The sequence below is a fragment of the Rhodovulum strictum genome (assembly GCF_009649175.1).
Classification (GTDB): Bacteria; Pseudomonadota; Alphaproteobacteria; order Rhodobacterales; family Rhodobacteraceae; genus Rhodovulum; species Rhodovulum strictum.
In genome coordinates, this window is sequence record NZ_WJPO01000031.1 from 1 (window position 1) to 47,328 (window position 47,328).

48 protein-coding genes, 1 tRNA gene, 2 pseudogenes and 2 riboswitches are annotated in these 47,328 nt (G+C 66.4%); of the genes and pseudogenes, 29 read left to right on the forward strand and 22 right to left on the reverse strand.

All coding sequences use genetic code 11. The features are described from left to right. The first annotated feature begins 404 nt into the window (after nt 1-404). From GH815_RS15790 to GH815_RS15815, 6 genes are all read left to right on the forward strand, one after another. Nucleotides 405-845 carry a DUF1523 family protein gene (locus GH815_RS15790; RefSeq protein WP_132696666.1) on the forward strand — a complete coding sequence of 147 codons (441 nt, stop codon included), beginning with the start codon at nt 405-407 and terminating at the stop codon, nt 843-845. 220 nt (nt 846-1,065) lie between these two features. Next, nucleotides 1,066-1,263 carry a CsbD family protein gene (locus tag GH815_RS15795; protein ID WP_153749726.1) on the forward strand — a complete coding sequence of 66 codons (198 nt, stop codon included), beginning with the start codon at nt 1,066-1,068 and terminating at the stop codon, nt 1,261-1,263. A 383-nt stretch (nt 1,264-1,646) separates the two neighbouring features. After that, complete coding sequence (gene tnpA / locus GH815_RS15800; RefSeq protein ID WP_246176488.1) at nt 1,647-2,042, forward strand: IS66-like element accessory protein TnpA; 396 nt, start codon at nt 1,647-1,649, stop codon at nt 2,040-2,042. After that, on the forward strand, nt 2,039-2,392 hold the full coding sequence (tnpB, locus tag GH815_RS15805; RefSeq protein ID WP_153749728.1) for an IS66 family insertion sequence element accessory protein TnpB: 354 nt from the start codon (nt 2,039-2,041) through the stop codon (nt 2,390-2,392). Before tnpA ends, tnpB begins: the two co-directional genes overlap by 4 nt. Nucleotides 2,393-2,446: 54 nt before the next feature. Then, the gene (gene tnpC / locus GH815_RS15810) at nt 2,447-4,018 is read left to right on the forward strand and encodes an IS66 family transposase (RefSeq protein ID WP_153749729.1); all 1,572 of its coding nucleotides are present in this window, start codon (nt 2,447-2,449) and stop codon (nt 4,016-4,018) included. A 198-nt stretch (nt 4,019-4,216) separates the two neighbouring features. Next, complete coding sequence (locus GH815_RS15815) at nt 4,217-4,387, forward strand: DUF1328 domain-containing protein (RefSeq protein ID WP_132696712.1); 171 nt, start codon at nt 4,217-4,219, stop codon at nt 4,385-4,387. Nucleotides 4,388-4,737: 350 nt separating this feature from the next. Here the strand turns inward: GH815_RS15815 and GH815_RS15820 are convergent. The 5 genes and pseudogenes from GH815_RS15820 to GH815_RS19435 form a co-directional block, all read right to left on the reverse strand. Beyond that, a pseudogene (locus GH815_RS15820) lies at nt 4,738-5,738 on the reverse strand (DUF808 domain-containing protein). Nucleotides 5,739-5,805: 67 nt separating this feature from the next. Further along, on the reverse strand, nt 5,806-8,139 hold the full coding sequence (locus GH815_RS15825) for a heavy metal translocating P-type ATPase (RefSeq protein ID WP_153749730.1): 2,334 nt from the start codon (nt 8,137-8,139) through the stop codon (nt 5,806-5,808). Next, nucleotides 8,129-8,890 (reverse strand): TVP38/TMEM64 family protein, encoded by a 762-nt coding sequence (locus GH815_RS15830; RefSeq protein WP_153749731.1) that lies wholly within the window; start codon nt 8,888-8,890, stop codon nt 8,129-8,131. The genes GH815_RS15825 and GH815_RS15830 overlap by 11 nt, the downstream gene beginning before the upstream one ends. 1 nt (nt 8,891) lies before the next feature. After that, on the reverse strand, nt 8,892-9,278 hold the full coding sequence (locus tag GH815_RS15835; RefSeq protein ID WP_153749732.1) for a DUF302 domain-containing protein: 387 nt from the start codon (nt 9,276-9,278) through the stop codon (nt 8,892-8,894). Between the two features lie 16 nt (nt 9,279-9,294). Next, on the reverse strand, nt 9,295-9,420 hold the full coding sequence (locus tag GH815_RS19435; protein ID WP_281354804.1) for a hypothetical protein: 126 nt from the start codon (nt 9,418-9,420) through the stop codon (nt 9,295-9,297). Between the two features lie 30 nt (nt 9,421-9,450). Between GH815_RS19435 and GH815_RS15840 the strand changes: the two genes are divergently transcribed. Next, the gene (locus tag GH815_RS15840; RefSeq protein ID WP_153749733.1) at nt 9,451-9,810 is read left to right on the forward strand and encodes a hypothetical protein; all 360 of its coding nucleotides are present in this window, start codon (nt 9,451-9,453) and stop codon (nt 9,808-9,810) included. Nucleotides 9,811-9,844: 34 nt separating this feature from the next. On the opposite strand, the gene GH815_RS15845 is transcribed toward GH815_RS15840, so the two are convergent. Both GH815_RS15845 and GH815_RS15850 read right to left on the reverse strand, forming a co-directional pair. Next, entirely contained in the window at nt 9,845-11,221 is a 1,377-nt protein-coding gene (locus GH815_RS15845) for an ATP-binding protein (RefSeq protein WP_153749734.1), read from the reverse strand. Beyond that, nucleotides 11,218-11,877 (reverse strand): response regulator transcription factor, encoded by a 660-nt coding sequence (locus GH815_RS15850; RefSeq protein ID WP_153749735.1) that lies wholly within the window; start codon nt 11,875-11,877, stop codon nt 11,218-11,220. The genes GH815_RS15845 and GH815_RS15850 overlap by 4 nt, the downstream gene beginning before the upstream one ends. A gap of 144 nt (nt 11,878-12,021) precedes the next feature. Between GH815_RS15850 and GH815_RS15855 the strand changes: the two genes are divergently transcribed. The 8 genes from GH815_RS15855 (at nt 12,022) to GH815_RS15890 (ending at nt 20,573) form a co-directional block, all read left to right on the forward strand. Beyond that, a complete protein-coding gene (locus GH815_RS15855; RefSeq protein WP_132696377.1) occupies nt 12,022-12,345 on the forward strand; it encodes a PepSY domain-containing protein in 324 nt (107 codons plus the stop codon). Continuing rightward, nucleotides 12,338-13,693 carry a ferredoxin reductase family protein gene (locus GH815_RS15860; protein WP_153749736.1) on the forward strand — a complete coding sequence of 452 codons (1,356 nt, stop codon included), beginning with the start codon at nt 12,338-12,340 and terminating at the stop codon, nt 13,691-13,693. Before GH815_RS15855 ends, GH815_RS15860 begins: the two co-directional genes overlap by 8 nt. Nucleotides 13,694-13,875: 182 nt before the next feature. Then, on the forward strand, nt 13,876-14,238 hold the full coding sequence (locus GH815_RS15865; RefSeq protein ID WP_153749737.1) for a hypothetical protein: 363 nt from the start codon (nt 13,876-13,878) through the stop codon (nt 14,236-14,238). A 50-nt stretch (nt 14,239-14,288) separates the two neighbouring features. Beyond that, on the forward strand, nt 14,289-14,759 hold the full coding sequence (locus GH815_RS15870) for a DUF2271 domain-containing protein (protein ID WP_153749738.1): 471 nt from the start codon (nt 14,289-14,291) through the stop codon (nt 14,757-14,759). 12 nt (nt 14,760-14,771) lie between these two features. Beyond that, on the forward strand, nt 14,772-16,976 hold the full coding sequence (locus tag GH815_RS15875; RefSeq protein ID WP_153749739.1) for a PepSY domain-containing protein: 2,205 nt from the start codon (nt 14,772-14,774) through the stop codon (nt 16,974-16,976). Beyond that, entirely contained in the window at nt 16,957-17,952 is a 996-nt protein-coding gene (locus GH815_RS15880) for an FAD:protein FMN transferase (protein ID WP_153749740.1), read from the forward strand. Before GH815_RS15875 ends, GH815_RS15880 begins: the two co-directional genes overlap by 20 nt. After that, nucleotides 17,949-19,853 carry a heavy metal translocating P-type ATPase gene (locus tag GH815_RS15885; protein ID WP_153749741.1) on the forward strand — a complete coding sequence of 635 codons (1,905 nt, stop codon included), beginning with the start codon at nt 17,949-17,951 and terminating at the stop codon, nt 19,851-19,853. Before GH815_RS15880 ends, GH815_RS15885 begins: the two co-directional genes overlap by 4 nt. An 18-nt stretch (nt 19,854-19,871) precedes the next feature. Continuing rightward, on the forward strand, nt 19,872-20,573 hold the full coding sequence (locus tag GH815_RS15890; RefSeq protein WP_153749742.1) for a VIT1/CCC1 transporter family protein: 702 nt from the start codon (nt 19,872-19,874) through the stop codon (nt 20,571-20,573). A gap of 297 nt (nt 20,574-20,870) precedes the next feature. On the opposite strand, the gene GH815_RS15895 is transcribed toward GH815_RS15890, so the two are convergent. Both GH815_RS15895 and GH815_RS15900 read right to left on the reverse strand, forming a co-directional pair. Next, complete coding sequence (locus GH815_RS15895; protein WP_153749743.1) at nt 20,871-21,440, reverse strand: DUF3489 domain-containing protein; 570 nt, start codon at nt 21,438-21,440, stop codon at nt 20,871-20,873. A 90-nt stretch (nt 21,441-21,530) separates the two neighbouring features. Beyond that, entirely contained in the window at nt 21,531-21,755 is a 225-nt protein-coding gene (locus GH815_RS15900; RefSeq protein WP_153749744.1) for a hypothetical protein, read from the reverse strand. A gap of 59 nt (nt 21,756-21,814) precedes the next feature. On the opposite strand from GH815_RS15900, the gene GH815_RS15905 reads away from it, so the two are divergent. The 3 genes from GH815_RS15905 to GH815_RS15915 are packed head-to-tail and all read left to right on the forward strand — an operon-like array spanning nt 21,815 to nt 23,042. Next, nucleotides 21,815-22,312, forward strand: a complete 498-nt coding sequence (locus tag GH815_RS15905; RefSeq protein WP_211365104.1) for a hypothetical protein — start codon at nt 21,815-21,817, stop codon at nt 22,310-22,312. Next, entirely contained in the window at nt 22,309-22,836 is a 528-nt protein-coding gene (locus tag GH815_RS15910; RefSeq protein WP_153749745.1) for a hypothetical protein, read from the forward strand. Before GH815_RS15905 ends, GH815_RS15910 begins: the two co-directional genes overlap by 4 nt. After that, nucleotides 22,833-23,042 (forward strand): hypothetical protein, encoded by a 210-nt coding sequence (locus tag GH815_RS15915; RefSeq protein WP_425541972.1) that lies wholly within the window; start codon nt 22,833-22,835, stop codon nt 23,040-23,042. The genes GH815_RS15910 and GH815_RS15915 overlap by 4 nt, the downstream gene beginning before the upstream one ends. A 370-nt stretch (nt 23,043-23,412) precedes the next feature. Here GH815_RS15915 and GH815_RS15920 read toward each other — a convergent pair. Together GH815_RS15920 and GH815_RS15925 are read right to left on the reverse strand one after the other, a co-directional pair. Beyond that, nucleotides 23,413-23,997, reverse strand: a pseudogene (locus tag GH815_RS15920) (transposase); the annotation flags it as partial. Nucleotides 23,998-24,080: 83 nt separating this feature from the next. After that, nucleotides 24,081-24,707 carry a GcrA family cell cycle regulator gene (locus GH815_RS15925; protein WP_153749746.1) on the reverse strand — a complete coding sequence of 209 codons (627 nt, stop codon included), beginning with the start codon at nt 24,705-24,707 and terminating at the stop codon, nt 24,081-24,083. Nucleotides 24,708-24,854: 147 nt separating this feature from the next. Here GH815_RS15925 and GH815_RS15930 point away from each other — a divergent pair, with 147 nt between their 5' ends. Next, nucleotides 24,855-25,682, forward strand: a complete 828-nt coding sequence (locus GH815_RS15930) for an ABC transporter permease (RefSeq protein ID WP_246176489.1) — start codon at nt 24,855-24,857, stop codon at nt 25,680-25,682. Between the two features lie 4 nt (nt 25,683-25,686). Here the strand turns inward: GH815_RS15930 and trpA are convergent, their stop codons facing one another. Further along, the gene (trpA, locus tag GH815_RS15935; RefSeq protein WP_153749747.1) at nt 25,687-26,478 is read right to left on the reverse strand and encodes a tryptophan synthase subunit alpha; all 792 of its coding nucleotides are present in this window, start codon (nt 26,476-26,478) and stop codon (nt 25,687-25,689) included. A gap of 141 nt (nt 26,479-26,619) precedes the next feature. Between trpA and ychF the strand changes: the two genes are divergently transcribed. Then, entirely contained in the window at nt 26,620-27,717 is a 1,098-nt protein-coding gene (ychF, locus tag GH815_RS15940; RefSeq protein ID WP_153749748.1) for a redox-regulated ATPase YchF, read from the forward strand. A gap of 159 nt (nt 27,718-27,876) precedes the next feature. Further along, nucleotides 27,877-29,256 (forward strand): methyl-accepting chemotaxis protein, encoded by a 1,380-nt coding sequence (locus tag GH815_RS15945; RefSeq protein WP_153749749.1) that lies wholly within the window; start codon nt 27,877-27,879, stop codon nt 29,254-29,256. A 65-nt stretch (nt 29,257-29,321) separates the two neighbouring features. Here the strand turns inward: GH815_RS15945 and GH815_RS15950 are convergent, their stop codons facing one another. From GH815_RS15950 to GH815_RS15995, 10 genes are all read right to left on the reverse strand, one after another. Beyond that, the gene (locus tag GH815_RS15950; RefSeq protein ID WP_153749750.1) at nt 29,322-30,470 is read right to left on the reverse strand and encodes an AI-2E family transporter; all 1,149 of its coding nucleotides are present in this window, start codon (nt 30,468-30,470) and stop codon (nt 29,322-29,324) included. Between the two features lie 144 nt (nt 30,471-30,614). Further along, nucleotides 30,615-32,063: a hypothetical protein gene (locus GH815_RS15955; protein WP_153749751.1), complete on the reverse strand. Its 1,449-nt coding sequence runs from the start codon at nt 32,061-32,063 to the stop codon at nt 30,615-30,617. Nucleotides 32,064-32,157: 94 nt separating this feature from the next. Further along, complete coding sequence (locus tag GH815_RS15960; RefSeq protein WP_153749752.1) at nt 32,158-33,240, reverse strand: Zn-dependent alcohol dehydrogenase; 1,083 nt, start codon at nt 33,238-33,240, stop codon at nt 32,158-32,160. Nucleotides 33,241-33,258: 18 nt separating this feature from the next. Next, a complete protein-coding gene (locus tag GH815_RS15965) occupies nt 33,259-34,479 on the reverse strand; it encodes a TCR/Tet family MFS transporter (protein ID WP_153749753.1) in 1,221 nt (406 codons plus the stop codon). Nucleotides 34,480-34,552: 73 nt separating this feature from the next. Next, complete coding sequence (locus tag GH815_RS15970; RefSeq protein ID WP_153749754.1) at nt 34,553-35,383, reverse strand: BKACE family enzyme; 831 nt, start codon at nt 35,381-35,383, stop codon at nt 34,553-34,555. Continuing rightward, nucleotides 35,380-36,087, reverse strand: a complete 708-nt coding sequence (locus GH815_RS15975) for an alpha/beta fold hydrolase (RefSeq protein WP_153749755.1) — start codon at nt 36,085-36,087, stop codon at nt 35,380-35,382. Before GH815_RS15975 ends, GH815_RS15970 begins: the two co-directional genes overlap by 4 nt. Nucleotides 36,088-36,371: 284 nt before the next feature. Then, nucleotides 36,372-37,490 carry an endonuclease/exonuclease/phosphatase family protein gene (locus GH815_RS15980; RefSeq protein WP_153749756.1) on the reverse strand — a complete coding sequence of 373 codons (1,119 nt, stop codon included), beginning with the start codon at nt 37,488-37,490 and terminating at the stop codon, nt 36,372-36,374. Next, on the reverse strand, nt 37,487-38,449 hold the full coding sequence (locus tag GH815_RS15985; protein ID WP_153749757.1) for a threonine ammonia-lyase: 963 nt from the start codon (nt 38,447-38,449) through the stop codon (nt 37,487-37,489). Before GH815_RS15985 ends, GH815_RS15980 begins: the two co-directional genes overlap by 4 nt. Nucleotides 38,450-38,457: 8 nt before the next feature. Then, a complete protein-coding gene (locus GH815_RS15990; RefSeq protein WP_153749758.1) occupies nt 38,458-39,282 on the reverse strand; it encodes an alpha/beta fold hydrolase in 825 nt (274 codons plus the stop codon). Continuing rightward, a complete protein-coding gene (locus GH815_RS15995) occupies nt 39,279-39,968 on the reverse strand; it encodes a haloacid dehalogenase type II (protein WP_153749759.1) in 690 nt (229 codons plus the stop codon). Before GH815_RS15995 ends, GH815_RS15990 begins: the two co-directional genes overlap by 4 nt. A gap of 117 nt (nt 39,969-40,085) precedes the next feature. Between GH815_RS15995 and GH815_RS16000 the strand changes: the two genes are divergently transcribed. The 8 genes from GH815_RS16000 to GH815_RS16035 all read left to right on the forward strand — a co-directional run bounded on the left by GH815_RS16000 (nt 40,086) and on the right by GH815_RS16035 (nt 47,079). Continuing rightward, on the forward strand, nt 40,086-40,472 hold the full coding sequence (locus GH815_RS16000; RefSeq protein WP_153749760.1) for a VOC family protein: 387 nt from the start codon (nt 40,086-40,088) through the stop codon (nt 40,470-40,472). An 89-nt stretch (nt 40,473-40,561) separates the two neighbouring features. Continuing rightward, on the forward strand, nt 40,562-40,990 hold the full coding sequence (locus GH815_RS16005; RefSeq protein WP_153749761.1) for an FKBP-type peptidyl-prolyl cis-trans isomerase: 429 nt from the start codon (nt 40,562-40,564) through the stop codon (nt 40,988-40,990). Between the two features lie 65 nt (nt 40,991-41,055). Next, a complete protein-coding gene (locus GH815_RS16010) occupies nt 41,056-41,676 on the forward strand; it encodes a hypothetical protein (protein WP_153749762.1) in 621 nt (206 codons plus the stop codon). Nucleotides 41,677-41,797: 121 nt separating this feature from the next. Then, a riboswitch (glycine riboswitch) is annotated at nt 41,798-41,889 on the forward strand. Then, nucleotides 41,890-41,975: riboswitch (glycine riboswitch) on the forward strand. It abuts the riboswitch before it with no gap. A gap of 72 nt (nt 41,976-42,047) precedes the next feature. Beyond that, nucleotides 42,048-43,178, forward strand: coding sequence for a glycine cleavage system aminomethyltransferase GcvT (gcvT, locus tag GH815_RS16015; RefSeq protein ID WP_153749763.1), 1,131 nt, complete (start codon nt 42,048-42,050; stop codon nt 43,176-43,178). An 8-nt stretch (nt 43,179-43,186) separates the two neighbouring features. Further along, the gene (gcvH, locus tag GH815_RS16020; protein WP_153749764.1) at nt 43,187-43,546 is read left to right on the forward strand and encodes a glycine cleavage system protein GcvH; all 360 of its coding nucleotides are present in this window, start codon (nt 43,187-43,189) and stop codon (nt 43,544-43,546) included. A gap of 11 nt (nt 43,547-43,557) precedes the next feature. Next, nucleotides 43,558-46,407, forward strand: a complete 2,850-nt coding sequence (gene gcvP / locus GH815_RS16025; protein ID WP_153749765.1) for an aminomethyl-transferring glycine dehydrogenase — start codon at nt 43,558-43,560, stop codon at nt 46,405-46,407. Between the two features lie 114 nt (nt 46,408-46,521). Further along, nucleotides 46,522-46,968: a thioredoxin TrxC gene (gene trxC, locus GH815_RS16030; RefSeq protein ID WP_153749766.1), complete on the forward strand. Its 447-nt coding sequence runs from the start codon at nt 46,522-46,524 to the stop codon at nt 46,966-46,968. A 35-nt stretch (nt 46,969-47,003) separates the two neighbouring features. Then, nucleotides 47,004-47,079 (forward strand) — tRNA-Ala (locus GH815_RS16035). The last annotated feature ends 249 nt before the right edge of the window (nt 47,080-47,328 follow it).

The following is a 47,328-nucleotide window of genomic DNA, read 5'->3' on the forward strand; positions in this document are numbered from 1 at the left end:
TCTCGCGGTGACCGGATACTTCGGAACAGCTGACCGGATGTCGTCGGAATGCCCGACCGGATGCTCCGGAATGCGCACGGTGTTCAAGAACGCCGAAACTGCCCATGTAGCGACGACCGGTTGAGACCGCCAAGTCAGCGTTACCGAAGTCGACTGACATCGGCGCAGGTTGACGCATGTTAGCGCCGACCGGGGCGGATCGTGGAAGAGTGGAGAGATTCGCGCCTGCTTGATGTTGAGGACTCGGGCGGGCGCGCTCTGTACGGGTTCGCGGCGCGCCGTCCCTGCGGCGTTCGGGGATGGAACCGAATCCCGTTCCGGACGTTGGGTTCGCATTCACATGACGTCGGGGGCGGTCAGCATGCCGTCGAGCGCGCCCGGTCACAGTTCAAGGATACGGAGTCATGATACCGGGAAACAAGGCAAGGATCATTCTGGGTTTGATCGTGGTGGTCGTCCTGGCAGCCGTCTGGATCCGCTGGGGACCCGATTCCTGGGAGGTGCAGATCACCGGCACCACGGGCGACGGGCAGGAAATCCAGTATCACATCGAGACCATCCACGCCGGCACATCGGAGACATTAGTTTTCGTGAACGAGGATGCGGGGTTACTTCCACCCTACTTCAAGTTCGGTTCCGCGGACCTGCAGGCGGTGGCAAGCCGTGTCTCCGTCGCCTGCCCCGAGGAGGCCGTCACCGTGAACGGCTATGGACTGCGCATTCCCTTCCTCGACATGTTTCCGAACGCGACCTCCATCGACGCGCCCGCGCGCTGCCTGTCGGTTTCGACGGAGAAGGAGGAGGAGGACACCTCCGTAGAAAGTGAGGTGAACGGAGCCGATTGACGTCCGCACGTCGCGCCCTGGGGTGTCCAGGGGCCAGGGCGATATCGGCGGGATCCCGGGTGGTCGGTCTGTGTGCCCGCTTCCCGGGGACGCGGCCGGTGGTTCGGGCACCGACACTGGTCTCTGACACCGGGCTGCGCGATTTTTTCCGCAAGCAGCCGGGAACGTCGAACGGTGTCACGCGTTGAACATCCAGTAGAACATCTGAAAGGAGAACGTGATGAACATGGACGAGTTGAAAGGCAACTGGAAGCAGGTCAAGGGCCGCGTGCGCGAGGCGTGGGGGGTTCTGACCGATGACGAGGTCGACCAGGTCGAGGGAAATCGCGAACAACTAGTAGGGCTGATCCAGTCGCGCTACGGCAAGACTCGCGAGGTCGCCGAGAAAGAGGTGGACGAATTCCTGAAAGGCCAATGATCTGACGGTCCTTCATGCACTGACACTAGCCTGCCGCCCTGCCTGCACATGCGGGCAGGGCGGTCTCCGTTCACCCCGGAACCGGCAGAGGCGACCGCGGGTGCGCCGCGTGGGACGAGTGCGGTTGTCGCGGCGGCCCGCCACGCGACCTGCAGCAAAGGCTGCCCTTTTTGCACGCCGCGACCACCAGCCCGGCCACAATGGTCTGAAAGCCCGGCTCCCGGTGCCGCGGGTCAAGCGGCGCGGCGGATCGACTGCCTCATGCTTCTGAACGCGCACGCATTGGCCCGTAAACGGTGTTTTGCCCCCACCTTCCTGTGATTTTTCCGTTCTGCGAGTCCGTCTCTGTTGGCTAACAGGGGTGGATTTTCTCCATGGAGACTATGACGGAGTTTCTCAGTTCACTTGGCGTGGTGATCTACGAGGACGGGCGGCGGCGCTGGCCGGATGAGGTGAAGGCGCGGGTTGTGGCGGAGACGCTGCTGCCGGGGGCGACGGTGAATTCCGTGGCCGCGAAGTATGAGCTGCGGCCGAACCACTTGTCGGAATGGCGGCGCCTGGCCCGCGACGGGAAGCTTGTGTTGCCAGCCCTTGATGACGAACCTTCGTTTGCGCCGCTGGTACTGTGCGCCTCAGAGAGGGTGCCGGCTGTCCCGGAGGACACAATGTCGGCGGAGCGGATCGAGATTGTTTCCGGCGCGGTGCTGCTTCGGCTTGACGCGGCCACATCGGCCACGCGGGTGGCCGAGATCGTGCGGGCGCTCGGGGCACCGGCATGATGATGCCCTCGCACAAGGTGCGCATCCTGGTGGCGACGCGGCCGGTCGATTTCCGCAAGGGGCATGACGGGCTGGCGGCGCTGGTGCAGTCCGTGCTCAAGGAGGATCCGTTCACCGGCACGGTCTTCGTGTTCCGTCCCAAACGGGCGGACCGGCTGAAGATCCTGTTCTGGGACGGGACCGGGCTGGTGATGGCCTACAAGCGGCTGGAGGACACGACCTTCACCTGGCCGACCATCCAGGACGGCGCGATGACATTGAACCACGCGCAGTTCGAGGCGCTGTTTTCCGGGCTGGACTGGCGCAAGGTCAAGGCGCTGGAGGCGCGGCGGCCGGCTGCGGCGGAGTGAATCAAGCGCCGGATCTGGGAGGCAGGTCCGGTCTGTGCAGGCTATGATCCGGGCATGACCGCGACCTTCGACGATCTCGATCTGTCCGTTCTGCCACCGGCCTACAGGGCTGCGTTCGAGGCATTGCAGGCCAGTGCCGCCCGCGTGCCGGAACTCGAAGAGATCACCCGTCGGCAGGAACATCTGATCGCCGAACTGAACCAGGCGCTGCATGGCAAGAAATCGGAGAAGCTGAGCGAGGACGAACGTCAGCTGGCTTTCGAAGAGCTCGAGACCGCGCTGGCCGAGGTCGAGGAACAGAAGCAGGCAGAGGCTTCCGACGACGACAGCCCCCGGCAAAAACGGGCGAAGGCCAAACGCAAGAGCCGGGATCTGCCCGACAGCCTGCCGCGCATCGAAGAGGTGATCGAACCCGACAGCCTCGAATGCCCCTGCGGCTGCGGCCTGATGCATAAAATCGGCGAGGATCGCAGCACCCGCATCGACATCATCCCCGCCCAGCACCGGATCATCGAGACCATCCGCCCGAAATACGCCTGCCGTGTCTGCACTGACGGCGTGACACAGGCGCCCGCGCCGGCGCGGCTGATCGAGGGCGGGCTGCCGACCGAGGCGTTCATCGCTCATGTGCTGGTCAGCAAATACGCGGACCATCTGCCCTTGTATCGCCAGAGCCAGATCCTGGCGCGCGGTGGGATCGACATTCATCGCTCGACCCTCGCGGACTGGGTGGGGGTCGCGAGCTTCCACCTGAAACCGGTCGTGGACCGGCTGGCCGAACATCTGAAACGGTCGACCAAACTCTTCATGGACGAGACCACAGCGCCGGTGCTGGACCCGGGGAAGGGAAAGACGAAAACCGGCTATCTCTGGGCGCTGGCCCGCGACGATCGATCATGGGGCGGGGACGATCCGCCTGGGGTGGTCTACTTCTACGCCCCCGGCCGCCACGGCCAGAACGCCGAGACCTTCCTGACCGGCTTCGACGGCATCCTGCAGATCGACGGATATCCGGGCTATAACCGGCTGACCAGGCCGTCCCGGAAAGGCGGCGATCCGATCACCGTGGCGCATTGCTGGGCCCATGCGCGGCGCAAGCTGAAAGAGGTCTTCGACCGCGACGGGTCCGAGATCGCCGCCGAGGGCCTGCGTCGGATCGCCGAACTCTATGCCGTCGAGAAAGACATCCGCGGTTGCGCCCCCGGCCAGCGCCTGTCGGCCCGAAAGGCCCGCTCAGCACCTCTGGTCGCCGCCTTCGGGGAATGGCTGCAAGCGCAACGCCTGCGCGTCTCCGCCAAGTCCCGCCTCGGCGAAAAGCTCGCCTATATCCATAACCACTGGAACGGGTTGCAGACCTTCCTGACCGACGGCCGCGTCGAGATCGACTCCAACAATGTCGAAAATCTGGTTCGTCCGATTGCCCTGAATCGCAAGAATGCACTCTTCGCCGGTCATGACGAGGGCGGCAGAACCTGGGGCCGCATCGCCTCGCTGATCGAGACCTGCAAGATCAACGGCGTGGAGCCCTTCGCCTATCTGAAATCCACCCTCGAAGCCATCGCCGCCGGCCATCCGCAAGGCCGACTGGACGAGTTGCTCCCGTGGAATTACCAGCCGTCAACCTGAAAACCGGGTGGCCGTCCAACGACGCTTACATTGGCCCAGTCATCAGTCCCACAGGGAAATCCCAACGCCGTCTTCTTTGCGCAGACAGGATTCCGGTGCACAGCATCGGCGGTTTCCTTGGCCAATTTGCAGAACCTTGGAACCAATGTCGCGCATCCGCGTTTAACAAGGACAACCGGAATGGAAAGGATCGACAAAATGCTTCAATGGGCTCTCATATTCCTTCTCCTCGCCCTCGTGGCCGGTCTCTTCGGCTTCGGCGGCATCGCCATGGCCTCGGCGGGGATCGCACAGACCCTGTTCTTCATCTTCATCCTGCTGTTCGTGGGCGCGGTCGTGATGAGCGTGATGCGCGGCCGCAAGTCCTGATCGATGCTGGGCAGGGACAGGAATGATCGTGCCCCGCCGGAAACGGCGGGGCCTTTCGCTTCCGGATCCCAGCCCGTCGACATTGATCCAGCGGACAGCCGGGGCATGCACAGATGCGGCCAGGTCGGTGAGGACCGCGGACGCGGTTTCTTCAAAGCTGTCCGCACCGTAGGCAATCGTCTGGATCTGCGGATGCACGGCCTCCGGCGCCACGGTCAATGTTCCGGGGGCGGCACCCGGCGGGGTCCGGCGGCGATGTCTGTTCCGATGCGGTTTCGGGTGGCTCAAGCCGTGTCTCGATTCAGTTGCAGGTCAGACCTTGGCAGAGATGTAGTGCCGGGGAGCATGCCTCACTTCCTCCACGACGAGACTAACCTGGCGGCGGGCGCCACCAGGTACTTGACGAGCGGGATCGTTGTGAGACCGAGCGCAAGTCCGAAGAGGCCGTCCAGACCGGCGGTCACTGTCCACTGCACGACGGCGCCTGCAATGCCAACCAGTCGCGCTGCACCCGCCGCCAGATCATGGATTTGGTGACCGATCATGCCCCATCCCAGCACGTCCAGGCCATGGATCACGATCGATCCTCCGACCCACAGCATCGCGGCCGTGCCGATTGCGGATATCACTGCCAGCACGGAGGGCATCGCCTTCACGATCCCCACGCCAAGGGAGCGTGTGACCGGCCAGCGCCCGACCTGCGCCAACCGCAGACCGAAATCATCTGCTTTAACCAGAATGGCGACGCTGCCGTAGACGAGAATGGTTATGCCGATGGCGACTACCGCGAGGGCCGATCCCGTAACCCAGAGGCTGTCGGATGTGATCTGCGCCAACGCGATGGTCATGATCTCGGCAGAGAGTATGAAGTCCGTCTTGATCGCCCCCGCGACACGGTCGGCCTCCAGGTGCGCGGCGTTGGCGTTTCGGGCGCGGGTCCGTGATCGGCCTCGGGGCGGATCAGATGCAGGATCTTCTCCGCCCCTTCGAAACACAGATAGGTACCACCCAGCATCAGCAGGGGCGTCAGAAGCCAGGGCGCGAAGGCCGAGAGCAGCATTGCCGCCGGCAGCAGGATGACCAGCTTGTTGAAGATCGACCCGCGCGCGATCTTCCAGACCATCGGTAGCTCGCGCGCGGCGGGCAGGTTCTGAACGTACTTGGGCGTAACGGCGGCATCGTCGATCACGACGCCGAGCGATTTTGTGCCGGCCTTTGCGGCGTCATCGATCACCGAGCCGGCGATCTTCACACCTGCGCGCGAAGCCTGAGACGCGACATCGTCAATATGAACAGCCGCGAGCTTGGCAAGCGCGGCTATGTCGTCGAGCAGTGAAAGCAGGCCGCTCATTCGCTATACTCCAACCTGCCCACTCTGGTAGCCGTTAGACCGTTCCGGGATTCTGCCGCCAACCCTTTCACAGATCGATCCGCCGCAGCCGCAGCGCGTTCGTGATCACTGAAACGGAGGACAGACTCATGGCCGCCGCGGCGATCATCGGCGAGAGCAAAAGGCCGGTGACGGGATACAGCAGTCCGGCCGCGATGGGGACGCCAAGAGCGTTGTAGGCGAAGGCAAAGAACAGGTTCTGCTTGATGTTGCGCAGGGTGGCGCGGGCCAGCTTGCGCGCTCGCACGATTCCCATCAGGTCGCCGCCCAGCAGGGTGATGCCGGCGCTCTCCATCGCCACATCCGCACCGGTGCCCATGGCGATGCCGACATCGGCTGCGGCCAGTGCCGGGGCGTCGTTCACCCCATCGCCCGCCATCGCGATCTTGTGGCCGTCGCGGCGCAGCTGGTCGATCAGGTCCTTCTTCGCCTCGGGCAGGATGCCCGCGCGCACCTCGTCGATGCCAAGCTTGCCCGCCACCGCCTGCGCCGTGCGCTCGTTGTCGCCGGTCGCCATGATCACGCGCAGCCCTTGGGCATGAAGTTCCCTGATGGCCTGCGCGGTGGAGTCCTTGATCGGGTCGGCCACCGCCACGATGCCGGCAAGCGCACCATCGACCGCGATGAACATCGCCGTCTTCCCTTCGGCGCGTAGAGTGTTGGCCTTTGCCTCTGCGGCGCCAGTGTCCAATCCCATCTCCCGCATCATCGCGGCATTTCCAAGCGCCACCGCGCGTCCCCCGACACTGCCACGCACGCCCTTGCCGGTGACGGCCTCGAAGTCGGTCGCTTCCAGACGCGCCGCACCCTGCGCCTCCGCCCCTTCGACGATCGCTTCGGCCAGCGGGTGCTCCGAACCGCGCTCGAGGGCAGCGGCCAGCGACAGCAGGTCGGTCTCGGTGACGTCCCCGAGCGCAACCGTATCGGTCAGCTTCGGCTTGCCCATGGTCAGGGTGCCGGTCTTGTCGACGATCAGCGTATCGACACCCGCCATGCGCTCCAGCGCCTCGGCGTCCTTGATCAGCACGCCCGCCTGCGCGCCGCGCCCCGCGGCCGTGGTGATGGAGATCGGCGTCGCGAGTCCGAGCGCACAGGGACAGGCAATGATGAGGACCGAAACGGCGGATGCTATGGCGAAGACCAGCGCAGGTTCGGGGCCGACGGTCAGCCAGACGACGAAGGCTATTACGGCGATAGCGACCACCGTCGGCACGAACACCGCCGAAACACGGTCGGCCAGACCCTGGATCGGCGCGCGCGACCGGCGCGCGTTCGACACCATGGCCACGATCTGCGCCAGCACAGTGTCGGACCCGACCTTGCCCGCCTCGATCACCAGAGAGCCGTTCTTGTTGATCGTGGCCCCGGTCACCGCATCGCCCGGACCCTTTTCGACGGGCATCGACTCGCCGGTCAGCATGCTTTCATCGAGCGATGAGCGGCCCTCGATCACAGTCCCGTCCACCGGGACCGCATCACCGGGGCGCACCCGCAGCCTGTCCCCCTCCATGACGTTCTCGAGCGGCGCGTCGTACTCCGTGCCATCCGGCAGGATGCGCCGCGCGGTCTTGGGCGCGAGGTCCAGAAGTGCGCGGATCGCATCCCCGGTGCGTTCGCGTGCCCGCAGTTCCAGCACCTGGCCCACGAAGACCAAGGTGACGATCACCACGGCCGCCTCGAAATAGGTGCCGACGCCGTGGCCCATCCGGTATTGGTCCGGAAAGACACCCGGCAGGAACGTGGCTACGAGCGAGTAAAGGTAGGCCGCCGCCACGCCGATGCTGATCAGCGTCCACATGTTGGGGCTGCGGTTCACGATCGAGTCCCAGCCGCGCCGGAAGAAGGGCAAGGCGGCCCAGAGGATGATTGGCGTGGCAAGCACGAATTCAAGATAGCTGGCGGTCTGATGCCCGATCCAGTCGCGCACTGGCAGCGCGACCAGTTCACCCATCGTCAGGATGATGAGCGGCACCGCAGCCGCCGCCGAGATCCACATCCGCCGCGTGAAGTCGGTCAACTCCTCGCTCGGCTCGTCCGAGGGGACCATCGGCTCCAGCGCCATGCCGCAGATCGGGCAGGATCCCGGTGCATCGCGAACGATCTCCGGATGCATCGGGCAGGTGTACTGGACGTTGGCCGGAGCGGCCTTCTTCTGTCCCGCGGCCCGGCCGGAAGCGTAGAACCACGGATCCGCCTTGAACTTCGTCTGGCACTTCTCGGAGCAGAAATGAAAGGTCTCGCCCTGGAACGCGGCGTGACGCCCGTCCGTCTTGACCGCGACCGTCATCCCGCAGACCGGGTCCATCGCCGTCTCGGTCCCCGCCGGAATTTCAGGCGCCGCGTGATGATGATCATGCTCCATGGTCTGCCAGCCTTTCAGTATCGCGTTTCAGTTTGCGGCTTCGACTCATTGGAAGCTCAAGCCCTTTTGAACGTCGGTCATGCGCGTCATCTTCGGGCCTTCCCTGCATCGCCACCCAGAGCAGCGGCAATCCGGCGACCAGGCCGAGGCCAAGCACAGCCCACGTCGCGCGTCCCAGGTCTCCGCTGACCGCTTCGCCACCGAATTGGGCGAGCAGGAAGCTTGCTGGGATGATGCCCGCCAGCGTCGCTAGTGCGAAACGCCAGGCGTGCAGTCGCCTAAGCCAGGCCGCATAGCTGATCATGTCGAAGGACTCGAAGGGCTTCAGGCGGCTGGAAAAAACCGTCGCCGTCAACCCGGTCTGCGAGCCGAGAAGCCCGGCATCGACGTGGTCGCCGAACACCCGCCGCAAGACATCATGCCCCAGAACCCGTGCGAGACCGAAGGCGATCAGTGCCCCAAGCTCCGCGCAAATAACGACCTGCACGGTCCCCCAGAGATGTCCGTAGGCCGTTCCGGCCACCAGTGCGATCGGCGCGCTCGGGATGGGGCTGGCTACGACTGCAAGGGTCATGAGAGTGACTATCAGGACCGGCCCCCAGAGACCGGCGCGCGCCACCAGCATTTCCAGACGCTCGACGTCCAGAAGACTGTGCGCCTCGGCGAATGCCGAAGGCGCGAACTGCCAGACAGCGAGCAGTCCGATGCCGAGGATCGCAAGGCCCGCGAGAATGGTGGCGCGCAGCCTCATCTCAGACCGCCGCGACGGCCTTCGCCAGGAGGTCGCGCACCTCGCCCGCCACGGCCGTCAGTTCGGCGTTCTCGATGGCCTGCATCGACGCCACAGGATCGATGGCGCTGACTTCCACGCCGCCCCCCACCTCGCGCAGGATGACGTTGCAGGGGAGCATCGCACCCACGCGCGGTTCGATCCCGATGGCCTGATGCGCCATCTTCGGGTTGCAAGCGCCGAGTATGCGATAGGCGGGCATCTCGACATCGAGCTTCTTCTTCATCGTCGCCTTGACGTCGATCTCGGTCAGGACGCCGAAGCCATGGTCAGCCAACGCCTTGCGCGCGCGTGCGTCGACGTCGTCGATACTCGACGCGGAGATCATTCGATTGATCGTATAGGCCATTGAGAAGTCCTTTCTCTCATTTCCGAAGATATTTGATGAGCGCCGCGATGGCCAAAACCACCAGCAAAAGGATCAGCAGGCCGAAGAGCCAGCCAAATTCCATTCCGAAACCCATTCCGGAGCCCATGTCGTTCCAGTTCATCATCCCATCCCCCTGATCCTCAGAATTCGGATGCGCCGTTTCATCGCAGCTCGCCACAACATGGGGCAGGACGCCACAGTGCTTCTTGGGGCCGGTGTGTTGGGCCCGAGCCACGACCGCGACCTCGGGCTTCACGTTGGTGGCGAAGTGTGGCATGTGGTGACGATGCCGCATCCAGCTCGGGGCCCGATCCCGAACGAGGCCTCCATCACGCACCTGATCGGCGCCGTTCTGGATGAGCGGAAGGACGAGTGGCAGACAAAGAGCCGCGACATGAGGGGCAAGCCATTCGCCCACATGGACAAGGAGGTGATCGACCCCATGCTCAGCATCACCCCGAACGCCGCAAGATCATCCCCTTGGGTCGTCCGGAAAACAACAACAGCGTGACGAGCCTGATCTGCCCTCGCCTGTTCGCAGGTGTTCAGCGTGTGGACAAGCTTGACCGCGACGAAGCACTGGAATTGTCTCCCGGCAATTTGATGGACGCCTGAAACCCCGAAGCAGCGCCGGGACGCGGGGATCTCAGAACCAGCGGGCTTTCGATGCGATCCGCAATGGCGGCAACAATCGCGAGACCCAGCCCGCTGCCATCTGCACTTGCGCCCGCGCGCTCAAAGCGGGCTGTGAGACGGTCCAGAGTTTCAGGTGGCAGGACGGGCCCGTCGTTCGCGACGATCAACTGGCCATCCCGCGTCAAGGTCACGTCGACCGGGGCGGCGTCCGAGCCATGTCGCAGAGCGTTCTCCACGAGGTTTCGACACAGGATCCCAAAGGCGTCGGGATCGAGGTCCGACATCACCGGTGCCTCCGGCAGCGTCAACGCTATGCGGCCAGGCGATCCAGTTCGGGCGACATCGTCGACCACCAGACGTGCAACGATCCTGAGATCGGAGCATCGATCCAGGCGAAGCTGTCCGCCTTCGGCCCGCGCGAGTTGCATCAGGCGTTCGGACAGCCGGGTCAGTCGCTTGAGAGTCGCTTCTATTTCGACCGCCCGCGCCTTGGCGGCCGTGTCGCCAGTTTCCGACTGCAGGCGCTGGACTTGGGCGATGGCGCCGGCCAAGGGCGTGCGAAGCTCATGCGCGGCGTTCGCGGCAAAGCTTCGTTCGGCATCAAAGGCGGCCTTCAGCCGGTCGAGCAGCCTGTTGAGGGTGGCTGCCACAGGAGCGATTTCGGACGGGATGTCACCGTCCGGAACGGGTGACAGATCGCGGGCATTGCGCGCATCCAACCGTTCGCCGAAGCGTCGAAGGGGTGCGAGGCTCGCCTTGACGGCGAAAACGATGGACAGCAACGCCAGGGGCACCACGATCAGCAGGGGCAGCCCCAGACCCATCTGTATCTCGCGTGCGACAGAGGCGCGGTGCGCCAGGGGTTCAGCGACCGTGATCCTGACCGTCCCCTGCAGCGCGTCTTCGTTGTAGAGCCGGTGGGTTGCGGTCTGGCGGAAGCCCGGGCCGTCGTAAGCCGGAAAAACCGCCACGTCGGCCGCGTGCGACTGAAGCAGGATGCGACCGCCGGCGTCACGCACGATGTAGGTGAAGAGCTCGTCATGCTCGCGGATGGCGCCAAGCCGCTGCGTGACCCCATCCTCTTCATCCTCTTCGCGCCCGACGATGTCCACGACGGCCAGCGGCAACAGGCGTTGTGCAGTTTCCTGCAGCGCGGAGTCGAAGACCTCGTCCATCTCGCCCCGCAGGATCAAGGCCGTCACGGAGGCGGCCGCGATCCAGAGCGCGGTCAACAGAATGCCAAGGACCAGCCCGAGCCGGGCCTGCAGGCTCGCCGGGCCTCTCATGGCTTGCCCAGGCGGTAACCCATGCCGCGCTCGGTCTCGATGACGTGTGGCCCGAGCTTCTTGCGCAGGCGGCTGACATGGACCTCGATGGTGTTGCTTTCGACTTCGGCGTCGAAGGCGTAGAGCTTCTCTTCCAGCTGCGCCTTCGACAGAAGCTGCCCCGGGCGGGACAGGAGCGCCTCGAACAGCGCCCATTCGCGCGCCGTCAGCGTGACCGGTCTGCCGTCGCGCGATATGCTGCGCGCGGCAAGGTCGATGTCCAGCGTGCCGTGGCTGATGATCGGGTTCGGATTGCCGCTGTAGCGCCGCGCGACCGAGCCGATGCGCGCCGAGAGTTCCGACAGGTCGAACGGCTTCACGAGATAGTCGTCGGCCCCGGCATTCAATCCGTCGATCCGGTCCGACACCTGGTCGAGCGCGGTCAGGATGATCACGGGTGTCACGTCGCCGCGCGCGCGCAGGGTCCTGAGAAAGGTGATGCCGCGGCCATCGGGCAGCATCAGGTCGAGCAGCACGAGATCGTAAGCGGCACCGGCCATGGCATCTCCCGCCGCATCCAGCCGCGTGACCCAGTCCACCGACTGACCGTCGCCTGCGATCTGATCGCGCACGGCGGCGCCGAGAACCGTGTCGTCCTCGATCAGCAGGATGCGCATGTTGGTCCCGATCCTTTCCCGATGACCCTCCATGACTTGTCTGGCTGACGCTAAGCTGACACCGCCGGGCTCCGAGTTTCAGGCTCCCGTCAGCTTCGCCGCGCATGTGTTGCATCAAGAGGCGTGCCACGAGGAGTTTGCCCCATGAAGAAGACATTGACAATTCTCGGCTTTCTCGCGGCCTTCCCGGCGGGGGTAGCGCTTGCCGATGACGACTGCTTCGTGCCCATGGCGGACTGGCAGCCGAGGGATGCCGTTCAGCGCCTCGCCGAAGACAACGGCTGGACCGTGCGCCGCATCAAGATCGACGACGGCTGCTACGAGATCGACGGCCGGGATGCCGAGGGGCGCCAGATCGAGGTGACGGTTCATCCCGCCACGCTGGAAGTCATCGAGTTCGAATACGAAGACGATGAGGACGAAGACGATCGCTCTCGCAGGGATCGGGAGCAGCGAAGCGATGACTGATCTGGCGCAGCCCGCAAAGAGCGTCAACGTGGGGCCAGTCCGGTCGTCAATTTCCTGGACGACAGCCGTTGGCGACGTTCTGAACCTGTCTGGCCCCTTGCTGGTCGCCCTGATGTGCGTTCTGGCGGGGCTGCTCGGCTTCACCACGTATGCGTCCTACGGTTCGGAGGCAGCCATCGGTATTGCCGTCGGGGCCGCGGCGGTGGTCGCCATGAGCCAGACCCTGATCCTTGCCTCACGACCGCGTCTGCTGGAGCCGATGTTCGGTGGGCTCGACCGCATGTACCGGGTCCACAAGTGGCTGGGCATCTCCGCGATGGTCCTGATGATCCTGCACCAGCAGATCGAGCCCGATTTCGAGCGGGCGGTGCGCGAGACCGGGCTGGGGGAGCTGGCCGAGGAGGCAGGGGAGTTCGCCTTCAATGCGCTGCTCGTGCTGATCGCGATCAGCTGGTTCCGGCGATTACCCTTCACCCCACTGGAGATTCCCTATCAGTTATGGCGGTTCAGCCATCGGTTCATGGGCGTCCTTTTCGCTGTCATCGTGTTTCACCAGTTCTTCGTCGACATGCCGACCGGGGTCGATCCGTCGCTGTCGGTGATGCTGAACACGTTCGGGCTCGGTGGAGTGATCGCCTGGGTGCATACCGAATTCGTTGCACCGCGCCTGCGGCGCAGGGAGTATACGGTCAGCGACATCAGCCGACATGGCGACACCACCGCGTTGACGCTCAGCCCCAAAGGGCGGGCCATGCGCTGGCGGCCTGGGCAGTTCGCCTTCTTCCGCGCGCCGGAAGCGGGTTTTTCCGAACCGCACCCGTTCACGATCGCCAGCGCCCCACGCTCTGACGGCGCGCTGACCCTGTCAATCAAGGGGCTGGGTGGCTGGACCCGGCGCTTGCCTGACGCCCTTCGAACCGGGATGAGCATGCAGGTCGAGGGGCCCTATGGCCGGTTCGACTTCCACAAGGGTGGCGCGCGCCAGATCTGGCTTGCGGGCGGCATCGGCATCACGCCGTTCCTTGCGTGGGCGGAAAGCCTGACCGAGGCGGAGCGGCGAGACATTCACCTCGTTCATTGTGTCCGCGCTCCCGAAGAGGCGATCGGGTTGGAGATCCTTCAAGCGGCGGCGGCGCGCAACCCGCGGTTCAGCTTTCAGGTGGTCGCAACCGCGCGTGATGGACGCCTGACGGCCGAGCGTCTGATCGGTATGGCGCCCTTCGCGGTCCGGGATGCCGATCTGTGGTTTTGTGGCCCGACGGGCCTGAAAGATGGGATCCTGAAGGGTCTGAAGGCGCTGGACCAGACGCCGCGACGCGTCCGCTTCGAGCATTTCGAGTTCGCCTGACGAGCTGAACATCGGTTTGGCGCACTTACCAGGCTCCGCTCGCGCCCCAGCTTCCCGCCCCGCCAGACCGGCGGGGCATTTTTCTTCCTGACGGCAAGCTGAAGCGAGAATCGCAGCGCCGTCAGGAAGGCCTCAGGTCGGGTCTGCATATCGGTCTCATCAAACGAAAAGGAGACTCTCCGATGCGAAAGATCCTCACCCTTCTTGTTGCCTCCACCGCGCTGACCGCCGTGATCGGCACCACGGCCTGGAGTGCGATGAACGCCGCCCCCGATGGGAGCCCTCGGCCCTTCGCGGCGATCTGGCAGGACGCGACGCAGTCCTTGCCCCTCATCCTCGCTAGTGACGACGATGACGACGATGATGAAAGCCACGGCTCGCGGCGTGATCACGACGACGATGATGACGACGAAGACTGCGACGACGATGACGATGACGACGACTGCGGCAGCGGCGCTCCCAATCCCGCGCCCGCCGGCACCGTCGCCCCACCGCAGAACGGGCTTTTCGGGAACGGCGCCCCACCGCAGGTCCAGGTGAACTGAGCCTCCCCGACGCACGCGAACCCCGCACCTCGTACACAAGGACCAACCCGATGAAATCGCTTCTTGCGACACTCGCGCTGACCACGGCGCTGACCCTTCCCGGCCTCGCCATGGCGCGCCCGGTGACGCTGACCACGACTCTCAACAGCTACGGTGGCGATGGAGCCTATCTCGCGCTCTACGTCACCGATGCCTCCGGCGCCTACATGGGCAGCCTCTGGATGGCCGGGACCAAGTCGAAATACTACGAGCACCTGACCGACTGGTACCGCGCGACCGGCGGCGACACCGCGCAGGTGAACGGCATCACCGGCGCCAGCGTGGGCGCGGGGCGGACGCTCGAGATAACGCTCGATCTGGCCGACGCGCTTTTCGATGCGGGCTACACGCTCCACATCGACGCGGCCGTCGAGGACATGCGCGACAGCCCGAACGAGGTGGCCGTCCCGCTGACGACCGCTGGTGCCGGCACTCCGGTGACCGGCCGACGCTACATCGCCAGCTTCGCCTACGACATGTGAGGGGTGATGGCCATGATCCGTGCACTCCATCGCTGGCCGGGTCTTCTGGCTCTGGCTCTCGTCACCGTCCTATCCCTGAGCGGCGCGGCGCTGTCGGTCTTCCCTGCGGCCGAGCGCATTGCCGCGCCGCAGGCCGAGGCGGGCATGACGGTGGCCACCCTCGCGGATCGCATTCAGGGCGCCTATCCGGGCGTCGAGCAAATCCGCCGTGCGCCCTCTGGCCGGATCACGGCCTACTGGTTCGATCAGGGCACGCCCGGCGCCGCAGTGATCGACCCCGCCACTGGTCAGGGTGCGGCCTCCGCCGACCCTAACCAGACGCAACGCTGGCTTACCAATCTGCACCGCTCGCTGTTCCTCGGCGATGGCGGGCGCATCGCCATGGCCGTGGGTGCCGCGGCGATGTTGGGTCTGTCGTTCTCTGGTGTCCTGCTGATCACCCGGCGTGTGGGCGGTTGGCGGAACTGGTTCACGCGGCTGCGCGGACCCCTTGCTGGCCGACTGCATATCGAGATCGCCCGCATCGCGGTGGTCGGCCTTGTCCTGTCGTCTACCACCGCCCTGTGGATGACGGCGTCCACATTCGATCTGCTTCCCGGTGGCGGCGTGCCAGCCATGCCGGTTGAGGTGAGCGGTGAGGCGGCGTTCGCACCTGGTCAGATGCCCCTTCTAGTGGAGACGCCCGTCGACGAACTGCGGGAGTTGAGCTTTCCCTATCCCGGCGATGCGACGGACGTCTTCACGCTGAAGACCGACCAGGGGACCGGGTATCTCGATCAGGGCACCGGTGCGCTGCTGGCCTGGACCGACCTTGCCGGGTGGGAACGCGTATCAGAGACCATTTACATGCTGCACACCGGACAGGGAGCGGCGACGCTTGGCCTCGTTCTGGGCCTGATGGCGCTCGGCGTCCCGGCCATGGGCGTGACTGGCGTTGTCGTCTGGCTCGCAGGACGGAGGGAGCGGCCGCGCATCCGGGGCAATCAGCCCGCCGGTCGGGCCGAGACGATCCTGCTCGTCGGCAGCGAGGGCGGCAGCACTTGGGGTTTCGCCGCGACGCTTCATGCCGCGCTGAGCCGCGCCGGGCAGAGCGTGTACGCAGCACCCATGTCGGCCTTCTCGCCGGACCGCTACACCAGCGCGAGGCGGATCATTGTCCTCGCGGCGACCTATGGTGATGGCGATTCACCGGCCTCGGCCAAGGGTTTCCTGAGCCGCCTTGCGACCCTCGACCACGCCCCCGGGGCCCCCGTGGCTGTTCTCGGCTTCGGCGATCGAAGCTTCCCGGCCTATTGCGCCTTCGCGAAGGCCGTGTCCGAGGCTGCCCGTGCGAAAGGCTGGTCCGAACTTCTGCCGCTGGACACAATCGACCGCCAGTCACCGCAGGACTTCGCACGCTGGGGCCGCGGCCTCGGGAAAGTGCTGGGGATCGACCTTGAACTCGCCCATCAGCCGGTTCTGCCTGCCACCGAGACGCTCACGCTGATCTCGCGCCGCGACTACGGAAACGAGGTTCAGGCCCCGACCGCGATCCTGCGCTTCGCTCTGCCGAAGGCGACTCTGTGGCAGCGTCTGACTGGAGCGGCCTTCGCACGCTTCACCGCAGGCGACCTGATCGGCATCCTGCCCGAGGGATCACCCGTACCGCGCCTCTACTCGCTCGCCTCCGCGCGCCGCGACGGGTTCGTCGAGATCGTGGTGAAGAAGCAGCCTGGCGGACTGTGTTCCGGCCAACTGACCGCGCTGGAACCCGGGCAAACCGTCACCGCATTCCTGCGCCGCAATCCGGGGTTCCAACCGGGCCGAGGCAAAGCGCCGCTGATCCTGATCGGCGCCGGAACCGGCATCGGCCCGTTGGCGGGTTTCGTGCGCGGCAACACCAGGCGGCGGCCCATCCACCTTTTCTTCGGGATGCGTCACCCGGACAGCGACTTCCTCTACGGTGAGGAGATGCCCGTCTGGCAGGACGAGGGCCATCTGGTCCAGCTTGTAACCGCCGTCTCGCGCGGGGCGCGGCCGCATTACGTCCAGGACGCGCTCCGCAATGAGGCTGCCGAGGTGGCCCGGCTGATCAGGGATGGTGCGCGGGTGTTGGTCTGCGGCGGGCGCGACATGGCCGCGGGCGTCGCCGACGCGCTCGCTGACATCCTTGCTCCCACCGGGCTCTCGCCCGCAGCACTGAAAGCCGAGGGACGCTATGTCGAAGATGTGTACTGAACCGATGCGCCATGCGCTGAACGGTCCGACCATGGGCACGCGCTGGTCCGCGCTGTTCTTCGCGCAAGCGGGTTTCGACCCCGAGCCGGTCCGCGCAGCGCTGCAGGCCGCCGTCGATGAGGTGAATGCGCAGATGTCCACTTGGAAGCCCGACAGCGATCTCATGCGCCTGAACGCGGCGCCGGTGGGCGCGTGGGTGGCGGTGCCGGATCGGCTCGGGCAGGTTTTGCGGCTCGGACTCGAGATCGGGCGCGCCTCGGACGGAGCCTTCGATATCGGCATGGGCGATGTGGTGACCGCATGGGGTTTCGGGCCGCTTGCAGCGACACCCGACCGCATCCGCACCGCGATGAGGACCGACCGGGTGCCCGCGCATGAGGCGTTGGAGATCAACGCGGGCAACGGCCTTGTCCGAAAGACGTCCCCGGTTGCACTGGACCTGAACGGCATCGCGAAGGGGTATGGCGTCGACAGGCTGGCGGAGACGCTGGTGGCGCACGGCATCGACGATGCTCTTGTTGGCATTGACGGCGAAATGCGTGCGCTCGGGCTTCGACCAGATGGGCAAGCATGGACAATCGCCGTCGAGGCCCCGGACGCGGATCGCCGTGCTCCCCATTCCATCTTGGCGCTTCAGGGCGCCGCCGTGGCCACCTCAGGGGACTATCGCCACTGGGTCGAGGTTCAGGGCCGGCGCCTGTCGCACACCATGGACCCGAACCGCGGCGCACCCATACTCGCCTCGACCGCCTCGGTCACGGTCGTAGCAAGGACATGTGCCGAGGCTGACGCCTGGGCTACAGCGTGCATGGTGAAAGGGAGCTTGGAGGGCGGTCAATTGGCGCGTAGAAGCAATCTGAGCGTTCTCTTCATTGATCGTGAGGGCGCTCTGCTTCGCGAAACGCGAGTTGGACGGCTGTTCGAGACCCGTCCAGGCCCCGAGCGCGTGGTTGACGCCGGGATAAGCACCATATGACAGCTTTGTTTCATGATCGCCTGAACGTCGTCCTTTTGGGCCTGGCATTGCTTGGTCTGGTTTCCGGCCTTGCATTTTGGCTGGTGGGGCAGCCGGATTTTGCCACGATCGCGTGGACGGCAGGTGTCGTCCCGGTCCTTGCGGCCCTCTGCGTCGAGATCGTGCGCAGCCTCTGGAAGGGCGAGGTCGGGCTCGACATCGTGGCGGCGCTGTCGATGTCGGCAGCACTTCTGTTCGGCGAGACGCTGGCTGCGGCGGTGGTCGCGTTGATGTACTCCGGCGGCACCTTCCTCGAAAGCTTCGCGCAGGGTCGTGCCCGGCGCGAGATGAGTGACCTGTTGTCCCGCGTGCCCCGGACCGCCACCCGTCACCGCAACGGTGCCCTCGACGAGGTGCCGCTGGACGACATCGCCCCGGGCGACCTTCTGCTGATCCGCCAGGGTGACGTTGCCCCCGTGGACGGGACAGTCGAGAGCGCGGGCGCGATGTTGGACCAGTCCGCGCTGACGGGCGAGTCGATGCCCGCCCGGCTGGAGCACGGGCACGACGTGATGAGCGGCTCAACCAATGCGGGCGAGGCTTTCGATCTCCGGGTCACGCGAAGAGCTGCCGACAGCACCTATGCCGGGATCGTCCGGTTGGTCGAGGAGGCGCAGAAGTCCAAGGCGCCGATGGCCCGGCTGGCCGACCGGTATTCCCTCCTGTTCCTGATCGTCACGGTGACACTGGCGACAGCGGCCTGGTGGTTCACCGGAGATCCGATCCGCGCAGTTGCGGTGCTGGTGGTCGCGACACCCTGTCCGCTGATCCTTGCCGTGCCGGTGGCGCTGGTGGCCGGGCTTTCGCGGGCGGCCCATTTCGGGGTGTTGATCAAGGGTGGCAGGCCGCTCGAGGCGCTGGCCCGGATCAAGACGTTGATCCTCGACAAGACCGGCACGCTGACGGATGGGCGACCACAGATCGTGTCCATCGACCGGCAGGGCGAGATGTCCGAGGACGAGGTTCTGTATTTCGCCGCTGCCCTCGATCAGGCCTCCAAGCACCCGATCGCGCAGGCAATCGTCGCGGCGGCGCAGGCGCGCGGTGTCGCCTTGCCCGTGCCTCAAGACGTGGTCGAGACGGCGGGCGGCGGCGTCGTCGGAACCGTCGACGGGCGGCGCGTCGTGGTGGGAGGTGCGGGGTTCGTGGCCAGTCAGGCCGGCGTGCCCGACCCTGACGCGTCGGTCGTCGAGGCCGGATCGGTTGTCGTCTCGCTTGCTGTGGACGGGAGGCTCATGGGCCATCTCGTCATGGCGGACGCGCTGCGCGCCGGCACCGCCGACTTGCTTGCAGGTTTGCGCAAGCTGGGGATCAGCCGCATTCTGATGGCGACGGGCGACCGCCGTGCCGTGGCAGAGGCTGTGACGGAGGGTTTGGGGCTCGACGCCGTGCGGTCCGATCTCACTCCAGATCAGAAGGTGATGCTGGTTCTGGCAGAGCACAAGAATGGCCCGGTGATGATGGTCGGCGATGGCGTCAACGATGCGCCCGCGCTGGCCGCCGCTGACATCGGCGTCGCCATGGGAGCGCGCGGGGCGGCAGCTTCGGCCGAGGCGGCCGATGTCGTGCTGCTGGTGGATCACCTGGATCGCCTTCTGCCAGGCATCGAGATCGCGCAACGGTCCCGCCGCATCGCCCTGGAAAGCGTCGCTGCCGGGATCGGTCTCTCGGTCCTTGGCATGATCGCCGCCGCCTTTGGGTATCTGACGCCCGTGCAAGGCGCGCTTCTGCAGGAAGTCATCGATGTTGCCGTCATCCTGAACGCATTGCGGGCGCTCAGGATCGTGCCTGGACAGACAGCGAGCCGCCCGTCCGATGCAACGGCGAGGCACCTGCCGCAGTCCAAATCTAGCGCCGCTTAGTTCGAAAGGCTCCTTCAGATGAGCAGGCTCTCACATTCCGAAGTCCACATGGTGCATCGCATCGGCTGGTTGCGCGCTGCTGTTCTCGGGGCGAATGACGGCCTCGTTTCAACTGCGAGCTTGGTTGTCGGGGTCGCTGCGGCCGGATCTGGTCGTCCCGAAATTCTGATCGCCGGACTTGCCGGCCTCGTCGCCGGAGCGATGTCGATGGCGGCCGGCGAATACGTCTCCGTCAGTTCGCAGACCGACGCCGAACAGGCTGACATCGCGCGGGAGACGCGCGAGCTGAAGGAAACGCCCGAGGCGGAGCTGGAGGAGCTCACACGCATCTATGTGGGGCGAGGGCTCGACGAAGGTCTCGCGCGGCAGGTGGCGATTCAACTAACCGAGAAGGACGCGCTTGGCGCCCATGCGCGTGACGAGTTGGGCATCTCGGAAACCGTGACCGCGCATCCCATCCAGGCGGCTCTGGTCTCGGCGGCGACCTTCGCTGTCGGGGCGGTCATCCCGCTCATCATCGCGGCGCTTGTGCCTGCCGCACAGATCACGCTCATCGTCGCGGCCACGACCCTCCTGGCGCTTTCTGTGCTCGGCGGGCTCGGGGCGTCGGTTGGCGGTGCGGGGATCATCAAGGGAGCCATTCGCGTCACCTTCTGGGGCGCCCTCGCCATGGCAGCGACAGCAGCCGTGGGTATGCTCTTCGGCGTGACAGTCGGCTAGGCAGGGTGATGCGTAGGCGTTGGCGGAGTGCCACCACCAAGGCATCGAAACATCGGTTGAATGACATGGCCGCTAATCGCGGTCAATAAAATCAATGGTTTAAGGTGGAGAAGGTTGGACGTCAGGCCCATCCCCTCCGCCACTTGCCCTCGCGAAAGCGTTCTCCCGATCCGGCTGCGGCCGGATTTTTCCGTTGTTTTCGGGGGTTGTTCGAAGCGATCAGGATGCGGCGCGCAGAATAAGAGACCGCCACCCTAGTGTCGGGCGGCGGCCCAGAGATTGTTTCAGTGCGTGCCGTCAGTCGCGGATAGCGTAGACGCGGCCTCTTCCGTCAACCTTCTCGGAGATGATTGTCAGGCCGAGCTTCTTTTTCAGCGCGCCGGACATGGAACCCCTAGCGGTGTGAGCTTGCCAGTCGAGTGCTGCCACAATCTCTTCGATGGTCGCGCCACTCTCGGCGCGGAGCATCGCGATCAGTTGCGCCTGCTTGGTGCCCTCGCGCGGCGTCCGCGCCTTGGGGGCGGCCTCCGGTTCGTTAGGAGCGTCCTGTGGGGGCGCCTCGGTCGGAGCGTCCGTCGCGCCCGCAGGCGCGGGGTCCGCGTCCTCGGGCTCGATCCCGATGGCGGCGAGGCCTGCGTCGGTGGCGACCAGCGTGACGCCGTGGCTGTCGCCGGTCTCGCGCCAGACGAGCTCGCCCTTGCGCATGTCCGCGTCGACCTCTTCGAGGAGGCCCTTGGCGAGCATCGCGCCGACCACCTTGGCGGCGGCACCACCCCGAAGGCTCTCGGGCAGCGGCAGGGCGATGTGCTCGGGCCGCTGGGCGGCGGCGCTCAGGATCAGGGCTTGGGTGTCGGAAAGCTTGGTCATCGTCGTCTCCCGTATCGGGGCGCGCGGGATGCGGGCCCTTCTACGAGGTCGAGCCCGCCACTCGGCGGGCGGAACCGGGAGCGGGTTGTCTCACTCGGCGTGTTCGCCTTCCTTGAAGGCGCTGTCGGTAATCTCGCGCAGCTTGGCGCGGTAGTGGTTCAGGGTGCCGACATGGCCCCAGTTGATCTCGTCGGGGTGGGTCTCGAAGTGGTCGGCGCTGAGGGCGGCGAGCCGCTCGAGCATCGCATCGATCTCGGTCTTCGCGGCGATGAAGGCGTCGAGGGCTTTCGTGTTGTCGGTCGCGCGGCGGGTCATCTTGGTGGCTCCGTGGTGAGTTGCATCGTCCTTCTGACGACACGTTCGCTCTGTCCGCGATGCTTACCGGCATCGTCCTCGAGAACGCCGCCGACATGGCGGCCTGCTTTCCGGAGCTCTGGCCGACCCGCGAGGCCGCGAAGAAGGACGGCCAGAGGAAGGGGACAAATGGCTATTATAGAGACCTCTATAATAACAGAATGTCCCCATCCTCGGCGGAGGTGACCTATCGCCCGGAGGGCGCCGGCCATCGCGCCCGGACCGCGCGCGTCGATCTCTGCCGCATCCCCGATCCGGAGGCCTGGCTCACCAACCGCCTCGGGCCGCTCGCCAGCATCGAGATGCGGTCGATCGCGGGCTCCGGATCTGACGCACCCGATCCCGCCGCGGCGGCACGCCTCGACACCCTCGCATCCCGCCTGACCGCCAGCATGCAGGCCGTGCTCGCCGCGCGCCGCGCTGCGTTCGAAGCGCTGTCTGCGCGGCTAGACGCCGCGAAGCCCGCCGCCCTGCGCCGCACCCACCACCCCCAACCAGAAGAGGAGACCGAGGCATGAGTTACGACAGGATCCGCCTCTACGACGCCGGCCGCTTCCACGACACGGAGTTGCCCGACTGGTATCATGCGGCCGTGCGCATTAGCGAGACCGAACGCGTGGACTGGCATCGCGCGCTCGAGCGTGTCCTCGACTGCGAATACACGCTGCTGACCGAGGAGGGCTTGCTGGGCGGTGCGCTCGAGATCCGGTTCTGGCCGAGCGAGATCCACGGCTTCTTCGTGCTGATCGAAACGCCGCTCTCCTTCGTCGAGCATGTCATCGTTCCAAACCCCGCGGACTGGCTGCCGTTCCTCTCGCGCCATCTCGCACCGCTCATCGGGGTCGCCAACCAGGGCTCCCTGATCGCGCTCCACGGCAGGATCGGCAATGCCTTCATCGCCTGGGCGCGCCACGGCAAGGGCAGCCATATCGGTCGCGAGACCGGCGAGAGCCGGATCGACCTCGACAACGACCGCGACCGTCGCCGGGCCCAGCAGGCCCGAGCTGCCATGGAACGAGAGCGGCGGGAGGGGAGCGCATGAAGACCATGCGCTGGCATCCTCCAGGCTATGGTGGCGAGCGCCGCGACCCGGACCGCGTGAAAAGGGACGGTTGGCGCGATCAGGGCGTGCTCGCCATCTCAATTGACGATGAGCGCCTCAGCTGGCCAGAGCGGGAGCTGGTCCGACAGCTGGGCGAGAAACTGTATGGGCCGCGACACCGCGAAGCCGAGGCGCCGGACCCGTGACCGGATTCTCTGTGGACCCCGGAGTCCGCGCCGGGGTCCATCTGGGGTCTAGGGCCTGCCCGGGGAGTTTCTGGTTCCTTTCCGGGCACTTACGTATACGGGCGGGCGAAGCGCGGGACTTCGCCAGCACCAGGGCCGGATTTTTGGGAAGCCACCCGAAGCCGGAGCTAGGCGCGCCCTGCGCAAACCCCAATGAACGCTGGCCTTCCGACCGGACACCGCTGGTAGCCGCTGGACCCCGCGTGGAGTCCGGCCCGGCATCCGGAGTCCGGAAGCCACCGGCATCCACCCAACCGAGGAACTTTGCCCATCATGACGCTGAGCTTCGCCCCGGACGCGATCGAGACGTGGCCGCTGTCGCGCCTCCAGCCCTAACCGACAGGCCTTCCTCCCGATAAAGGCGATACAGCTTTTTGTGGTTCATCGTGATCCCCTCGCGCCCGAGCAGTATGCCAATCCGGCGATAGCCGAACCGCCGCCACTTCTCGGCGATCTCGCCCATTTCCTTGCGGATGTCCGGGTTGTCGGCCGAGCGTTCACGCCGCACCGTCTTCGGATCGACACCGACCAGGGCGCAGCCCCGGCGTTGCGAGATGTCATGATCCCGCATCGCCCGGAGCGCCGCATCCCGCCGCGCCATCGGCGTCGTCAGGGTTTTCCCAAGAGATCCTTCAGCACGACGTTGTCGAGCATCGTATCCGCAAGCAGCCGCTTCAGCTTCGCGTTCTCGTCCTCGAGCTGCTTGAGCCGCTTCGCGTCAGAGAGGTCCATCCCGCCATATTTGGCTTTGAGCTTGTAGAACGTCGCAGGGCTCAACCCGTTGTGCGCTACGATTGATCCACTGGATCAATCGCTTAACGCTTCAACTCCGGCAAAGCTCGGAGGTGGGCAAACCAGCCTCCTGTTCCTTGATCATCCCGATAATCCGCGCCTCGGTGAACCGGCTCTTCCTCATGTCGTCTGCTCCTTCTCAGGTTGGGCAGACTCTACATCACGGCGAGGGAACTTCCGGGGGGCAGGTCACATGGGATCAAACACCTAGCGCTTGCGGTCGCGACGCGCGCTCATCGGCTGGAAGGCGACGGTGACATGGGCCTCGCAATAGGGTTTGCCCTGCTGCACCGGCAGTCCGCAGAACCAGAAATCCGGCGTCGCGGGATCTCCGATCGGCCATTTGCAGGTGCGTTCGGTCAGTTCCATGAGCGTCAGCTTGCGGGCGGTCTTCTCGACCTCGCGCACCGATGCGAGCGTTTCGGGGCTGATCTCGTTGGCCGAGGGTTGCGGCGGCAGCGGCTGGCCGGCCGTCACCAGCACGGGCTTGCGCGGGGCGGGCACTGCCGGGGTGGGGGCGGGCGATGGCGGCACCGGCTGCGGCGCGGCGGCAGCGGCCGGGCGCGGCTCGACAGGTTTCTTCTCGGGTGTGGGGGCGGCTTCGACCCGGGGTTCGGGTGCGTCGGTGCGGGTCGGTTTCTCGCGCGTGGGGACGGGTTTGGCCGGGGCAGGCGTGGCGACCCCGCCCGCGCGGTTCGACAGGCCCAGCCGGTGGACCTTGCCGATCACCGCATTGCGGGTGACGCCGCCCAGTTCCTTGGCGATCTGGCTGGCCGACTGGCCCTCGGCCCACATGCGTTTCAGCGTCTCGACACGTTCATCGGTCCAGGACATGGCGTTTCCTTGGGCAGGTCCGGCAGCGGGCTGGGGTGCTGGATGCGCCCATGCTGCCCGCCGGAGGAGAGAATTCATTCAAGAGACTATTCTACTCCGGGGCGGATCGGGGATACAAGCGCAAGCCTGAAACAGGAGACTGGCGAAATGGACGCGACCGGCAGGGCCAAGGCGAGTGCGGCAGACGGAATGGGGGCCAGACGCTTCGGGCGGGTGAACTGGCTGGGGCTGTGGACGCTGAGCCAGCGCGAGATCATGCGCTTCGTCGTGGTCTGGTCGCAGACGCTGGCCGCGCCGCTGGCCACCGCGGCGCTGTTTCTGGGCGTCTTCGCGCTGGCCATCGGACCGGATCGCGAGACGGTGATGGGCGTGCCCTTCATCCAGTTCCTGGCGCCCGGCATCCTGATGATGACCGTGATCCAGAACGCCTTTGCCAACACCTCGTCCTCGATCCTGATCTCCAAGGTGCAGGGCAATATCGTCGACACGCTGATGCCGCCGCTCTCGCCGCTGGAACTGCTGCTGGGTTACACCGCCGGGGGCGTGGTGCGGGGGCTGCTGGTGGCGCTGCTGGTCGCGGGGCCGATGCTGGCGGTGCTGGGGATGGGGGTGGCGCATCCAGTCTGGGCGCTGGTCTTCGTGATGCTCGGCTCGGCCTTCCTGTCGGCGCTGGGGATTGTCGCGGCGATCTTTGCCAACAAGTTCGACCAGATGGCCGCGATCACCAATTTCATCGTTACGCCGCTGAGTTTCCTGTCGGGCACCTTCTACTCCATCGAGCGGCTGCCGCCCGCGATGCAGACCGTGACCCATTTCAACCCGGTCTTCTACCTGATCGACGGGGTGCGCTACGGCATCATCGGGCAATCCGACAGCTCGCCCTGGCTGGGGCTCGCGGTCTGTTCGGCCAGCACCGCGGCCGTGATGGGGCTGTGCTGGTACTGGTTCCGCACCGGCTACCGGATGAAGCCATAAGCCCTCAGGCCCGGTGGGCGCCCGCCGCCAGCCCCGCGACATAGGACAGGATCTCGGCCACCGGGCGGCCTGCCTCGATCTGCTTGACGATGGCCGAGCCGACCACCGCCCCATCCGCCACCGCGGCAATGGCCTCGGCCGTCTCGGGCGTGCGGATGCCGAAGCCCACGATCACCGGCAGGTCGGTCTGTGCCTTGATCCGCGCCACCTCGGGGCCGACATCCGTCGCCTCGGCCGCCGCCGCGCCGGTGATCCCGGTGATCGAGACGTAATAGACAAAGCCGCTGGTGTTCTGCAGCACCTTGGGCAGGCGCTTGTCATCCGTGGTGGGCGTGGCCAGCCGGATGAAGTTCAGCCCCGCCGCCTGCGCGGGGATGCAGAGTTCCTCATCCTCCTCGGGCGGCAGGTCCACGACGATCAGCCCGTCGATCCCGGCCTCGCGCGCATCCGCCAGGAACCGGTCCACGCCACGGTTATAGATCGGGTTGTAATAGCCCATCATCACGATCGGCGTGGTGTCATCGCCCGCGCGGAAGGCCCGCGCCATCTCCAGCGTCTTTTCCAGCGTCTGCCCGGCCTCCAGCGCGCGCTGACCGGCAAGCTGGATCGTCGGCCCGTCCGCCATCGGATCGGTAAATGGCATGCCCAGTTCGATGATATCGACCCCCGCGCCCGGCAGCCCCTTAACCAGTTCCAGCGAGGTTGCGTAATCGGGGTCGCCTGCCATCACATAGGCCACGAAAGCCTTGCGGTTCTCGGCGCGCAATGCGGCGAACTTGGCGTCGATGCGGGTCATGTCTTTCCTCCCCCGGTCCTGGCACACGCGGTTTGCGGCAGCGGGCGGGGAAAATCAATGGGCGCTTTGGCCGCCGCGTCGCTTGACGCCGCCCACCGCCGCCCCCTACATGCGCGCGGACCTCAGGCGGGAGAGACGCAGATGGGCTTCAAGACCGGGATCGTGGGGCTGCCCAATGTGGGCAAGTCGACCCTGTTCAACGCGCTGACCCGCACCGCGGCAGCGCAGGCGGCGAATTTCCCCTTCTGCACGATCGAGCCCAATGTGGGCGAGGTGGCGGTTCCCGATGCGCGGCTCGACACGCTGGCCCGTATCGCCGGGTCGAAACAGATCATCCCGACGCGCATGACCTTTGTCGATATCGCCGGGCTGGTGAAGGGCGCGTCCAAGGGCGAGGGGCTGGGCAACCAGTTCCTGGCCAATATCCGCGAATGCGACGCCATCGCCCATGTCCTGCGCTGTTTCGAGGATGACGACGTCACCCATGTCGAGGGCCGGGTGGACCCGGTGGCGGACGCCGAGGTGATCGAGACCGAACTGATGATCGCCGACATGGAATCGATCGAGCGGCGGCTCCAGAACCTCGTGCGCAAGATCAAGGGCGGCGACAAGGAGGCGATCCAGCAGGAACGCCTGCTGAAAACTGCACTCGCCGCGCTGGAACAGGGCCGCCCCGCCCGCACCGTCCAGGTCGCCGACGAGGATGCCCGCGCGTGGGAGTTGCTTCAGCTTCTGACCGCGAAACCCGTGCTTTACGTCTGCAACGTCTCCGAAGCCGAGGCCGCGACCGGCAACGCCCATTCCGCCGCCGTCGCGCGCATGGCCGAGGCGCAGGGCGCGGCCAGCGTGGTTATTTCGGCACGGATCGAGGAGGAGATCAGCCAGCTCGACGCCGAGGAGGCGCGCGAGTTCCTGGCCGAGCTGGGGCTTGAGGAGGCCGGTCTGGATCGGCTCATCAAGGCGGGCTACAGGCTTCTGGGATTGCAGACCTATTTCACCGTCGGCCCCAAGGAGGCCCGCGCCTGGACCATCGCGGCAGGCACCCCCGCGCCAAGGGCTGCCGGGGTGATCCATGGCGATTTCGAACGCGGCTTCATCCGGGCCGAGACCATCGCCTATGACGATTACGTTACCCTCGGCGGCGAACAGGCGGCCAAGGATGCGGGCAGGATGCGGTCCGAGGGCAAGGGCTATGTCGTGCAGGACGGCGACGTGCTGCATTTCCTGTTCAACGCCTGACCCCGGACCAGTTGCCTGACACGCGCGGCCCTTGCCCGGCCGCGCGCCCCTGTCGCGTGAACGACCCGAAAGAGCCCCGTTTTGTCCCAAGTTTAAACATTTCTTAGAAGTGTTCTAGGAAACATGGGGGAATTGGCTTGAAGGTCGGGAAATTCGGGAATGTTCTTCAGATCGAAAAAGACGGCAGGCGCTGACGACGAGGCGCAAGTCGCCTCGACCTTCATGGCGGTCATCGACCGGACCCAGGCGACGATCCAGTTCCAGCCGGACGGGACGATCCTGACCGCGAACGCGAATTTCCTCCAGGCGTTGGGCTATTCCGTGGAAGAGATCGTGGGCAGGAATCACGCGATGTTCGTCGACCGGGTCTTCGCCCAGGGCGACGAATACCGCCGCTTCTGGCAGGAACTGGCCAGCGGCAGATCGTTTACCGACCAGTTTCCGCGCGTTCGCAAGGATGGCAGCGTGATCTGGATCCAGGCAACCTACGCGCCCTATCTCGACGCCGAGGGCAAGGTGTGCAAGGTCATCAAGATCGCAACAGACATAACCGACCGCCAAAGAGGCATCGGGGGCATCGCCGAGGGGCTGCGCGAACTCAGCAACGGCAACCTGATGCACCGCGTCCCGACCTGCAATGCCGCCGACATCGACGCTTTGGGAACCGCGTTCAACGCCGCCGTCGAACAGCTCTCCGTGTCGATCTCGGCGGTCAAGGATGTCTCGACCGCGGTCGAACGCACGGCCGACGAACTGGGCCAGTCCTCGTCCGAGCTTTCGCAACGGACCGAGTCGCAGGCCGCCACGCTTGAGCAGACGGCAGCCGCGATCGAGGAACTGACCTCGACCGTCCGGGCCGCGGCCGAGGGCGCACGCGGGGTCGAAGCCTCGGCCAACGCGGCCAAGAGCACCGCGGAAAACGGCGGCAAGGTCGTGGGCGATGCCATCGACGCCATGTCGCTGATCGAGAAATCCTCGACCAAGATCGCCCAGATCATCTCGGTCATCGACGATATCGCCTTCCAGACCAACCTTCTGGCGCTGAATGCCGGGGTCGAGGCGGCGCGGGCCGGCGATGCCGGGCGCGGCTTTGCCGTGGTGGCGTCAGAGGTGCGGGCGCTGGCCCAGCGCGCCTCGGAAGCCGCGCGCGAGATCAACGCGCTGATCGAGGAAAGCTCGCATCATGTGAAGACCGGGGTCGGGCTGGTCGGGCTTGCCGGGGACGAACTGCACAAGATCATCGACGGCGTCGCAGGGATTTACGCCCATATCACCGAGATTTCGCGCGGCGCCGCCGAACAGGCGATCACGCTGAACGAGATCAACAGCGGCGTGAGCCATCTGGATTCGGTGACCCAGCAGAACGCGGCCATGGTCGAAGAATCAACCGCGGCCAGCCAGGTCCTTGCGAACGATGCCCGCGAACTTGCCCGGCAGGTGGCGGTGTTCCGAACATCCGCCGACAGCCAGTCCCGCTTCGCCTATGACCGGCCCTTCGCCTCGCAGCAGGCCGCCCCCCGCCGACGCGCTGCGTTCTGAGCCTTCGCCGTCCTCACCGGGCGCAAAGGCGTTCGGCAAGGCCGCCGTGCCGCCCCGACAAGGCCTCAGGCGGCGTTGCGGCGGTCGGGTTTGACGTCGGCCTGGTTGTCCGCGTCGGTGTCCGGCAGACCCTCGCGCGAGAGCAGAACCGCGACCGGGCGCAGCCACGGGATATGCGAGCAGACGATCATCACCGAGACCATGATCGGCACTGCAAGGAACATCCCCGGCACGCCCCACACCGCCGCCCAGAACGCCAGCGACGCGATGATCCCGAAGGAGGACAGCCGAAGCGTCTTGCCCAGAAGAAGCGGGTCCAGCACCTGACCGACCACGAATTGCAGGAACCCCACGATGGCCAGTACCGCCAGTCCGGTCACGTTGTCGCCGGTCTGCACATAGGCGACCAGCGCCGTGGCCAGCGTGGCAACGATCGAGCCGATATTCGGGATGAAGTTCAGCACGAAGGTCAGAACGCCCATGGCCAGCGCCAGTTCCAGCCCGAAGAGCCGCATCACGGCATAGACCAGCGCCCCGGTGACCAGGCTGACCAGCGTCTTGACCACCAGGTAGCGGTTCACCCGATGCATGATCGAGCCGATGATCCGCTGCACTCGCGCAGCGCTTTCGGCATCGCCCATCAGGCTGTTGAGCTTGGTCGAGAACCACAGCCGTTCCAGGAACAGGAAGCCCACGAAGAGGGTTACCAGAACCGCGCCCGAGGCGATGTTGCCCGCCTGTCCGGCCATCGCGGTCAGCCATGGCCCCAGCCGCACGCCGCGCAGCCAGTTCAGCACCGCCTGTTCGACATCCTCGCCCATCCAGCCGAACATCTCGGCCACCGCGCGCTGGCCCGGTTCGGCATATTGCATGATGGTCGTGACCACCGTGTTCGCCTGGGTCAGGATGATCGCCGAAAGCGAGATCAGCACCGTCGCGATCAGCAGCACCGCCAGCAGCGAGGCCAGCCATTCCGAGAACCGCGCCTCGCCGAAGCGCAGCCGCTGCATGTAGCCGATCGCATCCGAGGTCAGCGAGAACAGGATGATGGCAATCGCCAGCGAGATCAGCAGGAACTTGGCCTGCACCAGCAGGAACAGCACCACCGCGAAGGCGATGATGCCCAGAAACCAGGCCTGAAGCCGGCGAAGATCCTGTTTGGGCAGCCCCGCTTGCGGGGGGGGCGGCAGGTCCGGGTCGAAAGGCGCTTTCATTGCAGGCGATCCGTTGTGCCGCGGCAAGCGGCCTTGAGCTATCCCCTGAAACTAGGGACAGGCACGCCCCGGAGCAAGCCGTGGCGCGCGCCGCGCGGCCCGGCCGGCGCAAGATGCGCCGACCGGTGATCTTGCGGGCAGGGCTCAGCCCCGCGCGCGCAGGCGCAGCGCGCCCAGGCCCGCCAGCCCGGCCAGCAACAGCGGCAGCCCTGCGGGCAGCGGCACCGGGGCGGGCGCCAGGGCGGCGGCAAATTCGGCCGTGCTCAGGCGGCTGCCATCGGCAAACAGCCAGCTCTGCCAGTTGCGGAAGCCGCCTGCCAGCTCGCCAGCGGCGCCGGTCAACCGCAGCATGTAGCTGCCGTCCCCCGCCGCCTCGAAGCCCAGCACATCCGTCAACATATAGGCCACAAGGCTGACGGTATTCTCGCCCGCGCCGCCGTCGAACAGCCCGTCGATCAGCAGGTCGGACGTCAGCGTGTCGATGCTCAGCAGGTCGTCGCCCGCCCCGAACAGCACATCGCCAAGGATGCGGCTGTCACCAAGCAGCGTCAGGCTGCTGTCGCCCTGGGTCGGTGCCAGCCCGATGGCGATGCCGCTGCGGCCCAGCATGGTGCCGGAATTGACGATCTCGACCGATTGGCGCGCCTGGCTGACGTGATCATCGGGCAGGCTGGGGTCATAGGCGGCCGAGATTGCACGCGGCCCTTCCATGTAGCCTTCGTTCACGATCCGCACCGAACCGGCGGGGCGCAGCGGATCGCGGCTGTTGTCGAACTCGCCATCCATGTCGATGGCGGCCTTGTTGGGGTCGTCATCGGGCCCCAGCGACAGCAGGACAGCGCCGGGCGCGTTGTAGACCTCGCCCTCGTCCAGGTCGATGGCGTCGTCGGTGCCGACGATGCGGCCGTAATTCTCGGCCCGGCCCGAGGCGAACTGAACGCCATCCTGATCGGCCACGCTTTCGTCGAACTGGATCAAGCCGTTATTGATGATGGTGAAATCGTCGCGCGCCTCGACCACTTCCTCGCCGCCGTAAAGCGCGCCATTGTTGATCACGGTCGATCCCTGGCCGCGGATCTGAAGCGCCCGGCCCTCGGTCGAACGGATCACGCCATCGTTGATGACGGTCGTGCCGGGATAATCCTCGCCGCCGCGCACCGTCTGACGGCGCGATTCGATCAGCGCACTCTCGGCATTGATGACCGTCAGCCCGCCATCGCCGCCCCGGCTGTGGATGCCCCGGTCGCCGCCCGAGATGGTGCCATTGTTGATGTAGGTCTGGTTCGTGCCCCGCACCTCGATCGCGTTGTTGGCGTTGTTATCGGCGGTATTCGGGTTCTGGATCAGCCCGTCATTGGTCAGCGTGATGTCGTTGCCTCCGAAGCGGAAGGCGGGCGTGGCCGCGCCGGTGGAGGAAACGGTCGCGCCGCTTTCGACAAGGATGGTCAGGCCATTCTGATCCCAGCGCTGGTTGGTGGAGGTGGTGCCGTCCGCGCAGGTCAGCGACAGGGCCGACAGCGTACAGGCCTGCGCCGCGGGCGTCAGCGCGACAAGTCCAAGCGCGGCGGTGCTCAGAAGCAGAATTCGGGTCATGTCATGTCCTTCGAATTGTAAATGCCTGCGGGCTAGCGCCCGCGCGTAACAGCAATTTGAAGGACTTGTGACAAACCGGGCCGGGAACGGGATGTCAGAACAGGATCACGTTGCGCCGGGCCGCGCCGGTTTTCGTGTCGGCTATGGCCTCGTTGATCTGGTCCAGCCGCCAGCGCCCCGAGATCAGCTCGTCCAGCCGGATCCGGCCCTGGCGGTAGAGATCCACGATCCAGGGGATGTCGCGGGCCAGCACCGTGTCGCCCATCATCGAGCCGCGCAATTCCTGCCCCAGAAGGGCAATCGACATCGGTTCATAGCGCGCCGTCTGGCCGGAATGGGGCATGCCCACCATCACCAGCCGCCCGCCCGGCGCCAGATAGCGCGGCGCGCTGTCATAGGCTGCCGGGTTGCCGACCGCGACCAGCACCGCGTCGGCGGCGCGGCCCGCGATCTGGCGGGCACGGCGCCAGGGCTTGTCCTCGCTCGCCAGCACGCCGTCGGTGGCGCCGAATTCCAGCGCCGCCTCCAGCTTGTCGGGGCGCATGTCGATGGCGATGATCCGGGCGGCCCCGGCCAGCCGCGCGCCCTGGATCGCGTTCAGCCCCACGCCGCCCGCGCCGATCACCACCACGGTTTCACCGGGCCGGATCCGCGCGGTGTTGACCGCGGCGCCCAGCCCCGTGATCACCCCGCAGGAAATCAGCGACGCGGCGTCCATGGCCATGTCGGCCGGGATCGGGGCAAGCTGGCTTTCATGCACCACCACCGCCTCGGCAAAGGCGCCGGTGTCCAGCCCCTGATGCACGGGTTCGCCCGCCTCGGTGAAGAGCGGCGTGTTGCCGTCACCCGGTTTCGTGCGGCAGATCGTCGGGTGCCCCCCGGCGCAGGTGGGGCAGCGGCCGCAGGCGCGGATCAGCGTCACCAGCACCCTGTCGCCCGGCGCATAGCCCGTGACCCCCGGCCCGATCGCGGCGACATGGCCCGCGGCCTCGTGCCCGTAGACGGCGGGCAGGCTCTGGTTCCATGCGCCTTCGGCCATCGAGATGTCGGAATGGCAGATCGCCACCGCGCCCAGCGTGACCTCGACCTCGCCGGGTCCGGGCGGGCGTAGGTGCAGGGTCTCGATGTTCAGCGGTGCGCCGAATGCGCGGCAGAGGGCGGCCTTGATCGGGCGCATGGGTGGTCTCCTTCCGGGTCAGGCGGGGGCGCGGCTCTCGCTTCGCGCAACGAAGACAAGGGCGCAGACGATCATCAGGCTGGCTGCCAGCAGGAACGGCGCCCCGGGCAGGATCATGGGCGCGCCCTCGCGGGTGAAGGCGGCGAAGATCTGCGTCATCGCGATGGGCGACAGGATCATAGCGACCGAGCGGGTGGAACTGATCGCGCCCTGCAATTCGCCCTGCTGGTTGTCATGCGCGGCCTTCGACATCAGCCCCAGGATCGCGGGCGTGACCACCGCCCCCAGCGCCAGAAGCGGCGTCATCAGCAGGATCGCGGTCGAGTTGTCGACAAGGCCGATGATCAGGAAGGCGACAAAATTGTAGGACAGACCGTACCAGACGGTGCCGCGTTCGCCCAGCACGCGCAGGATCACCCGGATCAGCCCGCCCTGCACCGCGGCGATACCGATGCCGAACATCGCCAGCGAAATGCCGATGGTGCCGGTCGACCAGCCAAAGCGGTACTGGGTGAAATAGGCCCAGATCGCGGGATAGATGAACATCGCGCATTCATAAAGGAAGAACAGCGCCAGCAGCGGCCGCACCCCGGGCAGCCGCCCCATTTCGCGAAAGGCACCCAGCGGGTTCGCCCGGCGCCATTCGAACGGGCGACGGATGCGGTCGGTCACCGTCTCGGGCAGCACGAACCAGCCGAAGATCAGGTTGGCGGTGGCCAGCGCGGCGGCGGCCCAGAACGGCGCGCGCGGGCCAAGCTCGCCCAGGAAACCGCCGATCAGGGGGCCAAGCACGAAGCCGATGCCGAAGGTTGCGCCGATCAGCCCGAACCGCGCGGCCTTGCGTTCGGGGGGCGAGATATCGGCGATGAAGGCGCCCGCGGTCGCCTGTGTCGCGGCGGTGATCCCGCCGACGATGCGGGCCGCGAACAACAGCCAGATCGAGCCCGCCAGCGCCATCACCACATAATCCAGCGCCATCGTGGCAAGCGAGATCAGCAGAACCGGCCGCCGCCCGTAGCGGTCCGACAGGTTGCCGACCAGCGGACCGCACAGGAACTGCATCACCGCAAACGAGGTGGCGAGGATCCCGCCCCAGATCGCGGCATCCGACAGCCCCACGCCCTCGATGTCGCGGATCAGGTCGGGCATCACCGGCAGGATCAGCCCGATCCCGATGGCATCGAGGATCAGCGTGATCAGGATGAAGATGATCGGTAGGCGGGTCTTGGGCTGGCTCATGGGTGCGCGTCCGGGCGTTGGATGACAAGGGCTTAGCCGGCGGGGGCGCACGGCAAAGCGTTTCGCGCGCGCCTCAGCCCGGCCGCAGACCCAGCATCGCCCGCGCCTCGGCCCAGGTGGCGACGGGGCGGTCGTGGCGGTCGCAGAGCTCGACCGCCCGGCGCACCAGCGCGGCGTTCGAGGGGGCAAGCCGGTCGCGGTCCAGCCGCACATTGTCCTCAAGCCCCGTCCGTGTATGGCCACCGGCGGCGATGGACCATTCGTTCACCTCGATCTGGTGCCGCCCGATCCCCGCGCCGCACCATTCCGCGTCGGGCGCCAGCCGGTTCAGCGTCTGAATGTAGAAGTCGAAACTGGCCCGGTCCGCGGGCATCGCGTTCTTCACGCCCATCACGAACTGGACGTAAAGCGGCCTGGCCAGCCGCCCGTCCTCGCTCATCCTCACGGCCTGAAAGATGTGCGACAGGTCGAATGCCTCGATTTCCGGCTTCACATCGTATTTGTGCATCTCAGAGGCAAGGAAATCGACCAGATCGGGCGGATTCTCGTAGACCCGTGTTGGAAAATTGTTGGAACCGACCGCCAGCGAGGCCATGTCCGGGCGCAGCGGCAGCATCCCCGCCCGCGCCGCCCCCGCGCCGGAGCGGCCGCCCGTCGAGAGTTGCACGATCATGCCGGGGCAATGCTTGTGGATGCCCTCCATCAGCCGTGCGAAACGCTCGGGGTCCGAGGTCGGCGTCTGGTCGTCATTGCGGACATGGCAATGGGCGATGCTTGCCCCCGCCTCGAAGCTTTCGTGGATGCTCTCGACCTGTTCGGCGATGGTGATGGGAACGGCCGGGTTGTCCTCCTTGCGGGGGACCGATCCGGTGATGGCGACGCAGATGATGCAGGGTTTGGTCATTTCGTCTCGGCTATGGCGATCAGGATTTGCGCCAGTCTATCGGGGGCGGCGAAGAAGGGCGAGTGGCCGGTTTCCAGGCGATGGACCTGCGCGGGCGGCCAGTCGCGCGTCATGTCCTCTTGCGCCGCGGGCGGGATGGCGCGGTCAGCGGTGCAGATGACGTAGTGGCGCGGCAGCCTCGCGGGCAGGGCGGCGGCGGGTTCGGTGCCGGGGGCGGTCGGCTGCGGCGTCAGGCGGGGACGGGCGAAATCGGCGGTGCCGGACGGGCAGTCGTGATAAAATACGGGTTCAAGGCTTTCCTCCGCGAAGGTCGATGTCTTGCGGTCCGCGCTCATCCGGAAGGCGGCCAGCAGGCTCTCGCAGCGATAATGCGCGCGCAGATCGCGGGCCGATTGCCCCGGCCGCGGGGCCCAGGCGGCGACGAAGACCAGCGCCTCGATCCGATCCGGTGCTGCGGCACCTGCGGCGGTTATGGTGATGCCGCCCAGCGAATGGCCGACGAGGATCGCGGGCCTGGTCAGCGCCGCCAGCACCGCATCGCGGTAATCGCTCAGCGTCACCGTTTCGGGCGGCGTCGGGTCCGCGCCTGCCCCGGGCAGGTCGATCGCGCGGGCATCATGGCCCGCCGCCCTCAGAAGCGGCAGCACATCGCGCCAGCACCAGGCGCCATGGTTCGATCCGTGGACAAGCAGGAATTCTGTCATTTTCAGGCCCATTTCCAGCTTCGGCTTTTCCGAGATGTTCGGAAAGCGCAATTCTTGTGCAGTCCGAAAAGATGCCGCAGCGCCCGCAAAGGGCGCCTCGCCATCTGCTGGAAGAGCAGGGTTCCCGCTTGGTCGATGCAGGGCAGATGGCCAGCCCCGCGGATCGGGGCACATTGTGCGCCCGGCTGCCAAAGCGCCACATCGCCCAGATCTGCAATCCGCATCGACACCTCCTGTCCTGTCCGACCGCCGCGCAGCATGGCCCGCGGGGCAGGGGGCGTCAATCAGACCAGCCTTATATGCGCCATGATCTGCCCGTGATCCGAGGCGCGCACATTGCCGGGCGCTTCGGGAAGGGTGCCGTCGGTGATGTGGTCGTTGAAGATTCCGAAATGGGTCATCTCGCCGATCCGGCCGGGCCAGTCGGGGTGGAAATGGCGCGACAGCAGGATCGCGTCAAAGGACTCGAAGACGCCGCCGAAGGCATTGGTATAGGCCATGTCGCGCAGCGCCTTGCGGATGAACAGCCGCTCGGCGGAATGCAGTTGCACCCGTTCGACAGCCTCGCGGATCGCGGCGGCCTCGGCCTCGGTATAGCGGTCATCCGCATTGCGCGCGTCGTGGCGGCGCAGCCAAGTGTAATCGGTGAAGGGTCGTTCGCCCGCGATGATCTGCTGCGTTGCGGATTGCAGGGTGGCGTTCAGATCGCCCAGTACGGCAACGGGGTTGCCTGCCTCCAGTTCGTCGACCACCAGCTTGCGTAGCACCCAGGCCTCGGCCATCCGGCGCAGCGAGGCGCGCAGTATGCCCAGCGCCCGGCCCGGTGCGTCGTAGTTCAGAAGGTCAACTTCGGGCGAAAAGCGCGCGCCCTTGGGCCGGACGAATTCGCCCATGCGCGATCTGAGATGCAGGTTGAAGACGGTCAGCACATGGTTGCCCAGGGGCACGCGCACCTTCAGGATCGGGCGCGTCAGCCGGTTCAGGACATAATGCCCGGCATCGCCGCCGCCCAGATGATTGAACGTGATCTCCAGCGGCGGGTCGAGCCGCTGGATCGACATCGGTTGCCCCGCAAAGCCGAAGCGCGACAGGATCGCCAGCCCCGGCCGCCGCTCGCCCGGGCCGGAATCGGCCAGGTTGGGGGCAAAGGCCAGATCGGCCTCGGCATAGGGGCGGCGGTCGGGTGCGGTTTCATCGGCGCGCGCGATCACCTCGCGCAGGGCTTCGGGGTCGATGATTTCCTGAAAGGCCAGAATGTCGGAATCCATGCGGTTCAGTTGCGCCGCCATCCAGTCGCGCTTGGCGGCATAATCCTCTGTCGAATAAATCTCGAACCGCTGATATTCCTGATCCGGGCCGATCAGGTTCTGGGTGTTGAATGTTGCAATCCTGAAAGTCTTCATCGCGCTTCTCCGTCCTGTCCGAGCGCCATCCGGAAGGTTTCAGCCGCCACATTGCCGCCCGATCCGATCACGATCACCGCATCGCCTGTCACCGCTTCGGCCCGGAACAGGGCCGCGGCCAGCGCCACCGCGCCGCCGGGTTCGAGCACGATCCTTAGCTGGGTGAAAGCGGCGGCCATGGCACGCAGCGCCTCGCCCTCGGTGACCACGAGGCCGGGGCCGCAGAGCCGCGCCATGACTGGAAAGGTGATCCGGCCCGGGCTGGGCGTCAGGATCGCATCGCAAAGCGATCCCGCGCGGGCATCGTTCGCGACGATCCGGCCTGCGGCCAGTGATCGGGCGGTGTCGTCGAAGCCTTCGGGTTCCACGGGACGCACCCGCAGCCCCGGGGCGCGCGCCTCAAGCGCCAGCGCGACGCCCGCGGTCAGCCCGCCGCCGCCGCAGGGGATCAGCACATCGGCATCCGTGACGCCCGCCGCGGCGGCCTGTGCGGCCAGTTCCAGCCCGACCGTGCCCTGCCCGGCAATCACCTGCGGATCGTCGAAGGGCCGGATCAGCGTCAGCCCGCGTGCCGCCGCGATACCGGCTGCCAGCGCCTCGCGGTCTTCGGTGGCGCGGTCGTACAGCACCAGTTCGGCCCCCAGCGCGCGGGTGCCATCGATCTTGGGTCCGGGCGCGTCGGTCGGCATCACGATCACCGCGGGCAGGCCGAACGCGGCTGCGGCCCGGGCCACGCCCTGCGCATGGTTGCCCGAGGACAGGGCGATCACGCCCCGCGCCCCCGCGCCCCGCGCCGAGACTGCCGCCCAGCCGCCGCGCGCCTTGAAACTGCCGGTATGTTGCAGGCATTCGGCCTTGACCAGCACGCGCCGCCCCGCGATCCGGTCCAGCCCCGGCGCGGACAGCAGCGGGGTTTCACGCACATGGCCCGCAAGCCGCGACGCCGCGGCCTCAATCATCGCGATGTTCACGCGACGGCCTTCAGGAAGGCGCGGATCGCGGCCAGACTTTCGGGCTCGTCGAGAAAGGGGACATGCGCGCGGTCCGGCACCTCGGCAAAGATCATGTCGGGGCGGCGGCGGCGCATCTCGGTCGTCGCCTCGGGCGAGAGCAGGTCGGAATTCGCCCCCCGGATCAATGCCACGGGCTTGCCCGCCAGCGCATCGAAGAGCGGCCACAGATCGGGGGCCTCGCCCTCGAAGGCGGCCAGGAACGCCTCGCGCAGCGCCGGGTCATAGGTGATCCGCAGCCCCTCGGTCGTCTCGATGAAATGGTGCCGCGCCTCCTGCAACCAACGCTCGTGCGGGACATTCTCGAAGCCCGTCATCGAGCGCGCCAGCCCCATCGCGGCCTGTTCATGGGTTCTTGCCGCCGGGTTTCGGCCGACATAGTCGAAGATGCGCTCAAGCCCCGGCCGGGCGATCTCGGGGCCGACATCGTTCAGGCACAGCCCCGCCACGCGGTTGGGCACCGTCGCGGCCAGCAGCATCCCGATCAGCCCCCCGCGCGAGGTGCCCAGGATCGGCACCGCGCCCAGCCCCAGATGGTCGAGCAGCGCCACCGCATCCTGCGCCTCCTGCGGCAGGGTATAGCTGGCCGCGCCGGTCCACTCGGACGCCCCGCGCCCGCGATAATCCATGCGGATCAGGCGGATATCCGGCAGATGCGGCGCCAGATAGCCGAAATCCGTCGAACTGCGCGTCAGCCCGGCAAGGCACAGCAGGGGCGGGCCGCTGCCCTCGTCGCGATAGGCGATCCGCGCGCCGTCATGGGCGGTAAAATGGTCCATCATGCTGCCTCTGCAAGGGCCGGTATGCCGGTCAGGTCGGCCAGGACATGGGCCGGGCGCCAGGGCATGCGGTCGACCGGGGCGCCCGCGCGATTGACCCAGGCGGTCACGAAACCGTATCCCGCACCCGCCGCCGCGTCCCAGCCATTGGCCGAGACGAACAGCACCTGCCCCGGCGCGGTGCCGAAGCGCTGGCCGACAAGGTCATAGACCGAACGGTGCGGCTTGAAGACGCCCGCGCTTTCGACCGAGAGCACATCGTCCAGCAAGCCGCCGATCCCTGCCGAGGCTACCGCGCTGGCCAGCATGCCCGGCGCGCCGTTCGACAGGATCGCGGTGGCCTTGCCCGCCTGTTTCAGCGCCGCCAGCATGGCGGGCACCTCGGGATAGGCCGACAGCGCGCGGTAAAGGTCCAGCAGGCGGGCGCGCAGCCGGGCATCGCCCTGCAAGCCATGCGCCTCCAGCGCCCAGTCAAGCCCGTCCTGCGTGACCTGCCAGAAATCGGCATGCGCGCCGGTGATGGCCCTGAGCCAGCTGTATTCCAGTTGCTTGCGCCGCCAATCCTCGGCCAGCCGTACCCAGAGACCGGCCAGCCGCTCGCAACCCGGCGCGCTGGCTGCCTCGCGCGCGGCGGCGGTCACGTCGAACAGCGTGCCATAGGCATCGAAGATGCAGGTGGTGATGGCCATGTCCTCCTCCTCGGGGGCGAGACTGGCACAGAGCCGGGCGCGGGAAAAGGGTGCGGACGCGCCGCAGCAGGATGTCACGGGAATCAGGTAGGATGACGCCATAGGAAGGAGACCGCGATGTCACAAGATCACGGCAAGGTCTGGTGGACCGAGTTGATGACCCGGGATGTGCCCGGCGCATTGGCCTATTACAAGGCCGTCTGCGGCTGGTATTTCGAGCCGATGTCGGTGGAGGGAGGGGTCTATCAGGTGGGGATGCGCGCCGGCCAGCCCGTGGTCGGGGTGATGGATCTGGCCAGCATGCCCGGCATGGAGAACCTGCCCGCGCATTGGTTCAGCTATTTCGCCGTGGACGATCTGGAACGCGCGGTCGAGCAGACCCTCAGCCTTGGCGGCAAGGTGATCCGCGCGCCGTTCCGGATCGAAGGCGTGGGCCTGATCGCGATCATCGAGGATCCGACCGGTGCCGCAATGGGGCTCATGACACCCGCACCCATGGGCTGAGGCATCGCGGCGCTTTACATCGCGCGCCTGTCCCCCGAGGCTGAGGGCATGAGCGGTGCATCCGCCGGGGACAGCCCAAGGAGACAGCCATGACCGAGGTCAAGCCGGGCGATACCGTCCGCATCCATTACACCGGCACGCTGCCCGATGGCAGCACCTTCGACAGTTCCGAAGGCCGCGAGCCGCTGGAATTCACCGTGGGCTCGGGCCAGATCATCGCGGGGCTCGACGCGGCGCTGCCGGGAATGCGCGCGGGCGACAGGAAGACCATCGAGGTGCCCTGTGCCGACGCCTATGGCGCGCGCAATCCCGATGCCTGCCACGCGATCCCGCGCGCCTATGTGCCCGACGACATGCCGATGGAGATCGGCACACGGCTTGAGGTGACGACGCCGCAGGGCCAGGCGATGGCGGTCACCGTGGCCGAGGTGACCGAGACCGAAGTGGTGCTGGATGCCAATCATCCGCTGGCGGGCGAGGATCTGATCTTTGCCATCGAGCTGGTCTCGATCGGCTGATCCTGCCGCGGGGCTTGGCGCGCCGGATCCTTCGTGCTCAACTGCACCCGGAGGAGGAGCGCGCCATGTCCCAGACCGTCGACGCCCTGCTGGCGCGGATTCGCGAGTTGCAGCAGAGCCTTCAGGACGAGCTTGAGGAAAAGCGAGCGGAATTCCGCTATCGCCTCGTGGCCGGGCGCGCACGTTTCGAGGACGAGGTGCTCGCCCGCCACCGTGCCCTTCGCGTCAGCCTGCTCAGCTTTCTCGCCCGGCCTCGGCCGCTGGTCATCCTGACCGCGCCGGTGATCTATGCGCTGATCCTGCCGCTGGTGCTGCTCGATCTGTTCGTCGCGCTCTTTCAGGCGGTCTGTTTCCCGGTCTATGGCATAGAAAAGGTGCGCCGGAGCGATCACATCGTCATCGACCGCCATCAGCTTGCCTATCTGAACGGGTTGCAGAAGCTCAACTGCGTCTATTGCGGCTATGCCAACGGGGTGCTGGCGCTGGCCCGCGAGGTCGCGGCGCGGACCGAGCAATACTGGTGCCCGATCAAGCATGCCCGCCGGGTGGCCGATCCGCACGGGCTTTATGGCAATTCCACCGATTTCGGCGATGCCGAGGGGTTTCGGGCCCGGCAGGCCGCGCTGCGGGCGGACCTGCGTCGGATCAGGGGGCGGTCGGGCGCAGCCGGGGCCAAGAAAACTTGAATTTTCCTGGCAAAATCCTTGTTGAAGGATTTTGCGCCACGTCGCCGCAGGCGAACGTGGCTTGGCGCCCGTGGCGGCGGCAGGCTCTTGCCTGCAAACGACGCTTGATCTAGCGTCCGCGGCATCCATCCCGGGAGAATCCGGCCCCAGAGGCCGGTGCCGAAGGAGCAACCGCCCCGGTAAACTCTCAGGCGTCAGGACCGCGGATGGGCACGGAAACTCTGGAGAGAGGCGCGGGGGCAGCCCCCCGTGTCCGCCGAAGGGATAGCGATCTCAGGCGAAGGGACAGAGGGGGCATCGCAACGGGCATCCATCGGGGGTGAACGCAAACGGTGCCGGGATGCGCGCTGCATCCGGCGGAAAGGGGCGACATGCCGGAATTGAAGCGCACTGCGCTTTACGATCTTCATCTGGACCTGGGCGCCAGGATGGTGCCCTTCGCGGGCTACGAGATGCCCGTGCAATATGCCCCGGGCGTGCTCAGGGAGCATCTGCATTGCCGCGCAGCGGCGGGGCTGTTCGATGTCGGCCATATGGGCCAGGTGATCCTGCGCGCGCCCTCGGGTCAGGCGGCGGATGCCGCGGCTGCGCTGGAACGGCTGGTGCCGGTCGATCTGCTGGGGCTGGCGCCGGGGCGGCAGCGCTATGCGATGTTCACCGACGATGCGGGCGGGATTCTGGACGATCTGATGGTTGCCAATCGGGGCGATCATCTGTTCCTCGTGGTCAATGCCGCCTGCAAGGGCGCCGATATCGCCCATCTGCGGGCGCATCTGTCCGGGGATTGTGCGGTCGAGGAGCTTGCCGACCGCGGGCTGCTGGCGCTTCAGGGGCCTGCGGCCGCGTCGGTGATGGACAGGATTGCCCCGGGTGCCGCGGCGATGCGCTTCATGGATGTGGCTGTGATCAACAGCGCGTTCGGCCCGCTCTGGCTGTCGCGGTCGGGCTATACCGGCGAGGACGGGTTCGAGATTTCGGTCGAGGGCACGCAGACCGTTGCGCTGGCGCGCGCGCTGCTGGCCGAACCCTCGGTCCAGCCCATCGGGCTTGGCGCGCGCGACAGTCTGCGGCTGGAGGCGGGGCTCTGCCTTTATGGCCATGACATCGACACCACCACCTCGCCCATCGAGGCGGGGCTGTCCTGGGCGATCCAGAAGGTTCGGCGGGCAGGCGGTGCGCGTGAGGGGGGCTTTCCCGGTGCCGGGCGCATCCTGCGGGAACTGGCCGACGGCCCCGCGCGGCTGCGCGTCGGCCTGCGCCCGCAGACCCGCGCGCCGATGCGCGAGGGCACGCCGCTATTCGCGGCCGAGGATGCCGCCGATCCGGTCGGTATCGTCACCTCGGGCGGCTTCGGCCCGTCCATCGAGGCGCCCCTGGCGATGGGCTATCTGCCCGTTGATCTTGGCCAGAAAGGGCGCACAGTCTGGGGCGAGGTGCGCGGCAGGCGGATGGCTGCCGATGTCGTCGCCCTGCCGTTCAGAGACCCGAACTACAAGCGTTGAGGACACCCATGTATTACACCGAAGAACATGAATGGCTGCGCGTCGAGGACGATCTGGTCGTCGTCGGCATCACCGAGCACGCTGCCGAACAGCTGGGCGACATCGTCTTTGTCGACCTGCCCGACGAGGGCAAGACCGTCTCGAAGGATGACGAGGTCGTGGTGATCGAAAGCGTCAAGGCTGCCTCGGACATCCTGGCGCCGCTGGATGGCGAGATCGTCGAGGTGAACGGCGCGCTCACCGACAATCCGGGCCTTGTGAACGAGGATCCGCTGGGCGAGGCGTGGTTCTTCAAGATGAAGGTCGAGGATCTGTCCGCGCTGGACGATCTGATGGACGAAGCCGCTTACAAGAAATTCATCGGCTGACGGAACGCCCCATGCCCTATTCCCCCAGCACCTATCTGCCCTACGACTTTGCCAACCGCCGCCATATCGGCCCCTCGCCCGAGGAAATGGTCGAAATGCTGAAGGTGCTGGGGCTGTCCACGCTCGAGGATCTGATCGACGAGACCGTGCCCGCCAGCATCCGCCAAGCCGAGCCGCTGGATTTCGGCAAGCCGAAATCCGAACGCGAGATGCTGTGGTTCATGCGCCAGATCGCCAAGAAGAACCGCCCCTTCACCACACTGATCGGGCAGGGCTATTACGGCACGGTCACGCCGCCCGCGATCCAGCGCAACATCCTGGAAAACCCCGCCTGGTATACCGCCTATACGCCCTACCAGCCGGAAATCAGCCAGGGCCGATTGGAGGCGCTGTTGAACTTCCAGACCATGGTCTGCGACCTGACCGGGCTGGAGGTCGCCAACGCCTCGCTGCTGGACGAGGCGACGGCCTGTGCGGAAGCCATGACCATGGCGCAGCGCGTGGCGAAGTCGAAGGCTGGCGCGGTCTTCGTGGATGCGAATTGCCACCCGCAGAACATCGCCGTGATCCGCACCCGTGCGGAACCGCTGGGGATCGAGGTGATCCTGGGCGATCCCTTTGCCGATCTGGACGCGACCCGCGTCTTTGCCGGCATCTTCCAGTATCCCGGCACCCATGGCCATCTGAACGATTTCACCGGTCCCATTGCCGCGCTGCACGAGGCCGGCGCGCTGGGCATCGTGGTGGCCGACCCGATGGCGCTGGTCGTGCTCAGGGAACCGGGCGCGATGGGGGCCGATATAGCCGTCGGCTCGACCCAGCGTTTCGGCGTGCCGATGGGGTTCGGCGGCCCGCATGCCGCCTATATGGCCTGTCGCGATGCCTACAAGCGGGCGATGCCGGGCCGCATCGTCGGCGTGTCGGTCGACAGCCACGGGCACAAGGCGTATCGGCTGGCGCTGCAAACGCGCGAACAGCATATCCGCCGCGAAAAGGCGACATCCAATGTCTGCACCGCGCAGGCGCTGCTGGCGGTGATCGCGGGTTTCTATGCCGTGTTCCACGGCCCCAAGGGGCTGCGCGCCATCGCCCAGCGCATCCACCGCAAGGCGGTGCGCACCGCGCGCGGGCTGGAAGAGGCCGGGTTCACGGTCGAACCGGCCGAGTTCTTCGATACCTTCACCGTCGAGGTCGGCCCGATGCAGGGCGTGATCTTCAAGGCCGCCCAAGCCGAGCGGATCAACCTGCGCAAGGTGGGCGCGACGAAACTGGGCATTTCGCTGGATGAAACCACCCGTCCGGCCAGCATCGAGGCGCTCTGGCGGGCCTTCGGCATCACCCGCAAGGACGAGGGCGGCGACGGGCAATACCGGCTTCCCGACAGCATGTTGCGGCAGTCCGACTACCTGACCCACCCGGTGTTCCAGATGAACCGCGCGGAAACCGAGATGATGCGCTACATGCGCCGTCTGGCCGATCGCGACCTTGCGCTGGACCGGGCGATGATCCCGCTGGGCTCCTGCACGATGAAGCTGAACGCCGCGGTCGAGATGATGCCGATCACCTGGCCGGAATTTTCCAATATCCACCCGCTGGCCCCGGCCGAACAGGTCAAGGGCTATGCCGAGATGCTGGCCGAGCTTTCGGACAAGCTGTGCCGGATCACCGGCTATGACGCGATGTCGATGCAGCCCAATTCGGGCGCGCAGGGCGAATATGCGGGGCTTCTGACCATTGCCGCGTATCACCGGGCAAACGGACAGGGGCATCGCAACATCTGCCTTATCCCGACCTCGGCGCATGGCACCAACCCTGCCTCGGCGCAGATGGCCGGGATGAAGGTCGTCGCGGTCAAGGCGACCGAGACCGGCGATATCGACCTCGCCGATTTCCGCGCCAAGGCCGAGGCCGCGGGCGACAATCTGGCGGCCTGCATGATCACCTATCCTTCGACCCATGGCGTCTTCGAGGAAACCGTGCGCGAGGTTTGCGAGATCACGCATCGCTTCGGCGGGCAGGTCTATCTGGACGGCGCCAACCTGAACGCGCTGGTGGGGCTGGTCAAACCCGGCGAGATCGGCGCCGATGTCAGCCACCTGAACCTGCACAAGACCTTCTGCATCCCGCATGGCGGCGGCGGTCCCGGGATGGGGCCGATCGGGGTCAGGGCGCATCTGGCGCCCTTCCTGCCGGGCGATCCCTTGCGGGGTGGGCAGGGCGCGGTCAGCGGCGCTATGCACGGCTCGGCCTCGATCCTGCCGATCAGCTATGCCTATATCCTGCTGATGGGCGGCGCGGGGCTGACACAGGCCACCAAGGTCGCGATCCTGAACGCCAATTACATCGCGAAGCGCCTCGAAGGCGCCTATGACGTGCTGTTCAAGGGCGCGCAGGGCCGGGTCGCGCATGAATGCATCATCGACACCCGCCCCTTTGCCGACAGCGCCGGGATCACCGTGGACGACATCGCCAAGCGGCTGGTCGATTGCGGCTTCCACGCCCCCACGATGAGCTGGCCGGTCGCCGGAACCCTGATGATCGAGCCCACCGAAAGCGAGACCAAGGCCGAGCTTGACCGCTTCATCACCGCGATGCTGGCCATCCGCGAGGAGATCCGCGCCATCGAGGAGGGCCGCGCCGACCGCGAGAACAACCCGCTGAAACGCGCCCCCCACACGGTCGAGGATCTGGTGGCCGAATGGGACCGCCCCTACACGCGCGAACAGGCCTGCTTCCCGCCCGGTGCCTTTCGGGTCGACAAGTACTGGCCGCCCGTGGGCCGGGTCGACAACGCCTATGGCGACCGCAACCTGGTCTGCACCTGCCCGCCGGTCGAGGATCTGGCCGAAGCCGCCGAGTGATTCATCGGGCATTGACCTGCCGGGCTGGCGCAGTGCGCCAGCCTTTTCTTTCGCCTTGAAACATGCGGCCCTCCGAATATATTCACTAAATCGAATATAAATGGAGGGCGACTCATGGGCGCCGGTCTGAAACTCGTCTGCACCGATTGCGGCACCACCAACCGCGTGCCCGCCGACCGGCTTGGGGCCGGTGCGAAATGCGGCACCTGCGGCACGAAGCTTGTGCCGGGCAAGCCGGTCGATCTGGATTTCGCGACCTTGCAGAAATGCATCCGGGGCGACGACCTGCCGCTGCTCGTCGATTTCTGGGCGGCCTGGTGCGGTCCCTGCCGGATGATGGGGCCGCAATTCGCCCAGGCCGCGCAGATCCTCGCGCCGAATGTGCGTCTGGCCAAGGTCGACACCCAGTCCAACCCCGATGCGACAGTGCGCTATGACATCCGCGGCATCCCGCTTCTGATCCTGTTTTCCAGGGGTCGCGAGCTTGCCCGGCTGTCCGGTGCGCGCCCCGCGGCGGATATCGTCACCTTTGTGCGCCAGCATGTTGGCCAGACCGCTTGACATCCCCCGCGCCATCGGTCACATCAGCGCCCATCGGGGCCGTAGCTCAGCTGGGAGAGCGCGTCGTTCGCAATGACGAGGTCAGGGGTTCGATCCCCCTCGGCTCCACCAAATCCAGAAATACTCATCGTATCAATGGGTTGCCGCAAAGGCGGGCCCTTAAGTCCTTGCCATGACGACCGCGCCCCCGATGGGGCGTCCGCCTGCTGATCCCGAAGCCCGAAACCGGCCGACTCGGCCAGCGACCTGTGTCGGCCCCGCGACGGGCTTTTCCGTTTTTCCCTGGGGGGCAGAGTCAGGCGCGGCAGGTTTGCAATATCCCCTGCCGCGCCTTGCGAAGCGTTTGCTTCGCGGGGGTCC

Bases quoted from the DNA above. Each gene is read 5' to 3' on its own strand.
- GH815_RS15790 (WP_132696666.1), top strand. From the start codon at position 405: ATGATACCGGGAAACAAGGCAAGGATCATTCTGGGTTTGATCGTGGTG.
- GH815_RS15795 (WP_153749726.1), top strand. From the start codon at position 1,066: ATGAACATGGACGAGTTGAAAGGCAACTGGAAGCAGGTCAAGGGCCGC.
- tnpA (WP_246176488.1), top strand. From the start codon at position 1,647: ATGACGGAGTTTCTCAGTTCACTTGGCGTGGTGATCTACGAGGACGGG.
- tnpB (WP_153749728.1), top strand. From the start codon at position 2,039: ATGATGATGCCCTCGCACAAGGTGCGCATCCTGGTGGCGACGCGGCCG.
- tnpC (WP_153749729.1), top strand. From the start codon at position 2,447: ATGACCGCGACCTTCGACGATCTCGATCTGTCCGTTCTGCCACCGGCC.
- GH815_RS15815 (WP_132696712.1), top strand. From the start codon at position 4,217: ATGCTTCAATGGGCTCTCATATTCCTTCTCCTCGCCCTCGTGGCCGGT.
- GH815_RS15825 (WP_153749730.1), bottom strand. From the start codon at position 8,139: ATGGAGCATGATCATCATCACGCGGCGCCTGAAATTCCGGCGGGGACC.
- GH815_RS15830 (WP_153749731.1), bottom strand. From the start codon at position 8,890: ATGAGGCTGCGCGCCACCATTCTCGCGGGCCTTGCGATCCTCGGCATC.
- GH815_RS15835 (WP_153749732.1), bottom strand. From the start codon at position 9,278: ATGGCCTATACGATCAATCGAATGATCTCCGCGTCGAGTATCGACGAC.
- GH815_RS19435 (WP_281354804.1), bottom strand. From the start codon at position 9,420: ATGAACTGGAACGACATGGGCTCCGGAATGGGTTTCGGAATGGAATTT.
- GH815_RS15840 (WP_153749733.1), top strand. From the start codon at position 9,451: ATGCGCCGTTTCATCGCAGCTCGCCACAACATGGGGCAGGACGCCACA.
- GH815_RS15845 (WP_153749734.1), bottom strand. From the start codon at position 11,221: ATGAGAGGCCCGGCGAGCCTGCAGGCCCGGCTCGGGCTGGTCCTTGGC.
- GH815_RS15850 (WP_153749735.1), bottom strand. From the start codon at position 11,877: ATGCGCATCCTGCTGATCGAGGACGACACGGTTCTCGGCGCCGCCGTG.
- GH815_RS15855 (WP_132696377.1), top strand. From the start codon at position 12,022: ATGAAGAAGACATTGACAATTCTCGGCTTTCTCGCGGCCTTCCCGGCG.
- GH815_RS15860 (WP_153749736.1), top strand. From the start codon at position 12,338: ATGACTGATCTGGCGCAGCCCGCAAAGAGCGTCAACGTGGGGCCAGTC.
- GH815_RS15865 (WP_153749737.1), top strand. From the start codon at position 13,876: ATGCGAAAGATCCTCACCCTTCTTGTTGCCTCCACCGCGCTGACCGCC.
- GH815_RS15870 (WP_153749738.1), top strand. From the start codon at position 14,289: ATGAAATCGCTTCTTGCGACACTCGCGCTGACCACGGCGCTGACCCTT.
- GH815_RS15875 (WP_153749739.1), top strand. From the start codon at position 14,772: ATGATCCGTGCACTCCATCGCTGGCCGGGTCTTCTGGCTCTGGCTCTC.
- GH815_RS15880 (WP_153749740.1), top strand. From the start codon at position 16,957: ATGTCGAAGATGTGTACTGAACCGATGCGCCATGCGCTGAACGGTCCG.
- GH815_RS15885 (WP_153749741.1), top strand. From the start codon at position 17,949: ATGACAGCTTTGTTTCATGATCGCCTGAACGTCGTCCTTTTGGGCCTG.
- GH815_RS15890 (WP_153749742.1), top strand. From the start codon at position 19,872: ATGAGCAGGCTCTCACATTCCGAAGTCCACATGGTGCATCGCATCGGC.
- GH815_RS15895 (WP_153749743.1), bottom strand. From the start codon at position 21,440: ATGACCAAGCTTTCCGACACCCAAGCCCTGATCCTGAGCGCCGCCGCC.
- GH815_RS15900 (WP_153749744.1), bottom strand. From the start codon at position 21,755: ATGACCCGCCGCGCGACCGACAACACGAAAGCCCTCGACGCCTTCATC.
- GH815_RS15905 (WP_211365104.1), top strand. From the start codon at position 21,815: ATGCTTACCGGCATCGTCCTCGAGAACGCCGCCGACATGGCGGCCTGC.
- GH815_RS15910 (WP_153749745.1), top strand. From the start codon at position 22,309: ATGAGTTACGACAGGATCCGCCTCTACGACGCCGGCCGCTTCCACGAC.
- GH815_RS15915 (WP_425541972.1), top strand. From the start codon at position 22,833: ATGAAGACCATGCGCTGGCATCCTCCAGGCTATGGTGGCGAGCGCCGC.
- GH815_RS15925 (WP_153749746.1), bottom strand. From the start codon at position 24,707: ATGTCCTGGACCGATGAACGTGTCGAGACGCTGAAACGCATGTGGGCC.
- GH815_RS15930 (WP_246176489.1), top strand. From the start codon at position 24,855: ATGGACGCGACCGGCAGGGCCAAGGCGAGTGCGGCAGACGGAATGGGG.
- trpA (WP_153749747.1), bottom strand. From the start codon at position 26,478: ATGACCCGCATCGACGCCAAGTTCGCCGCATTGCGCGCCGAGAACCGC.
- ychF (WP_153749748.1), top strand. From the start codon at position 26,620: ATGGGCTTCAAGACCGGGATCGTGGGGCTGCCCAATGTGGGCAAGTCG.
- GH815_RS15945 (WP_153749749.1), top strand. From the start codon at position 27,877: ATGTTCTTCAGATCGAAAAAGACGGCAGGCGCTGACGACGAGGCGCAA.
- GH815_RS15950 (WP_153749750.1), bottom strand. From the start codon at position 30,470: ATGAAAGCGCCTTTCGACCCGGACCTGCCGCCCCCCCCGCAAGCGGGG.
- GH815_RS15955 (WP_153749751.1), bottom strand. From the start codon at position 32,063: ATGACCCGAATTCTGCTTCTGAGCACCGCCGCGCTTGGACTTGTCGCG.
- GH815_RS15960 (WP_153749752.1), bottom strand. From the start codon at position 33,240: ATGCGCCCGATCAAGGCCGCCCTCTGCCGCGCATTCGGCGCACCGCTG.
- GH815_RS15965 (WP_153749753.1), bottom strand. From the start codon at position 34,479: ATGAGCCAGCCCAAGACCCGCCTACCGATCATCTTCATCCTGATCACG.
- GH815_RS15970 (WP_153749754.1), bottom strand. From the start codon at position 35,383: ATGACCAAACCCTGCATCATCTGCGTCGCCATCACCGGATCGGTCCCC.
- GH815_RS15975 (WP_153749755.1), bottom strand. From the start codon at position 36,087: ATGACAGAATTCCTGCTTGTCCACGGATCGAACCATGGCGCCTGGTGC.
- GH815_RS15980 (WP_153749756.1), bottom strand. From the start codon at position 37,490: ATGAAGACTTTCAGGATTGCAACATTCAACACCCAGAACCTGATCGGC.
- GH815_RS15985 (WP_153749757.1), bottom strand. From the start codon at position 38,449: ATGATTGAGGCCGCGGCGTCGCGGCTTGCGGGCCATGTGCGTGAAACC.
- GH815_RS15990 (WP_153749758.1), bottom strand. From the start codon at position 39,282: ATGATGGACCATTTTACCGCCCATGACGGCGCGCGGATCGCCTATCGC.
- GH815_RS15995 (WP_153749759.1), bottom strand. From the start codon at position 39,968: ATGGCCATCACCACCTGCATCTTCGATGCCTATGGCACGCTGTTCGAC.
- GH815_RS16000 (WP_153749760.1), top strand. From the start codon at position 40,086: ATGTCACAAGATCACGGCAAGGTCTGGTGGACCGAGTTGATGACCCGG.
- GH815_RS16005 (WP_153749761.1), top strand. From the start codon at position 40,562: ATGACCGAGGTCAAGCCGGGCGATACCGTCCGCATCCATTACACCGGC.
- GH815_RS16010 (WP_153749762.1), top strand. From the start codon at position 41,056: ATGTCCCAGACCGTCGACGCCCTGCTGGCGCGGATTCGCGAGTTGCAG.
- gcvT (WP_153749763.1), top strand. From the start codon at position 42,048: ATGCCGGAATTGAAGCGCACTGCGCTTTACGATCTTCATCTGGACCTG.
- gcvH (WP_153749764.1), top strand. From the start codon at position 43,187: ATGTATTACACCGAAGAACATGAATGGCTGCGCGTCGAGGACGATCTG.
- gcvP (WP_153749765.1), top strand. From the start codon at position 43,558: ATGCCCTATTCCCCCAGCACCTATCTGCCCTACGACTTTGCCAACCGC.
- trxC (WP_153749766.1), top strand. From the start codon at position 46,522: ATGGGCGCCGGTCTGAAACTCGTCTGCACCGATTGCGGCACCACCAAC.